Genomic DNA, 56,262 nt, shown 5'->3' on the forward strand with positions numbered 1-56,262 from the left:
GACCAGACGGGCATGGTGCCGCCGGAAACGGTGCTGGCACTGCAGTTCGGCGTCAACAGGCACACGATCAGGAGCGCGCTCGCGGCACTAGCGCAGGAAGGGATTGTCCGCGCCGTGCAAGGACGCGGCACGCTGATTGAGCGCAAGGAGCGACTGAGCTTCCCGATTTCAAGGCGCACGCGATTTTCGCAAGGGATCGGCGACCAGGTACGTGAGACCCGCAGCGTGCTGCTTGCATCGGGCGAAGAGGCCGCGAGTATCGAATTGGCCCGGCAGCTCAAGATCAAGACGGGTACGCCGCTGATCCGGCTGGAAACGCTCGGCCAGGCGGATCATCGTCCGGTATCGCGCGCCACCAGCTGGTTCCCGGCGGATCGTTTTGGCGATATCGCTGAGAACTATCGGGCGACGGGATCGATCACTAAGGCATTCAAGGAGCTTGGCGTGCCCGATTACGTTCGCGTCGTCACCGAGATCACCGCAACGCATGCCGATGAAGGCGATCTCACCGATCTGCAATTATCCCCCGGCGCCATCGTATTGGTTGCCCAGGCGCTCAATGCGGATCTCGACAATATCCCCGTGCAATATTCGATTTCCCGCTTCGCCGCCGACAGGGTGCGCTTCACCGTCGAGAACTGATGCCGCACTAGGGAATCGGCTGAAAATCGTTTGGCGGCCATTGCTGTGCGGCATGCAGAATGCGGATTATGCGCACCGTTTCATCAGCAAGATCATAAACCAGCAGATAGTTTCTGTGCACGACGAGTTCGCGTGTCCGGATACGCGGCCGGGTCGGCCCGTCATTGGATGGGTCATGAGTTGTTTCGACCGTTTGGCGAAGAGTTCGTCCAGCGCGATTGCCGCAGAGGCGTTCTCAGCCTCGATATAAATATAGATGGCGCGTCGATCAGCCCGTGCTTCGGGAGTCCACGCAAGTTTCACGAAGAACGCCCGCTGAGTTTGCGGCGTGTTTCTTCTCGCAAGGCGGCAAATTCAGCATCTATATTGTCGTCAGGAATGAGATTGCCGGCGTTGGCTGAAGCAAGACCGGCCTGAACCTGCTGGCGAAACCATGTGTCATATTCAGCGGCATCTTGCTGGCGCCGCACATAATCGCGCATGAAAGCCCGAAGCAACTGCGCACCGGTTTGATCATGCGCTTTCGCAGCCTCGCTGAAAGCCGCCTTCAACTCTTCTTCAACTCGGAAGGTAAATGTCGCGTCGGTCATGTCAGTCCGTGTGTTACATACGCAGTGCAGTGTAACACTTATTGCGGCATTTCCCACCCCTCATCTCAGGCATATGAGGGGTGGTTTCCGTTCAACAGCTCAATGCGCGCCGGACATGTCGCCGAGGACTTCCTTCGAGGCGACGGTGGAATCGGCCTTGAGCTTGTAGACCATGGGTACGCCGGTCGCGAGGTTCAGCTCCAGGATCTGCGCCTTGCTCAGGCGGTCGAGAACCATGACGAGCGAGCGCAGCGAGTTGCCGTGAGCGGCCACCAGCACGTTCTGGCCGGCGAGCACGCGCGGCAGGATTTCTGTGAGGTAATAGGGCCAGACGCGTGCACCGGTATCGCGCAGGCTTTCGCCGCCGGGCGGCGGAACGTCGTAGGAGCGGCGCCAGATGTGAACCTGCTCTTCGCCCCACTTGGCGCGGGCGTCGTCCTTGTTGAGACCGGAGAGATCGCCGTAGTCGCGCTCGTTCAGCGCCTGATCCTTGATGGTTTCGAGGCCGGGCTGGCCGATTTCATCGAGGATGATCTTCAGCGTGTGCTGGGCGCGCGTCAGCGCGGAGGTAAAGGCGATGTCGTACTTGATGCCGTAGTCGGCCAAAGCCTTGCCGCCGGTCTTGGCCTCTTCGATGCCAAGCGCGGTCAGATCCGGGTCCTTCCAGCCGGTAAAGAGATTCTTCAGATTCCAGTCGCTCTGGCCGTGGCGAACGAGAACGAGAGTGCCGCTCATAAATTTCTCCTTAATGAAGCAATTCCAGGAAAAGTGTGTAGCGGTTTTCCGTCCGGAATTGCGAGACAACAAAAGGCTGGAGCGGATCGGCAGTTCCATGCCGATCCGCTCCAGGATCGGATCAACGTGTGGAAAGCCCGAGAACATCGAGCATGGAATAGAAGCCGGGTTTCTTGTCGCGTGCCCAGAGTGCTGCCTGCAGCGCCCCGCGCGCAAACAGCGAGCGGTCGCCGGCATTGTGCGACAGCGTCAGCCGCTCCCCCTCGCTGGCGAAGATGACGGAGTGATCGCCGACCACGCCGCCGCCACGCAAGGTCGCAAAGCCGATCGAGCCTGCCGGGCGCGGGCCGGTATGGCCGTCGCGCACGCGAACGGAATTGTCGTTGAGATCGACGCCACGGCCCTTCGCCGCTGCCTGGCCGAGCAGGAGTGCCGTGCCTGAGGGCGCATCGACCTTGTGGCGGTGATGCATCTCCAGCACTTCGATATCCCAATCGTTCGAAGGCAGCGCCCGCGCCGCCTGCTCGACAAGCACACTCAAAAGGTTGATGCCGAGGCCCATATTGCCCGACTTGACGATGCGGGCATGCCGTGCAGCAGCCTTGAACTTCGACTCGTCTTCGTCCGAACATCCGGTCGTGCCGATGATGTGCACGATGCGCGCCTGGGCGGCGAGACCGGCGAAGGTGATGCTGGTTGCCGGCGTCGTGAAATCGATGACGCCTTCGGCATGCAGGAAGGCGGCAAGCGGATCGTCGGTGACGGGAACGCCGATCGGCCCGAGCCCGGCGATCTCGCCGGCATCCTTGCCGATGAAGGCGGAGCCGGGGCGGGCGACGGCGGCGTGCAGGGTTACGCCCTCGGTTGCGTGGATGATCCGGATGAGAGCCTGTCCCATGCGGCCCGCCGCGCCCACCACCACCAGCTTCATCGCATCGTCGCTCATGTCGTCTCTATCGTCTATTTGCGGGAACTGCTCGAAATCGCCGGTAGCTGCAGGTTGTTGAGCCGAGCGTAGAGGCCATTGTCTGATGTCGCAAGCGTCTCATGGTTGCCCTCTTCGACAACCCGGCCGTTCTGCATGACGACGATCTTCTCGGCGCGGACAACCGTCGACAGGCGGTGCGCGATGACGACGACCGTACGGCCGCTCATCGCTTCTTCCAGCGCCTTCTGGACAGCTGCTTCGGATTCCGTGTCGAGTGCCGAGGTCGCCTCATCCAAAAGCAGGATCGGCGCGTTGCGCACCAGCGCGCGGGCGATCGACAAGCGCTGGCGCTGGCCGCCGGACAGCGTCACACCATTTTCGCCGACCGGTGTGTCATAGCCCATCGGCTGCGCCTCGATGAAATCATGGGCATAGGCAAGGCGCGCTGCTTCCTCGATCTCGGCATCCGTTGCGTTCGGACGGCCGTAGCGGATATTGTCGCGGATCGTGCCTTCGAAGAGATAGGGCTGCTGCGAAACATAGGCGAGCTGTTCCCGCAGCGACTGTTTCGTTACATGCGCGATATCCTGCCCGTCGATGAAGATGCTGCCGGCCTTCGGATCATAGAAGCGCGGGATGAGGTTGATGACGGTGGACTTGCCGGCGCCGGAAGGGCCGACCAGCGCCGTCGTCTGTCCGCCCTCGGCCGTGAAGTTGACACCGGAAAGCACGGATTCGTCGCCATAGGCAAAATGAACGTCGCGGAACTCGATGCGGGCCTCGGTCACGCTGAGCGGCTTGGCATCCGGCAGGTCGCGCTGGCGCGGCTCCATGTCGAGCAGCTCGTAGATCATCCGCGCATTGACGACCGCGCGCTCCAGCTGCACCTGCAGCTTGGCGAGGCGGCGGGCCGGATCATAGGCGAGCAGCAGCGAAGTGGCGAAGGAGAAGAATACGCCCGGCGAAACATTGTCGTAGATCGACCGGTAGGCGGCATAGGCGAAAAGACTGGCGATCGCGAAGCCGGCGACCGTTTCGATCAGCGGTCCGTTGCGCTCCGAAAGACGGGCGATGCGGTTCTGCCGGTGCTCGGCGGCGGTGATCAGCTTGTTGATCTTGCGCTCGAGCTCTTCTTCCATCGTGAAGGCCTTGACGATGGAAACGCCTTGAATGGTCTCCTGCATCGCACCGAGCACATGGCTGTTCAGGACCACCGCATCGCGTGTGGCCGCGCGCAGGCGCTTGGAAATATAGCGCAGCGCGAAGAAGAGCGGCGGCGCGATGACGACGAACGCAATGCTAAGCACCGGATCCTGGAAGACCATGACGCAGAGCAGGGCGACGAAGGTCAGAAGGTCGCGCGCCGTCGACGTGATCGTCAGGTTCATGACATCACGGATGCCCGAGACGTTCTGGCTGATGCGGGCAGCGAGCTGCGCGGAGCGAGCTTCGCTGAAGAAGCCGACCGACAGCGTCATCAGATGCGAATAAAGGCGGCGCTGATAGCGGGCGATGATGTTGTTGCCGATCTTCGACAGGATGACCGACTGAAAATATCCCGCAAAACCGCGCACCACGAAAACGAGGAAGATGCTGAAGCAGATTTTCCAGGCATCGACGATATCGCGGGCGATAAAGGCGCTGTCGATGACCGATTTGACGATGTAACCGATGTAAGCGGTCGAAAGCGCAACGAGGGTAAGACAGGTAATCGCGATGGCGTAGCCGCGAATGTGATCGCGGCCGTTCTCGGCGATAATACGCTTCAGCATGCCGGTAATGGCTTCGCTGTCGACGCTTTTGCTTTTCGGGTCAGGCAATTTCAATAATCGGCTTCCTGTCTTGAACCAAGCGAGCCGCATTTGGCACGTGCTTCCGCGGCTCTATTAAAGAGTTAGCACGGCTTTGGCTAGACATGGTCTGCCGGGCTGGTTAAGGCCGATCACGGAGCCGGGCCCATTATAGAGAAAGCCGGCGCCTTCAAAAAGGCATGGCACACAGGGTTTCAGCGCGCCATGCTCTACCTGGCAATCCGGTTAACGCCGCCAGCGACGGCCCTCCGTGGCGAGGCCGAAGCTCTTGGGCTTGCGGGCGTAGGTCGCAAGGCCCGAAAGCGCCGCCAGCGGATTGATGACCACATGGGTCGGAATCGTCTTCATCATTTCCGTGTGTGGCGCCTTGTCCTCGAAGGCGGCGCGGAACTCCGGCTTCTGCAGCGCCGGCAGGATCTTTTGCGGAATGCCGCCGGAGAGATAGACGCCGCCGCGCGCCATGAAGACCATGGCGATATCGCCGGCGACGCGTCCGAGATAGGTGACGAACAGCGTCAGCGTCTCCTCCGCCTGCGCATTGGTGCCGGCAAGGGCGTGGTTGGTGATGTCGGCCGGTTCCTTCAGGCTCGGCGCGATGCCGTCAGCTGCGCAGATGGCATGATAAAGGTTCTGCAGGCCGCGGCCGCAGATCACCTGCTCGGCCGAGATGCGGCCTTCGATGGGCTCCAGATGCGGCCAGATCTGCAGGTCGCGTTCCGTGCGCGGCCCGAGATCGATATGGCCGCCTTCGCCCGGCACAGGCACCCATTGATGCTGGGTATGGACCAGGGCGCCCACGCCAAGCCCGGTGCCCGGTCCGAGTACGACACGCGATGCGGTCTTGGTTCCGGATGCTTCACCGATGGTCTGGCGATGCTCGTCGGAAATCTCGGCGATCGCCAGCGCCTGCGCCTCGAAATCGTTGATGACGAGCACGTCCTCGATGCCGAGATTGGCGATCATCGTCTTCGGACGGATCACCCAGTCGCAATTTGTGAGCGGAATTTCATCGCCTTGGACAGGGCCGGCCATGGCGAGGATTGCGGCGCGGGGCCGTGTCTTCGTCTTTTCGAGGATCAGCTTGATCGCATCGTCGATCGTCTCGAAATTCGCCGTCTGCACGACCGGAAAATGCTCCGGCTCGGAGCCTGCATCGACAAGGATCGAGAAACGCGCATTGGTCCCACCAATATCGCCGATCAGAATGGGAAACGGCGGGGGGGCATCGCTGTGATTGAGCTCGGGCATGGACAGGTCCGTGTCTGCCGCCGGCAAGGCGGATTAATGGTTCAGTGTTTTGATCAGCCGCTCGGCGGTGGATTCGTTGAGTGCCATCGGAATGTCGTAGAGAACGGCAAGCCGCGTCAATGCCTTCACATCGACGTCGTGCGGCAGGGGCGTGAGGGGATCGATGAAGAAGATGAGCATGTCGATCTCGCCGGTGGCGATGAGAGCGCCGATCTGCTGATCGCCGCCAAGCGGCCCGCTTTTCAGGCGGGTGACCTTGAGGTCGGGGCAGGCATCAAGCACTCGGCCGCCCGTCGTGCCGGTCGCAACGATTTTCCAATCGGCAAGAGCTGCCTGGTTGCGCCGTGCGAACTCCGCCATCGCATCTTTTTTCTGATCATGCGCGATCAGGGCGATGCATTTGCTGCCGGCCATGAAATCCTTGCTCCACCCAGTGCTTTCAATCGATTTATCCGCCTTCTATACCAAGGAGGCCTGTTTTAAAAGGCTGAACCGGCAAGGAGGTTTCCGGCCTCATTGCTGCGGGATTTGGCCGGGCGGCGTGTCGCCGGAAACAGATCCGGAGGCAGGCCCAGAGACAGGTAACGCGTTCGTTTCCGCCGCTGCATCGGCAGCTTTGGCGCCAAAGGTTGCGGCGCGAGCCGATGCGACCGATGGTGCCGCCACTATGGCCTGGCAGGCTTTGGGCAGATCGGAAACCATGACCTCGCGCGGCTTGACCGGAGGTTTCGTGCTCGGCTTCGGCTTCGCCCACGGCTCGGGACCGAACCACCAGGCGAGCGGCTTGTCGCAGCCGTCGCCCGCGGCGACCGGCGCCTGCCCTGTGCAGCCGACGGAGCCGGCTGGGCAACGGAGGCGGATATGGAAATGCGAGTCATGCCCGTATTCCGGCCGCAGCTTGCTGAGATTAGTGCGATCGCCCGTCCAGGTCTCGCACATCTTCTTCTTGATCGCCGGGTTGACGAAGATGCGCTCGACTTCGGGATAGCTCGCCGCCCGCATGAGCAGGCGGGCATGCGCCTGCGTCCAGACCTTGTCGTTGATCGTCAGGAACTTGTCCTTGGCGAGCATCGTGGTGAAGGGCAGGGTTTCGCGCTCTTCCGCCGTCATCTTGTGCCGTGGCATCGGCGTCAGCCAGACGTCGGCATCGAGGCCGATCTGATGCGAGGCATGGCCGTTTGCCATCGGGCCGCCGCGCGGCTGCGAGATATCGCCGACGAGCAGGCCCGGCCAGCCGTCATTCCTGGCCGCATCGCGCGACAGCCGCTCGAGCAGACCGATCATTTCAGGCCGGCCCCAGCGGCGATTGCGCGACAGGCGCATCGCCTGCCAGGTCGGACCGTCCGCGGGCAGCGCGACCGCGCCGGCAAGGCAGCCCTTGGCATAGAAACCGATCGATTGCGGCGGTCCCTGCGTCGGCAGTGTCACAGCTCCGAAGACGGCCTTGGCGCTGCCGGGCGAGGGGGGTGCCTGCTGCGCCAGCGCATCGCCGGCGATAAGACCCATTCCAATCATTGTCGCGAAAGAGACTTTGCCGATTGTTGGAAGGGAGCGAGCCAGAAGTGAAATCATGCATATCCTTGAGCGGCGGTCGGCGTTATCCAAAGTGATTTGGGCCGAAGTGATTTGCCCCGAGATTATCCTGAAAAGCAATGGAAGTTAATCCGCGGCATGGCCGGCGGCCGACAAGCGACCGCCTTCTCATGACTGCACTAAGGCTTCGGACCGATCAGTTCGCCAGGATTTCCGCCGTCTTGCGGATGCGCGACAGCCGCGGCAGCACTTTCGTGCAGGCGAAATCCTGCATCTCCTGCGAAAGGGTCGTTACGGCATCTTCCGCGACGATCACGGCATAATTTGCGGCATAGCCGTCGCGTACGGTCGCTTCCACGCCGAAATTGGTGGCGACTCCCGTCACGATCAAAGTGTTGATGCCGCGGCGGCGAAGCTGCAGATCGAGTTCCGTGCCGTAGAAGGCGCTCCATTGACGCTTGACGATGGCCACATCCGGCGTCAGCGCCGCCATCTCGGCAGGCGCTTCCAACGCGGCCGGCGGCAAACCTCCTGGGGGAAGCGTGAAGCTTTCGTCAGTCGGCTGATTGACAGCGTCGGCATAGTCTGCGGAAAATCCGACCGTTACAAAAACGGTCGTTCCGCCATCGGCTTTCAGCCTGTTTGCGATGGCAACCGTATTGGCGACGATCTGCTGGGCAGGATGGGGCGCGAGCGGTCTGCTAAGAACGAGGCCCTGCAAGTCGATGGAAATAAGAGCGGTGGTCTTGGGATCGTAAAGCGGCATCTGGAGCTCCGAAAGAAATATGAGGCTATCCTCACAATGAAAAATATGAGGGAAGCCTCACAAAAATCAAGTGAAGCATTGAAGACACGAACGCCGAAGCGGCAGCGCGGCCATGAGCGCGTCGTCATATTGCTGGAGGCGGCCGCAAAGGTTTTCGCGCGTAAGGGCTACGACGCAGCAACGATGACGGAGATTGCGGCCGAGGCGCATTCTTCCATAGGCTCGCTCTATCAGTTCTTTCCGACCAAGCCCTTGCTGGCCGAAGCGCTGCATATCGAACGCCTGGAGCGATTGAAAGCCGGGCTTCGGGACATGGCGGAACGGAGCACCGGCCTTTCCGCAGCCGATAGCGGCGAGGCGATCTTCGATGCGCTCAGCGCCTTCATGGATGAATATCCGGAGTTTTCGGTGCTGGCCGGTCGCCGCGATATTCCGAAGGAGCGCAAGGCGCGCTCACGGGCGGAGCTGAAGGAACTGATCGCCGGCGTTCTGCGGCGGGCGCAGCCGCCGATATCGGACGATATCGCGCTGATGTCGGGCATCGTACTCGAACTGCTGCGCATCGTCGTTGCCGTCGCCGCCGAGCCTGATGCCGCCGAGGACCGCCGCGTCGCCGGCGAATTGCGGCTGATGCTGCGCAAACGTCTTGAAGAAGCTGCGGCAAAGGGCTGATTCTTGGAGATGGTCTTCGGCGTCTTTGCAAAGAGATGAGTTGTTGCGTCCTGCTTTTTGCCCTCATTTGCCTTATGCTGATTCTCGGAAAACATCAGGAGATCATGAATGGCATTGTCGCGGTTGAAAGCAGGCTTGGTCGTTTCTCTTCTTTGCCTGCTGGCAATGCCTCTATCCTCGCAAGCCGAAGAGCCGCAATTCCGCATCGGTACGGCCATTCTCGGCGACCTGAAATATCAGCCCGGCTTCAAGCATTTCGACTATGTCAATCCGGATGCGCCGAAGGGCGGTGAGGTGAAGCTGTCTGCCAGCGGCACGTTCGATACCCTCAATCCGGTGCTATCGAAGGGCAATATCGTCGATGGTACCGAACTGATCTACGATACGCTGCTGAAGAAGGCCGATGATGAGGCCAATTCCTCCTACGGCCTGCTTGCCGAGGGCGTTTCCTATCCCGATGACGTCTCGAGCGCCACCTTCCGGCTGCGTGCCGAGGCAAAGTGGGCCGATGGAACACCGGTGACGCCCGAGGATGTCATCTTCAGCTTCGAGAAAACCAAAGAACTCAATCTATTGGTGACAGGATATTACACCCATGTCGTGAGCGCCGAAAAGACAGGCGAGCGCGACGTTACCTTCCACTTCGATGAGAAAGGTAACCGCGAGCTGCCCTCGATCCTGGGTCAGCTTACGATCCTGCCAAAACATTGGTGGGAAGCAAATGGCCCTGATGGCAAGCCCCGCGATATCTCGCGCACCACACTTGAGCCGGTCATGGGATCAGGTCCCTACAAGATCGCATCAATGCAACCGGGGTCCTCGATCCGCTATGAACTGCGTGATGATTACTGGGGCAAAAACCTGCCGGTCAATATCGGCGAGAACAATTTCGGCGCGATAAACTATGTCTATTTTTCCGATTATGACGTCGCCTTCGAGGCGTTTCGCAGCGGCGTCATCGATTACTGGCAGGACAATTCGACAAGCCATTGGGTGACCGGATACGATTTTCCGGCCGCCAAGGATGGGCGCATCAAGCGTGAGGAATTGCCCAACACACTGCGCTCGGTCGGCGTCATGCAGGCGCTCGTTCCCAATATGCGCCGCGAACAGTTCAAGGACGAACGTGTGCGCGAGGCGCTGAACTACGCTTACGATTTCGAGGAACTGAATCGGACCCTTTCCTTTGGCAAGTTGACGCGCGTCGACAGCTTCTTTTTCGGTACGAAATTCGCTTCCTCTGGCCTGCCGCAAGGGGAGGAGCTCAATGTCCTGAATAGTGTCAAGGACAAGGTACCTGCCGAGGTCTTTACCACGCCTTATGCCAATCCGGTCGCCGGCGATCCGCAGAAGGCGCGCGATAATTTCCGTAAGGCGATTGCCCTGTTCAAGGAGGCCGGCTGGGTCCTCAAGGGCAATAAGATGGTGAACGCGCAGACCGGTCAGCCGTTTTCGCTGGAGCTCCTCTTGAACAATCCTTCACTGGAAAGGTCGGTGCTGCCGTATATTCAGAATCTGAAGCGCATCGGCATCGATGCCAGCATCAGGACTGTCGATCCCTCGCAGTACGTCAACCGCGTTCGCAGCTTCGATTACGATATGATCTGGGTCGTCTGGGCGGAGACGTTGAATCCCGGCAACGAGCAGCTTGATTTCTGGGGTTCGGCCGCCGCCGGCCGCCAGGGATCCCGCAACTATGCGGGTATTTCCGATCCGGGCGTCGACGCGCTTATTCAGAAGGTGATCTTCGCAAAGGACGTGGCGGAAAAGGAAGCGACGGTCAAAGCGCTCGATCGTGTACTGCTTGCCCATCATTATGTCCTGCCGACCTTCTACGGGACGACGACACGAATCGCTTACTGGGACAAGTTCGAGCATCTGCCCGAATTGCCCTATTATTCGATCGGCTTCCCCGAAGTCTGGTGGTCGAAAGGCGTCGGAAAGTGAGCTTCTCTTGCCATAAGGGGCCCGCTGGCTCCAAATGCTCAGGGCTGATTCGGATAGTTTCAAGCTGATATGACTGCGCCGGTCTCGATCCGGCGGAAGGGAATGTGATTTGATCGACAGTTGGATTGAGGCAAGGCGGAGCATACCCCTCTTTGAGGGAGCGGCGGGCTGATGGGCGCCTATATCCTGCGACGCCTCCTGCTGATGATCCCGACCATCGTCGGCATCATGGCCATTTCCTTCACCATCGTGCAGTTTGCGCCCGGCGGTCCGGTCGAACAGGTCATCGCGCAGCTGACCGGGCAGGGCGACAATGCCACCGGCCGCCTGTCCGGCGGCACCGATATGCTGGCTCAGCAATCCCTAGATGACAGCAACTCGAAATATCGCGGCGCGCAGGGTCTTGATCCGGAACTGATCGCCAAGCTCGACAAGCAGTTCGGCTTCGACAAGCCGCCGCTCGAGCGCTTCGGCCAGATGATGTGGAATTATATCCGCTTCGACTTCGGCGAGAGCTTCTTCCGCAACACCACGGTCATCGATCTTATCGGCCAGAAGCTGCCGGTATCGATCTCGCTCGGCATCTGGATCCTGATCTTCTCCTACGCCATCTCCATCCCGCTCGGCATTCGCAAGGCGGTGCAGGACGGCTCGACCTTCGATGTCTGGACGTCGGGCATCATCATCATCGGCTATGCGGTCCCGAGCTTCCTGTTCGGCATCATGCTGATCGTGCTGTTTGCCGGCGGATCCTTCTTCGACTGGTTCCCCCTGCGCGGCCTCGTTTCGGATAATTTCGCCGACCTCAGCTGGTGGCAGAAGATCCTCGACTATCTCTGGCATCTGGTGCTGCCGCTGATTTCGCTCTCGCTCGCCGCCTTTGCCACCACGACGCTGCTCACCAAGAATTCCTTCATTGAAGAGATTAAGAAGCAATATGTCATCACCGCCCGCGCCAAGGGTCTTTCCGAGCGGCGCGTGCTCTATGGCCATGTCTTCCGCAACGCCATGCTCATCGTCATTGCCGGCTTCCCCGGCGCTTTCATCTCCGCCTTCTTCACCGGCTCGCTTTTGATCGAGAATATCTTCTCGCTCGATGGCTTGGGGCGCCTGAGCTATCTCTCCGTTGTCCAGCGCGACTATCCGGTGGTGTTTGCCACGCTCTTCATCTTTTCGCTGCTTGGCCTCGTCGTCAGCCTTATCTCCGACCTGATCTACACCTGGATCGATCCGCGCATCGACTTCGAGCGGAGGGAGGTGTGATGGACGCGACCAATCAGCAGACGTTATCGACTACGGTGAAGCCGCCACGTAAGGGACTGTTCTCGCCGACCAACCTGCGCCGCTGGGAGAATTTCAAGGCCAACCGCCGCGGCTACTGGTCGCTCTGGATCTTCCTCGTTCTGTTCGTCCTCAGCCTTGGAGCCGAGTTCATCACGAATGACCGGCCGATCCTCGTCTCCTACAAGGGCGAGATCCTGACGCCGGTCTTTGTCGATTATCCGGAAGAAAAATTCGGCGGCTTCCTGGCGCAGACGGATTACCGCGCCCAGGATATCCAGGACGAGATCAATGCCAATGGCTGGATGATCTGGCCACCGATCCACTATTCCTATCAGACCGCCAATTCCAACCTGCCGAAGGGATTGTCGGCGCCGACGCCGCCATTCTGGGCGATGAGCAAGGAGACGCGCTGTTCGGGCTATCCCGGCGGTGTTGCCGACCCGAACTGCAACTGGAGCAATTTCAACTGGCTCGGCACCGATGACCAGGCGCGTGATGTGCTCGCCCGCCTGATCTACGGCTTCCGCATCTCGGTGCTGTTTGGACTCGCCCTCACCATCTGCTCGGCCGTCGTCGGCGTCTGCGCCGGCGCGATACAGGGCTATTTCGGCGGCTGGACCGATCTTCTGATGCAGCGTTTCATCGAAATCTGGTCGTCCATGCCGGTGCTCTATATCCTGCTGATCATCGCTTCGGTGCTGCCGCCGGGCTTCTTCATCCTGCTCGGGATTTTGCTCTTGTTTTCCTGGGTGGGGCTCGTCGGCGTCGTGCGCGCCGAATTCCTCAGAGCGCGCAATTTCGAATATGTGCGCGCCGCCCGCGCGCTCGGCGTCAACAACCGCACCATCATGTATCGCCACCTGCTGCCGAACGCGATGGTCGCGACGCTGACCTTCGTTCCCTTCATCCTGTCGGGCTCGATCACCACCCTGACCTCGCTGGATTTCTTAGGTTTCGGCATGCCGCCGGGCTCGCCGTCGCTCGGTGAGATGATCGCTCAGGGCAAATCCAATCTGCAGGCTCCCTGGCTGGGGCTCTCGGCCTTCTTCACCATGTCGATCATGCTGTCGCTGCTGATTTTCATCGGCGAGGCCGTGCGCGACGCCTTCGATCCGAGGAAAACGTTCCGATGAGCGAAAACTACACTCCGTTGCTGTCAGTCCGCAATCTCTCTGTCGCCTTTCATCAGGGCGGGCAGACATCGACCGCGGTCGATGGCGTTTCCTTCGATATCGCCAAGGGCGAAGTCTTGGCGCTGGTCGGCGAATCCGGCTCCGGCAAGTCGGTTTCGGCCAATTCGATCCTGAAGCTCTTGCCCTATCCGGCCGCAAGCCACCCTTCCGGCGAAATCCTGTTCAAGGGCAAGGACCTGCTGAAGGCATCCGACAACGAGCTGCGCGCCGTGCGCGGCAACGACATCACGATGATCTTCCAGGAGCCGATGACCTCGCTCAATCCGCTCCACTCGATCGAAAAGCAGATCAGCGAGATCCTGGCCTTACATCAGGGCATGACCGGCGAGGCTGCCCGCAACCGCACGCTGGAGCTTTTGAACCAGGTCGGCATCCGCGAACCGGAAAAGCGCCTAAAGGCCTATCCGCATGAACTATCGGGTGGTCAGCGTCAGCGCGTGATGATCGCCATGGCGCTTGCCAATCGTCCCGAACTGCTGATCGCCGACGAGCCGACGACGGCGCTCGACGTGACCGTGCAGGCGCAGATCCTCGAACTGCTGCGCGACCTCAAGGGCACGCACGGCATGTCGATGCTGTTCATCACCCACGATCTCGGCATCGTCCGCAAGTTCGCCGACCGTGTCTGCGTGATGACCAAGGGGCGTATCGTCGAGACCGGCACGGTGGAGGAGGTTTTCACCAATCCGCAGCATGACTATACCCGCCATCTGCTGGCCGCCGAGCCGCGCGGCGAGCCGCCGGCGAGCGATGCGAACAAGCCTGTCGTCATGGAAGGCAGCGATGTCCGTGTGTGGTTCCCGATCAAGGCGGGCTTCATGCGCAAGGTCGTCGATCATGTGAAGGCGGTCGACGGCATCGATCTGAAGCTCAGGGCCGGCCAGACGCTCGGCGTCGTCGGCGAATCTGGCTCGGGCAAGACGACGCTCGGTCTGGCGCTCGCCCGGCTTATTTCCTCCAAAGGACGCATCGCCTTCGTCGGCAAGGATATAGCCGGCTATTCGTTCCGGGAAATGCGGCCGCTGCGCAACCAGCTGCAGGTGGTTTTTCAGGATCCTTATGGATCGTTGAGCCCGCGCATGTCGGTCGGCGAGATCATCGCCGAGGGGTTGAAGGTGCATGAGCGATCGCTTTCGGCCGATGAGCGCGACAAGCGCGTCTGCTGGGCGCTGGAGGAAGTAGGCCTCGACCCTTCCACCCGCTGGCGTTTCCCGCATGAATTTTCCGGCGGCCAGCGCCAGCGCATTGCAATCGCTCGCGCCATGGTGCTCAAGCCGCGTTTCGTCATGCTGGACGAGCCAACCTCGGCGCTCGATATGAGCGTGCAGGCACAGGTCGTGGATTTGCTGCGCGACCTGCAGAAGAAGCATGATCTTGCCTATCTCTTCATCAGCCACGACCTGAAGGTGGTGAAGGCGCTCGCCAACGAACTGATCGTCATGCGCTTCGGCAAGGTCGTCGAGCAGGGCGCATCCACCGATATTTTCCGGGCGCCGAAAGAGGACTACACCAGGGCGCTGCTTGCCGCCGCCTTCAATATCGAAGCGGTGCCGACCGCCGCCATCCAGCAATAGAGACCATCATCATGCCGGCCAAAAGCCCCGTTCTCGTCGACCTCAAATTCGACCCGGCGACCGTCGCCAAGTCGCTTGAGGCGGCCTTTGCCGACCGCGGCAGCATCAATCTCGCCGATCCCGCCAACAAGGACTTGGATCTCTCCCATGTCGATTATGCGCTCGTGTGGAAACCGGATGCCGATCTTTTCGAGCGTGCCCGCAATCTCAAGGTGATCTTCTCGGGCGGCGCCGGCGTCGATTCGATGATGTCCATTGCCGGCCTGCCCGATATTCCGATCGTCCGCTTCGTCGATCGCAGCCTGACGGTGCGCATGAGCGAATGGGTCGTGATGCAGTGCCTGATGCATCTGCGCGATGTGCAGGGGCATATGCGCAATCAGCGCCAGCATGTCTGGGCGCCGCAGCATGGCCCCGAGGCGGCGGATGTTACCACCGGCGTCATGGGACTCGGCGTTCTCGGTTGCGACGCCGCCGCGAAATTGAAAGTCATGGGCTTCAATGTCATCGGCTGGTCCCGCAGCAAGAAAGAGATCGACGGCATGGAAACCTTCGATGCCGGCGGGCTCGATACGTTTCTGGCGCGCACCGATATTCTCGTCGGCCTCCTGCCGCTGACACCGGAAACGACCGGGATTTACAACATCTCGCTTTTCTGCAGGCTGCACCGCAACGGCCCGCTCGGCAAGCCGGTCTTCATCAATGCCGGCCGTGGCAAGAGCCAGGTTGCGGCCGATATCGCCTCGGCTGTTCGCACCGGCATTCTCGGCGGCGCCTCGCTCGATGTTTTTGCCGTCGAACCGCTCTCGGCTGATGATCCGCTCTGGGACCTGGAAAATGTCATCATTACGCCGCATGATTCCGCCGTGTCTGACGAAAAGGCGTTGATGCGCCATGTCGAGGAGCAGATCGCCCGTTTTGAACGCGGCGAGCCGCTGCAGCATCTGGTGGATCGCGGCCGGGGTTACTAAATCCGGTAGTATGCGGAAGTTGCGGCGCTTCGCTTTCGCGGGTTGAATGCGGCGCGTTTGCCTTGACATCAATTTTCTTTCAGTGACTGGACTTTCGCTCCACATTTTTTGATAACAAGGCGCGACAACCGCATGCCCGCAGGATAGTTGGCTGCGAGCATGACGTCCGCAGGGCAGGAGACGGGCAGGAACGACATGACCAAGACGGATATCGCCACCCGTGTCTATAACCACACCTGGAAGCTTGATCCGATCATCCGCAGCCTGATCGATACGGATTTCTATAAGCTCCTCATGCTGCAGATGATCTGGAAACTCTATCCGGACGTCGACGCCACCTTCTCGCTCATCAACCGCACCAAAAGCGTTCGCCTTGCCGAGGTGATCGACGAAAAGGAATTGCGCGAGCAGCTCGATCACGCCCGCACGCTCCGCCTCTCCAAGAAGGAGATGATCTGGCTCGCGGGTAATACCTTCTACGGCCGCGCGCAGATCTTCGAGCCGGAATTCCTCGCCTGGCTGTCGAATTTCCAGCTGCCGGAATATGAGCTTTCGAAGCGCGACGGCCAGTATATTCTCGATTTCCACGGCTCGTGGAAGGAAACGACGATGTGGGAGATCCCCGCACTCGCCATTATCAACGAGCTTCGTTCGCGCACGGCGCTGAAGGCACTCGGTCCCTTCACGCTCGATGTGCTCTACGCCCGCGCCAAGGCCAAGATGTGGGAGAAGGTGGAGCGTCTGAGGGAACTGCCGGGCCTGCGCATTTCCGATTTCGGCACCCGCCGCCGCCACAGCTTCCTCTGGCAGCGCTGGTGTGTCGAGGCACTGAAGGAAGGCGTGCCGCACGCTTTCACCGGCACGAGCAACGTGCTGCTCGCCATGGATTCCGATCTCGAAGCCGTCGGCACCAATGCGCATGAACTGCCGATGGTCGCCGCGGCACTTGCGAAAAACGACGAAGAACTCGGCAAGGCGCCCTATAAGGTGCTGCGCGACTGGAACCGCCTCTATGGCGGCAATCTGCTCGTCGTGCTGCCCGATGCCTTCGGAACGGCTTCCTTCCTGCGCAACGCGCCGGAATGGGTGGCCGACTGGACCGGCTTCCGCCCCGACAGCGCCCCGCCGATCGAAGGCGGCGAGAAGATCATCGACTGGTGGAAGAAGATGGGCCGCGATCCGCGCCAGAAGCTGCTGATCTTCTCTGACGGCCTCGATGTCGATGCCATTATCGACACCTACAAGCATTTCGACGGTCGCGTCCGCATGAGCTTCGGCTGGGGCACCAATCTGACCAATGATTTCGCCGGCTGCGCGCCCACCGAACTCAAGGGGCTCAGCCCGATTTCGATCGTCTGCAAGGTGATCGAGGCAAATGGCCGCCCGGCCGTCAAGCTTTCGGACAATCCGCAAAAGGCAACCGGCGAGCCGGCAGAGGTCGAGCGCTATCTGAAATTCTTCGGCGCGGAAGATCGCATCGATCAGGACGTACTTGTCTGATGCTGCTATAGACAAGCCCCGCATGGGGCTTAATGACGGATCGCCGCTTCCATCCGCGCGACGCGGCGAAATAGCGTCCAGCGACCGTTTTCCCAGCGATATTGATCCGGCGAAATGACGTAGGGCACGTCGCTGAGATCGGCGCTGATCAGCTCCAGCAGCTGCAGGCCCTGGGTATCGTTTTCATGCGTGAAGAACACCTTGTCGCGCGACAGGAAGGCGGCGATCGGCGCGGCGCCACCGGATTGCTCCTGCACCTGCGCCCAGAAATTCGGCAGGAAGGCGATGCTGGATTCGAACTGGCCGTCCACCTCGACATATTGGAACCGGCTGCGTTTGGCGATCTGAACGCCGGTCTTGGCGAGGAATTTTTGCAGGTTGGCCTGCGCCGTCTCGGCAAGCTCCCGGGCGTCGATGCCCCAATCGTTCAGCGCGGTGGACATGACGTAGCTGACGGTCGTCTCGCCGTTGACGACGAAAAGCTTGATCAGGTTTTCCGCTTCGTCGAGATAGACGAATTGCGGCGGGCTGGGTTCATCCCTGACAGCCTGCATCATCTGCTGGCGGGCAACCTCGACGAAATCGCGCGTTTTCAGCACCGGCAGGACCTTGGAGAGCTCGCTATTGTCCTCCGTGGCTTCTGTCATGTTGAGATAGTTGAGCAGCGCTTGGGCGCGCGCCGGCCCTTTCTTTTCGCGCAATGCCAGCAGGGCATTGCTGAGGAATTTCGTCATCCGATCGCCGGTGCGGCTATGCAGCGTCAGGCTTCCGGCGGCGGGATCGTAATCGACGCGGATCAGGTCGCCGAAGAATGGCAGGCGCTCCTGCAGATAGACCGCAAAGGTGGTCTCGTCCCGCAAGGCGTCATCCGGAATGTTCAGATCGAGCGTCTTGACGGCCGTCGTGGCTTCGGGTTCGGGCAGTCTCGGCGCGCCGCGCGTGTCGGACCGACTGTCCTTACCGAAGAGCCTTTTCAGGAAATTGAACACGCGCGTCCCCGAATACCGACCGGCATGTGTCAGAACCTAGCGCGGCCACCGCTCCGGGGCAATGCCAGGCGGGCGATGGATTTGTCCCGTTAAGCGCCTGCTTGCCCGGACAAAAAACGCGTATAGTCTGCGGGAACGGACCGGATGGTCCGATTGCAGGAAGGGCAGCGCATATGAGAAACTTCGGGGGTGGCAGGCTGTGGATCGGGACCCTGCTATTATGTCTTCTTGCTTTGGCCGCGCCTGTCACATCGCTTGCGCAGAATGCAGCCGCACCCCAGCCGGCGGCACCGCCGCCCGACAAGGTCCGTGAACTGATTCAGTTGATGAATGAGCCCGACGTCAAGCAATGGCTTGCCGCGCAGCTCAACAATCAGCCTCAGCCCAGCTCCATTCCAACCTCCACTGCCGGCGATCCGGAAGCGCCGGGAAGTGACCAGATGTCGGTTTTGTCCGGTCTGCTTGGTCATACGCGCCGCCACCTGGAAGTCGTATCAGGCGCGGCGATGACGCTGCCCTCCGAAGTCATGACGGCATCGGAAAAGCTCGAGGGCGAGGGCAAGGCGGTCGGTCTGCTGCGCATCACCATCCAGATCGTGATCCTTTTCTTCCTCGGGCTCGTGGCCGAGCTCGCGGCCGCGCGCTTCATCAATACCAAGCATATGCAGCGCACCGAACGGGCAGCCGGCGTCGAGACCGAGCTGCAGGCGGCACGATTCCAGTTCCTGGGCGGCGTCGTGCCCGCCATCATTCACGGTCTGGTGACGCTCGTTCCGCTTCTCGCTTTCGACTGGCCGCCGGCCATCGAAAATTTCGCCATTGCCTGCGTCATCGCGATCGTGTCCATCCGATTGGCGATTTCCATCGGCAGGCTTTTGACGGAACTGATCTCCATGCGCCGGACGGATGACGTTCTGGACGAGGATGGTGGTGCTGCCCGCATTGCGGAACGGCGGCTTGTCGCAAAATACTGGTATCGGCGATGCACGCTGTTCACTATCTATTTTGCTTGCGGGTGGGCCGTCATACAGGCTGTCGCGTCGCTCGGCTTTTCCGCCGGCGCGCGAGACCTGATCGGCTACGCGCTCGGCATTGGCCTGTTTGTGATCGCCGTGGAAGCTGTGTGGTCGAGGCCCGCCGTGCCGGGAAAGCGTGGAAGGCGGGCAGTCTCCTGGCTGCTGATGATCTACTTCGCAGCGCTTTGGGGCCTGTGGGTGGCGGGCTTCAACGGCCTGCTTTGGGTGGGCATCTATGCGATATTGCTGCCGCGTGTCCTGTCGGTGTCCACCCGCGCGGTCGAGGCGCTGCATGAGGCGGCCGAGGGGATCTTCGGTGCCGGAAAATTGGCGACCGTCCTTCTCGATCGCGGCGTCCGCGCGCTGATCATTACATTCGCAGCCCTCTGGCTCGGCCGGATGCTGGGGGTCGAAGCGCACGCGATGATGAGCGGCAGTGAATCGAATATTGGCCGTATCGCGCGCGGCATTCTCGGCGGCATCGTCATCCTTCTGGTCGCCGATCTCGTCTGGCAGCTGGCGAAAACCTATATCGACGCCAAGCTGATGCAATCCTTGCCAGCCGTCAGCGATTCCGAGGAGATGAGAGCGAGCCGCGCCCGGCTGCAGACGCTGCTGCCGATCTTCCGCAATATCCTGGCCGTCATCATCGGCATCATCGCCGTGATGATGGTGCTGTCCGGCCTCGGCGTTCAGATCGGGCCCTTGATCGCCGGTGCCGGCGTTGTCGGCGTCGCCGTCGGCTTCGGTGCGCAGACGATCGTCAAGGATGTCATCAGCGGCATCTTCTATCTCTGGGACGATGCGTTCCGCATCGGCGAATATATCGAAAGCGGCAGCCATAAAGGCGTGGTGGAATCCTTCAGCCTGCGCTCAGTGAAGCTGCGACACCAGCGCGGCCCGCTGGCGACGATACCCTTCGGCTCCCTCGGCGCAGTCAACAACATGAACCGCGACTGGGCGATCGACAAGATCATCGTCAAGGTCACCTACGATACTGACCTCGTGAAGCTGAAGCGCATCGTCAAGGATATCGGCCAGCGCCTGCTTGAAGACGAGGAGCTGAAACCGAGCATCATCCAGACGCTGAAGATGAAGGGTGTCGAGCAGTTCGGCGATTTTGCGATCGAGATCAGGCTGGCAATCACCGCCAAGCCCGACGAGCTCTCTGTCATCCGCCGCAGTGCGCTGGCCTTGATCAAGCAGTCCTTCGACGAGAACGGCATCCAGTTCGCCTTCCCCACCGTACAGGTGGCGAGTGACAAGGATGCCGCTGCCGCCGCTGCCCGGCAGCTCATCGAGATGCGGGCTGCAAACGTGGATGGCGCACAGCAGGCGAGCTAGAGCAATTCCAGCAAAAGTGCGAAGCGGTTTTGCGTCCGGAGTTGCGTGAAAACAAAGAGATAGAGCGGCTAAGAGACTCCGTGAAAAGCTAAATCGCTGTAGATCCGATCATGATTTCGGAGCCGCTGTACTGCCGCGCACGATCAGCGTGACGCCGATCATCTCGCGCTCAGCCGGTACGGCATCGTGGAGGACGGCCTGCACCGCGCGTTCCGCGATTTCGGCAAAGGGCTGGGCCATCGTCGTCAGTCCCGGCTCCACCATGCCGCCTTCCGGCACGCCATCGAAGCCTATGACGGAGACGTCTTGCGGCACTGAGAGGCCTCGCGCCCGCAGCCAGTTGATCGCCAGAAGCGCGATGTTGTCGGACATGGCAAGGATCGCCGTCGGCGGCTCGGGTGCAGAAAACAGGTAGTCGAGCCCGGCTTCGACACTCGGCTTGTCGTTGAGCGTCTCATAGATCGGCACGTCCTCGCGCCGAATGCCGAACGCTTCAAGGGCCTGCCAATAACCGAACGCGCGATTGCGCGAGGTGGAATAGATCGCCCGTTCGATCTCGGCGATGCCGACCGGCCCGATATGGTCGTCCGAGAGTTCTGTCGCGAGCACGCCGAAACGCCTGTGGCCGAGTTCCGCCAGATGCCGGGCCGCAACGGCCGCACCTCCGACATTATCGACGCTGATCGAGGGGATGGCGGGATCCTCGTCATTCAAAGCGAGAGCGATGAAGGGCAATTGCCGCTCGCGCGTCAACTGCACCAGTTTCTCGCCGCCCTCCACGCAGAGCAGGATGAAGCCGTCCACCAATGCGCTCTTGATGTTCCAGTCTACCGTCTGCCGGTCCTTGGCCGAAACCAGCGCGAGGCCCGTGCCGCTGGCATCGCAGACCCTGGAAACGGCGGCCAGCAGAGCCCTGGCCCACGGATCGTTGAAGAAATAGGCAATCGGCTCGACCGCGGCGACGCCGATGGCATTGACCTTTCCCGCCCGCAGCAGACGGCCCGTCAGGCTCGGCCCGGCATAGCCGAGCCGCTTGGCTGTCTCGAGCACATGCTCGCGCACCTCTTCACGCACCACTTCGGGTCGGCTGAAAACATTGGAGGCGGTTCCTTGTGAAACGCCGGCCGCCTTGGCGACATCCGCGAGCCTGATGGTGCCCTTGGCCAATGAAATCCTCCTTGTGTTTCTGGCGGATACTAGCAATGAAGTTGTATCGGTTCAATTCTTCTTGACAGCAGAGTTTTGAAGCGTACGATTGAACCGATTCAAGAACGCACTGTATGTTCAAATTGAATCGATTCAAAATGAAAGGCAAGCCAATGCTGACCAATTATCTCTTCAAGGATCTTTATGATGAGCGGTGGGGTGATCCCCGCAATCCGAATGCCGTCGACCCCCCTTTAGAACATAAGGGTGAGGCTGATAAGCAGAGCGTGCTGAGCCGGCTGGCGCGGTTTCTCCGCCGCCGGAAACGGCCGTCTGCATGGTCCTTCACCATTCCGAGCGAGACATCAGACGCGGAGAGCGATGCCGAGATCCGGCATCGCCCCTGTGATGAAGACCCGAAATTCCTTGCGATCGCCAAGGCCCTGTCGCGGAATTGCTAGTGCAATGCCGGCCGATACTCGATCACCCTTTCGATGGGCCTCAAAAGTTTTCCTTGTAGGGACGCAGATCGAGCTCCTGCGTCCAGGCCGAAGGATGCTGGCGATGAATGTGCCAGTAGCTCTCGGCAATGGCGTCGATATTCAGCAGCCCATCGGCATCCACATCCGGCCGGCGCGAGCGCAGCCGCTCGCCGTCTATGCCGCCATCGATGATGGTGTGAGCGACATGCAGGCCAAGTGGTCCGAATTCCCGCGCCATGCTCTGGCTGATCATTCGAAGGCCCGCCTTGGCAGCGGCGAATTGCGCAAAGCCGGCCTTGCCGCGCAGGCTGGCGGAGGCGCCGGTGAAAATCACGGTGCCGCGGCCGAGCGGCGCCAGATGCCGCGCCGCCTCGCGGCCAACGAGGAAGCCGCCGAAACAGCAGATGCGCCAGAATTCCTCGAACTGAGCGGCTGTTAGATTACGAAAGCCGATCTGGCGGTTGATGCCGGCGTTGAAGACGACGAAGTCAGGCGCGGCAATATCGTCGCGAGCGGTAAAGGCATGATCGAACAGCCGGACGACGGCGGCTTCATCCGTCGCGTCCGTTTCGATCGCCTCGGCACTGCCGCCGGACGCCTGGATGGTAGCGGCCACCTCATCGATCTTCGCCGCCGTCCGGCCGGCGATGACGACGTGATAGCCCTTGTCTGCGAGAAGCCGGCAGAGTGCCGCACCCAAACCCTGCTCGGCACCTACGCCGACAATAATTGCGCTTGGCGTGCTCATTCAGCGGCCTCCCTGGCATCGAGCGTCGGATAGTCGGTATAGCCCTCAGCGCCGCCGCCGTAGAAGGTGGGGCGATGATAGGGGTTGAGGGGTGCACCGCGCCGGATGCGCTCCGGCAGATCGGGATTGGCGATGAACAGCCGACCGAAGGCGATGGCATTGGCATGGCCGGCGGCGAGCATGGCTTCGGCCGTGTCGGGCCGAAAATTGCCCGCGGCGATCAGCGTGCCTGACCATGCCGGCCTGAACAATTCCGCGGCCGACGGTACGTTCTTGTGGTCGACCTCGGCCTGTCCGGCACCGCTGGCGCGCGGCTCGATCAGATGCAGATAGGCAAGGTTCAGCCGGTCCAGCTCACGAATGACATGGCCGTAGAGACGCAAGGGATCGTCCTCGCCGCTGTCATTGGCAATGCCGAAGGGCGAGAGGCGGACCCCGACGCGATCCGAACCCCAAACTTCGGAAACTGCCTCGACCACTTCGAGCAGCAGCCGCGTACGATTCTCGATCGAGCCGCCATATTGGTCAGAGCGCCGGTTCGTGCGGGCCTGCAGGAACTGTTCGATCAGATAGCCGTTGGCGCCATGGATTTCGACGCCGTCGAAGCCGGCCCGCTTGGCATTGGCGGCGGCCTCGGCATAGACGTCGATCAGGAGCGGCATCAGGTCGATATCGATCGCCTGTGGCGTCTCGAAGGGCACGCGCTGGAAGGAGGCCGTGAAGGCCTCGCCCTTGGCGGCGATGGCGGAAGGAGCAATCGGTGGAGCTCCATCAGGCTGGTGAGAAGAATGGGAGATGCGACCGACATGCCAGAGCTGCAGGAAGATCTTGCCGCCCTTGCCATGAACGGCGTCGGTCACCGCCTTCCAGCCGGAGACCTGCTCGGCCGTGTGGATGCCCGGGGTTGCCGGCATGCCCTGTCCGGCGCGGGAAATCTGCGAGCCCTCGGAAATGATGAGACCGCCCTCGCTGGCGCGCTGGGCATAATATTCTGCATTCAAAGCCGAGGGTACATTGCCCGGCTGGCTCGCCCGCATGCGGGTCAGCGGCGCCATGACGACCCGATGTGCAAATTCATAAGGGCCAATGGAAAGCGGCGAAAACAAAGTGGCTGTCATAAAATTCTCCTGCCTGGAGCCAAATTGCTCCCCGGGGCGGAAGGGCCTGTCAGCGGCGATTCGGTCTCGGGAGTTCGAATAAGATGATGATCATCATTTATTCGAACAATCGGACGTGCGCAACTGAATCTGCTGTCAGGCCGGAAGTTTGGAAAGAAAGCGGAGCAGGGCGGCATTGAACTGCGCCGGCCGCTGCACCGGCGCGAAATGGCTGACGCCGGGCAGAAGGATCAACTCTGCGCCGGGAATGTGCCGCACGAGATAATCGGCATGTTCGCGCTTGATGAACTCATCGTGCTCGCTGTGCACGATGGCGACAGGCACATCGATCTCGGCGAGATCTTTGACCGTGTAGTTCGGCTCGGTCCGCTGCATCAGGCCGACCGCTTCGATGAAAGCATCGAACTTGTCCGGTGTAGCGGAAAGGGCTGCGTAATCCTTCGTATGGCGTGAGAAGCAGCGTTCGATGATCGGCGTCGCCACGAATTCCTTGGTGCCGCTCGGGTCCATATTGCAGGCAAAGAAGAAGACGCCGGACACACGTTCCGGATGGGTTTTTCCAAGCACCATGCCGATGCAGGCGCCGTCGCTCCAGCCGGCCATGGCCGCCTTGTCGATCTTCAGCCTATCCATGACGGCGAGAACGTCGGAGGCCATGAGTTCGTAGGTGTATGGCCGCTCGTCGCGCGTGCTGCGGCCATGGCCGCGGCTGTCGATGACGACAACCTGATGGCCTGCGTCGATGAGCGCGGGCACTTGGTAGCCCCAATTGCCGCTGTTTCCGAGCCCGCCATGCAGGAGGATCACCGGAGCTCCGCTGCCGTAGGAGGCATACCAGATATGCGCGCCATCATGATCGACATGCCCTTCCACCTCGGTATGCGGCAGGGGTGCGGCCCCTTCCGCTTCGAAGCGATGAAGCTCGTCGTCGCGAAATTCCATACCCATCTCCCATTGCGCCGTCTCTCCCCGACAGCCACGTGGCGAGACTAGTCGATCCCAATGCGTCTTTTCAACAGGCCACGGTCATATCGTTGCCAGATGCTCGAAAAGATCGCGGGCCGGCGACGGAAGCTCTTCGAGGGAGCGAGCGCAGATCGAAAGCCGGCGCGTCGCCCACCGGTCCGTGAGACGGAGGGCTGCAATTTTCGCGGATCGGCTGCAGCGCCTTGCCGCCTTTTCGGGCACGATGCCGAGACCGATACCCTGGCCTGCCATGTCGCAGATGGCCTCAAATGTCCGCATCCGCACGCGCATTTTCAACCGGGTGCCGAGCCGGGCGGCCTGTGCGTCGATATGATCCTGCAGCGCTCCGCCTGCGAGCCCGACGAAATGCTCATGCAGGATTTCTGCAAAAGCGATCTGCTTTGCCGCCGCCAGCGCATGATCGCTGGATATCACCACCACCAACCGGTCGATCGCGAAGGGCCGCAATATCAGGCCGGAGGTATCGGCCGCGTCCGACAGGATGCCGATCTCGGCCAGCCCCGCCGAAACAGCCCGCACGATCTCGATGCTCTGGCGCTCCTTGAGGTCGATATCCGTCCGTGGGTGTTTTGCCATCCATCCGGCAAGGCGCGGCGGCAGGTATTCGACAATCGCGGCAGTGTTGGCGAGAAGCCGGACTGTCGCGCGCAGGCCGCTTGCGTGCTCGCCAAGCTCGCCGCGCATCTGCATGAGCTGCCGCTGGATCAGCCGGGCATGATGCGCCAGTGCTTCGCCGGCAGGCGTCGGGCTCACGCCGCGCCGCCCACGCTCCAGAAGCTGTACGCCGCCACTTACCTCCATGTCGCGCAGACGCTCGCTGGCGGCCGGCAGCGAAAGACCGGCATCGGTGGCCCCATGCGTGATGCTGCCGGCATCGACGACGGCGAGGAAAAGGCGAAGGTCGGTCAGATCGAAGCGCATGGAGTGGAGATTACCGCATATCCAGCCTTCGGAATAGCCGAAGGCTGGCCTCGCATCATCCGTATTGTGCCCGGCCTCGCGTCTGTTAGGGAAAGGGCATGATGGATCATTCGATATGGCTCGTCGCGGCGATCTTCGCGACTTTCTTTATGGCCGGCATGGTCAAGGGCATCACCGGCATGGGGCTGCCGACCGTGGCGATGGGCGTCTTGGGTACGTTGATCTCGCCGCTGATGGCAGCGAGCCTGCTGATCGTGCCCTCTTTCGTCACCAATGTCTGGCAGCTGCTGGCAGGCCCGAGCTTTGGCGCGCTTGCCCGTCGTTTCCTTCTCTTGGTTCTTGCCATAATCATCGGAACCTTCGCCGGCTCATATCTGCTGGCCGCCGGCGATACCCGCAGGACCGCGGCAGCGCTGGGCATCGCCCTCATCCTCTATGCCGGCCATGCTTTGCTCGCCCGTCAACTGCATGTGCCCGCAAGGTTCGAGCCGCTGCTATCGCCGCTCGCCGGCGCCGTTACTGGCCTGCTCACTGGGGCAACTGGCGTCTTCGTCGTGCCGGCGGTGCCCTATCTGCAGGCGCTTGGCCTGGAGAAGGAAGAGCTGGTTCAGGCGCTCGGCCTTTCCTTCACCGTCTCCACGGTGGCGCTTGCCGGCGCACTCGCCTGGCATGGCGCATTTCGCGTCGACAATCTCGCGCTATCTGCCCTTGCGATCATCCCGGCGCTCGCCGGCATGTGGTTCGGCCAGATCATCCGCAATCGCGTCAGCCCGGCCACGTTCCGCCGCTGGTTCCTGATCTGTCTCCTCGCGCTCGGCGCCGAGATGCTCGTCAAAGCCTCTTTCTGAGGCAGTCTTGCTCGCCTGCGGCTTTGGCCTCGCGGGCAACGGAATGGTCGCTCGGCGACGAGATCGGGATCTGCGCCTCTGCTCAGGAGGTTCGTTTCAAAGAGAGGGCTTGGCCGCGGCCCTGCCTTGTCTATTCCCCTTCCGGCACCTTCAAGATAATTGTTTCATCTGGGCCGATCGGCCTGCCGTCCTGCGCCCGGATGTCGAGCTGCACGGGCTGTCCGCTTGCGCGATCCACCAGCAGTGAATGTTCCTCGGCCGGCGCGAAGAGATGGCGCTCGCCGAACTTCCGCAGCGCCACCATGACCGGGAAGAGATCCTTTCCCATCGCCGTCAGCCGGTATTCCATGCGCGTACCGCCTTCGCTTGTCGGTACAAGCTCCAGAATGCCGCTTGCGACAAGCGTCCGCAGTCGCTCGGTCAAAATATTCTTGGCAATGCCGAGGCTCTTTTGAAACTCGCCAAAGCGCGTCAGCCCGTCGAAGGCGTCGCGCACGATCAGGAGCGACCACCAGTCGCCGATCACGTCGAGCGACCGTGCGCTCGGGCAATAATCACCCTTCAGGCTTTTCCGCGCGACCATCGCCCTAGTCTTTCCGGTCTTTTGTCAGCATAAATAGTTGCATGATTAAACCAACAATGTTACTCGATTTTTGGTTTCATTATTAAACCGAAAAATCGGGAGTTTTGCAATGACGATCGATCAGGACGCGCCGCCGGTCGGCAGCGCGAAGGACATTCTGCGCCCTCATTCCTCACGAGAAGGTTCGTTTGAGGGCGCCGAATACTCGGGAGAGGCCAATTCGCAGCTGACACGGGCAACGATTTTCCTCTTTGCCGTCGCGAGCGGCCTCGCTGTGGCCAATGCCTATTTCGCCCATCCGCTTCTCGATGTCATGGCCGATGATCTCAAGCTGTCGCGCACCGTTGCCGGCCTCATCGTCGGTGCGACGCAACTCGGCTATGGCCTCGGCCTGATCCTGCTAGTGCCGCTCGGCGATCTCGTCGACCGGCGCAAGCTCATCATCGTGCAATCGCTGCTGAGCGTTGCGGCGCTCCTCTGCGTCGGCTTCTCCTCCAGTGCCGCGATGCTGCTCGCTTCCATGGCTGCGGTCGGCTTTCTGGCCGTGGTCACACAGGCGCTGGTTGCCTATGCGGCGAGCCTTGCGCACCCCGCCAAGCGAGGCCATACCGTCGGCATGGTCACGAGCGGCATCGTCCTCGGCATCCTGCTGGCGCGCAGCGCTGCGGGAACGCTGACTGATCTCTCCGGTTGGCGGACCGTCTACATCGTCTCGGCCGTGCTGACGACGGTGATAGCGCTTCTTCTTTGGCGCGCGCTGCCGCGACAGGAGAAGCCGAGAAGCGGCCTCTCCTATGTCGGTCTCATCGGCTCGCTGGGCACTCTGCTGATTGAAGAACCGGTCCTGCGCATCCGCGCCGTGATCGCCATGCTGATCTTCGCCAATATCACCACGCTGCTCGCCCCGCTTGTGCTGCCGCTGACCGCGCCGCCTTACTTCCTGTCCCACACCGAAGTCGGCCTGTTCGGCCTTGCCGGCGCGGCAGGCGCACTCGGCGCCATCAGGGCAGGGCGCTGGGCCGACCGCGGCCATGGCCAGCGCACGACGGGCATCGCACTGGCACTGATGCTCGCTGCCTGGCTGCCGATCTCCATGCTGGATCGCTCGATCTATTGGCTGATATTCGGCGTCCTCGTCATCGACTTCGGCCTGCAGGCAACGCACGTCACCAATCAGGGCATGATCTATCGTGTTCGACCGGACGCGCAGAACAGGCTGACCGCCGCCTACATGGTTTTCTACTCGATCGGTAGCGCCGTCGGCTCTTCGACATCGACGATCATCTATGCCCATGCAGGCTGGACCGGCGTCTGCATATCGGGTGCCGTCATAAGCCTTGTGACGCTGCTCTTCTGGGCGCTGACCTTGCGGGCAACACCTGAGGTGGCGACGCAGAGCGTCGATCGCAGATCCATGGCATGACCTGCTGGGGATGAATGCGGGGCAGGCCCGCGCCGCACACTTTGGCGCTAGAGTTTGGGCAGCAGCGATCTGATCCGCTCGGCATCGCCAGGCGTTGCCGGATTGTAGACGATCATGCTGAGATCCGTCCGGCCGTCGACCGAAAAGGCCGAATACTCGAATGCCAGCGGGCCGAGGATGGGATGGCGTATATGTTTGACGGCTTCGGTATGGGTGCCAGGAACGTCATTTTCGCGCCACATGGCCCTGAATTCCGGGCTGATGCGGCAAAGTTCTGCCACGAAAGGCTCTATCTCACTCGATGCGCCTGCGCGCGCCGCATCGACACGGAATGCGCCCAGGGCGAAACGGGCGACGCTTTCCCAATCGTATTGCACGGCGCGCGCACGCGGATCGAGAAAGATATAGCGCAGAATATTGCGTTCTTCCGGCGGCAGCGATCCGTAATCGATCAGCATCACGGGCGCTGCCCGGTTCCAGGCGATGACGTCCCAGGTGGCGGTCCGGATAATAGCGGGGCTCGGCTCCAGCGCATCGAGCACGCGCTGCAGCCGCGGCGTAACGCCATCATTTTTGCGGTAACGCGCTTCTGGCGGACGCCCAAGGCCAAGCAGGAACAGGTGCTCGCGCTCCACTTCCGTCAGCATCAGCGCGCGGGCGATCCGGTCGAGCACGTCGGCGGAAGGCGCACCGCCACGGCCCTGCTCCAGCCACGTGTACCAGGTCGGGCTGATATTGGCGCGCTGCGCCACTTCCTCGCGCCGAAGCCCGGGCGTGCGCCGCCGTTCGCCGGCAAATCCCAGGGCGGATGGGTCGAGTTTCGCGCGGCGGTCCCTCAAATAGGTCCCGAGCACGTTTTCAGTTTCGATAAGATCGGTCATCCTGTTAGTGTCTTTACCATGATAAGGTCACTACTTTACCAGAATAAACGATGGGCACAGATTTGTCTCCGACGAAAAAAGGAGACAGTGCTTATGCGTGTATTCGTTACCGGCGCGACTGGAAATGTCGGCTCGAATGTCGTCAGGGAATTGATCGGTGCGGGCCATCAGGTGCTTGGCCTTTCACGTTCCCAGGAAAAGGCCGTAGCGCTTGCCGCCGCCGGCGCGGAAGTTCTTCACGGCACGATCGAGGATGCGGAAATCCTGAAACGCGGCGCTTCGCAATCGGATGGCGTCATCCATCTTGCCTTCAACCACGACTTCTCGAGATTCGCGCAGAATTGCGAAGATGACCGGCGCGTCATCGCAACGCTTGCCTCGGCGCTCGCCCGCTCGGCCCGGCCGCTGGTCATTACATCAGGCACGCCGATCGCCAACACGGTGCCGGGCGAGCCCGCCAAGGAAGACAATCCGATCGTCCACTCCGACAGGCATCCGCGTGCCGCCACCGAGGAGGCGGGGATATTGGCCAGCGAAATCGGCGTCAATGTCTCGTTCGTGCGGCTGCCGCAGGTGCATGATCCGGTCAGCCAGGGGCTCATTACTCCCCTGATCGAAATATTCAGGCAAAAGGGCGCCTGCGCCTATGTCGGAGACGGGCTCAATCGCTGGCCCGCCGCCCATTTTTCCGATGTCGCTCGCCTTTATCGCCTCGTCGTCGAACGCGCCGAACCGAATGCCAGATATCATGCGGTTGCCGAGGAAGGCGTGCCGATGCGCGATATCGCCGAGACGATCGGCCGGCGCCTGAACCTGCCGGTCAAATCCATCGACAAGGCGGAGGCGCAGGACTATTTCGGCTGGCTCTCCATGTTCACCACGTACGACATGCCGGCCTCCAGCGCCAAGACCCGACAGAAACTGGGTTGGGAACCCAACGGCCCGACGCTGCTTCAGGATCTTGCCGAGCTGCAGGTTTCCGCGGCGTGACGTTGGTGCTGTCCGCCACGATCTGAAGATGGCCGGTGGCCTGACGGACCACGCATTCGAAAACCCGGCCGATCCTTCAGCCGGGTTTTCGTCGATTTCAGACTGCGACCGGAAATTTCCAGGGTCAGATATAGGGCGTCCCGGCAAGCGCGGCGTTGATGCCGATAAAGCCGCGATCCATAATGTCTAGCAGGGCGGCTTCGGGCTTTCTGTTCTCGCGAAAGACACGCAGTGCCTCGCCATAGGCGGCCACCAGCGTCGCCATCAGCATTGCGCCCGCGAGATGTGCATCCGCATCGGAGCGCGGCCGCCCCACCGCATCGGATAGAATTCTCGAGAGATCGTCGGCAAGCGTCACCTGCAGCCCGCGCGCATGCGCCATCAGTGTCGGGCTCTCTGCGACCATGCGCCAGAACTGGATGGGCCGTTCTGTAATCCTGAACAGGGGATGCTGTGCTTCCACCAGTTCACGCATCAGCGCCTGGAAGGCGCGGACTGGTGGTATGCGGCCGCGATCGGCAATCGCCTTCTGCACCAGTTCCCGCACTTCATCCTCGCGATCGAAGACGAGATCCTCCTTGCGGCGGAAGTAGTTGAACACCGTCTTCCTGGCGACTTCCGCTTCGTCAGCGATGTCGGTGACGGAAACCTTGTCGAAGCCACGTTCGACGAACAGGCGCGTTGCGACGTTGGAGATCGCCTGACGCGTCATCTCCTTCTTGCGGTCCCGGAGTTTGATTCGGTTTGACATGAAGATAGTTATACCATAAGTAAATTTATACCGAGTGTAAAACTTGCACTGCGATGACGAAATTCATGAAATCGGCACGGGTTTTATCGCCGTTCCTGTGACCGGAACGTCGCCTGCCCGAATGGGGTGGGCATTTTCCAGCAACTCGCGCCGGCTGAGACTGCTCGAAGCCGGAATGTCTGACGCCCTTGCAGCGCCGTTCGCTTGAGGAGTTCTGCCTTGATTTATGATGTTCTGATTGCCGGCGGTGGACCCGTCGGCTTGTTTCTCGCCTGCGAGCTGCGTCTCGCCGGTCTCTCCGTATTGGTGCTGGAGCAGGCCGAGGATCCGCGCTCGCCCTTGAAGCGCCTTCCCTTCGGCATGCGCGGCCTTTCCGCCCCCACCATCGAAGCCTTTTACCGTCGCGGACTGCTGGATGAACTCACTGCGCCCAAGCCTGCTAAGGATAGCGCTCCGTCTGCCGCGCACTGGATGCATCAGTCGCGCCGCCCAGGCGGCCATTTCGCCGGCATCCAGTTCTTCCATGATAATATCGATACCTCGAAGTGGCCCTATCGCCTGCCAAGCCCGGCCGGCACCAGCATGATGGTCGAGATGGAAAGCCTCGAAACCGTCCTGGCCGCTCGCGCGGAAGCGATGGGGGTCGAGATCAGGCGCGGCTTCGGCGTCGAGGAATTCGATCAGTCGGACGAGGACGTCACTGTCCGAGCCGGCGGCGAGACCTTTCGCGGATCCTGGCTCGTCGGCTGCGACGGCGGCCGCAGCACCGTCCGCAAGGCCGGCGGCTTCGAATTCGTCGGCACCGATCCCGAATTCACAGGCTATTCCGCCGAGATCGAGATGGCGGACCCTGACAAGCTTCGTCCCGGCCGCCATTACACCGCGACGGGCATGTACACCTATACGCCGCCCGGGACGATCACGATGGTCGACTTCGACGGCGGTGCCTTCCACCGGACCCAGCCGATTACGCTTGAGCATGTGCAGAAGGTGCTGCGCCGCATCTCCGTCACCGACGCCACTTTAACGGCGCTCAAGCTTGCCACCACTTGGACGGACCGCGCCTACCAGGCGACGGCTTACCGTAAAGGGCGAATCCTGCTCGCCGGCGATGCCGCACACATCCATTCCCCTCTGGGCGGTCAGGGCCTCAACCTCGGGCTCGGCGATGCGATGAATCTGGGATGGAAGCTTGCCGCGACCATCCGCGGCGAAGCGCCAGACGGCCTGCTCGATACCTATTCGAGCGAGCGGCATCCCATCGGAGCCCAAGTGCTCGACTGGTCGCGCGCGCAGGTCGGGCTCATGCGGCCAAGCCGGAGTTCGCGCGCGCTTGAAGCCATCATCCGCGATCTCATCGATACGCGCGACGGCGCCGCCTATTTCGCTGAGCGTGTCTGGGGCGTTTCCCTCCGCTATGATCTTGGCGGGAGCCACCCGCTCGTCGGCCGCAGCGCTCCTGATTTCGAATTGGTCGACGGCAGAAGGCTCGGCGATCTCCTGAGAGCGGGTAGGGGCCTGCTGCTGGATTTCGATGCCTGCGCACCGTTCGAGGCGCTGGCAAGCCGCTGGGCAGACCGGATCACCTATGTCGCCAGCGACGCCAAGGATCGGCGCGGCTTGAGCGCCCTGTTCACACGGCCTGACGGCGTCGTCGCCTGGGCTGGCGAAACTGCTCCCAATCCAGAAGACGTCGCCCGGGCGGCATCGCAATGGTTCGGCGAACCCGGCAAGGAGCCTGCATCTGTCTGAGGAGAACGGTGTCTGATTGAAGCATAAGACAAGGCTGTGCGGCGGCCAGAGGTTGCAGCCTCACGTTTATGTCTTGGGGACAGACTGCGACTTATGTCTTCGGCATGGACACAAGGAAAATGGCGGACAGGGAGGGATTCGAACCCTCGGTACGCTTTCACGTACACACGCGTTCCAGGCGTGCGCCTTAAACCACTCGGCCACCTGTCCTTTGGCGTTTCGCACCCGGTCAGGAAGCAAATCGTCGGAACGGCCGCGATATATACCGATGAATTCCTGGCAATCAACCCGAATCTGACAGATTTTTGACTTGTCGGCGCAAAACTCTGCATCTCATCCCCATTGCGCTTATTTCGCGGTCAACTTATCTAAGAAAGAGATGAGGCGGCGTAAGACTGGCTGGTCTGAAAAGGCTGGGCGTAGTTGAGTATCCGGAGGAGGTTCATGCGTTTCCTGTTGCGTTTTGCCAGCCTTGTTGCGCTTGTGGTGGCGGTCATCGCCGGCACCATCGATTCCATTCAATCCGTTGCTGCTTCCACCGTCGTGCTGACCCCGATGGGCGACGCATGGAACGATGTCAGCCCTTCGTCGCTGGCAAGCGTTCGCTCGGCAATTGCCTATTACCTCCATCCCCGCTTCTACGACATGGCGATGCAATGGCTGCTGTTTCAGCCGGCTTTTGCCGTCTTCCTGGTCCTCTCGCTGCTGCTGTGGATGGTCGCCTACAAGCGCCGGCCGGCCGCCGGCCGCTTCAGCGCATGAGGGGATCGAGAGGCGGTCTTCGGCCTGTGCCATTCAGGGAGTTCGGCATTGTCGGAGGGTGTTCGGCAACGGGCTGATAGCATCGTCGCAAGGGGCAAAGTTCGCGATTGCGCAGCGCCGGATTGCCATCCTTCTGATCAATAAAATTGCAGTTTCATGCTGAAATTGTTTAAAAAACGGGTCGTTTGGATGGGATTTCACCAATTCCCACAAATCTTTACCAACTGAAAAATTTCTCGTGAATTTTTCGTGCAGCCATGCAAGGATGCGCGCCAGCTTGGCCTCGGGGGAGGCCGGCAGTTCCGCAGACATGCCCGGTCAACGGGCTTGCGGGAGGACCCAACAAGATAGAAACAATAGGGCTGCAACTCATGAAAAAATCCCTTTTGACCCTTTTCGCACTGGCTGCCATGTCGGCAACGGCGCTTGCGGCCGATATCAAGCCGGCAATCGTCTATGGAACCGGCGGCAAGTTCGACAAGTCCTTCAATGAGGCTGCCTATAACGGCGCCGAAAAGTTCAAGAAGGAAACCGGTATCGCTTATCGCGACTTCGAGCCGACGGGTGACACCCAGGGCGAACAGGCACTGCGCAACTTCGCCAGCAAGGGCTTCAATCCGGTCATCGCCGTCTCCTTCGCCTGGACCTCGGCGCTTCAGAAGGTTGCTGCCGAATATCCGAAGACCCAATTCGTCCTGATCGACGACAGCCTCGACCTGCCGAACGTCCGCTCGGTCAAGTTCAAAGAAAACGAAGGCTCCTATCTCGCTGGTGTCATGGCCGCCATGGCTTCGAAGACCGGCAAGGTCGGCTTTGTCGGCGGCATGGATATCCCGCTGATCCGCAAGTTCGAATGCGGCTATGAGCTGGGTGCCCGCGCCACCAATGCGAAGATCGAAGTCTTCCAGAACATGACCGGCACCACGGGTGCGGCCTGGAATGATCCGGTTCGCGGCGGCGAACTCACCAAGAACCAGATCGACCAGGGCGCTGACGTCGTTTACGCTGCTGCCGGCGCTACCGGTCTCGGCGTGCTGCAGACGGCTGCCGACAACAAGAAGCTCTCGATCGGCGTCGACAGCAACCAGAACTACCTGCATCCGGGCTCCGTTCTGACCTCCGTCGTCAAGCGCGTCGACCTCGCAGTCTACAATGCCTTCAGCGATGCCAAGAACGGCAAGTTCACGCCCGGCACCCAGGAGCTTGGCCTGAAGGAAGATGGCGTGGGCGTTGCCATGGATGACAACAACAAGCCGCTCGTCACCCCGGAAATCAAGGCTGCCGTCGACAAGGCAAAGGCTGATATCGTTGCTGGTACCGTCAAGGTCCACGACTACACGACCGACAACGCCTGCCCGAAGAGCTGATATGAAACAAGGGCGTATGACGTAGCAAACCGTCATACGCCCTTTTCTTATCCGGAATCCGGTTTCTGGAGCCCCCTATAGTGAGCCAATCACCCGCCATCGAACTCGTGGGCATCGACAAAAAGTTCGGTGCCGTTCACGCAAACAAAGATATCAACCTGACCGTCGCCAAAGGCTCGATCCACGGGATCATCGGCGAAAACGGAGCAGGGAAATCGACTCTCATGTCGATCATCTACGGTTTTTATCATGCCGACGCCGGCGAGATCCGCGTCAACGGCACGCCGATCTCGATCCGCGACAGCCAGACGGCGATATCGGCCGGCATCGGCATGGTGCACCAGCACTTCATGCTGGTCGATAATTTCACCGTCCTCGAAAACGTCATGCTGGGCGCCGAAGGCGGTGCATTGCTTGCCAAGGGCGTCGCCTCCGCGCGCGCCGAACTCAATCGGCTGGAGAAGGATTACGGCCTCGAGGTCGATCCGGACGCACTCATCGAAGAGCTACCCGTCGGCCAGCAGCAGCGCGTCGAAATCCTGAAAGCAATGTATCGCGGTGCCGAGATCCTCATCCTCGATGAACCCACCGGCGTTCTGACACCTGCCGAAGCCGACAATCTGTTTCGAATTCTCCGGGTCCTGCGCGACCAGGGCAAGACGATCATCCTGATCACCCATAAGCTGCGCGAAATCATGGCGATCACCGATACGGTGTCGGTCATGCGCCGCGGCGAGATGGTCGCGACCCGCAAGACGGCGGAAACCACCGTCGAGGAACTGGCCGAGCTGATGGTCGGCCGCCGCGTGTTGCTGCGCGTCGAAAAGGGCGCTCCCAATCCCGGCGAAATCCTGCTCTCGGTGCGCAATCTCACCGTCAAGGACGGCCGCGGCGTCACCATGGTCGACAATGTTTCCTTCGATGTCCGCGCCGGCGAGATCGTCGGCATTGCCGGCGTCGCCGGCAACGGCCAGTCGGAATTGCTGGAGGCCATCGCCGGTATCCGCAAGCCGGCCTCGGGCGAGATCCTTCTGCACGGCAAGCCGATCGGCAATGCCGATCCTGCTGCACTGCGCGACCTGGGCCTTGCCCATATTCCGGAAGATCGCCATCACATGGGCCTCGTCCTCAAGTTCGAGGAATATGAGAACTCGATGCTCGGCTATCACCGCGACAGCAAATACGGGCGCGGTGGCATGCTCGATCTCGATGCCATGCGCAAGGATGCGATCGAAAAGATCGAGAAATACGATATCCGCCCGCCAAACGCGCGGCTGAAGACCGCCAATTTCTCCGGCGGCAACCAGCAGAAGATCGTCGTCGCCCGCGAGATCGAGCGCGATCCGAAGGCGCTGCTGATCGGCCAGCCGACGCGCGGCGTCGATATCGGCGCCATCGAATTCATCCATCGCCGCATCATCGAGATGCGCGATGCCGGCAAGGCGATCCTGCTGGTATCGGTGGAGCTGGATGAGATCCGCGCGCTTTCGGACCGTATCCTCGTCATGTTCGCCGGCCATATCGTCGGTGAGAAGTCGGCTGAAGCCGGTGAACAAACACTCGGCCTGATGATGGCCGGCATTGCCGCGTGAGGCGCATATGAGCACGGCTTCCGTTCCGCTCCCCAATTGGATTACCTACGGCCTGATCCCCCTTCTCAACCTGATCGTCGCTTTCCTGATCTCGGGCCTTGTCGTCTGGTTCATCGGCGAGAGCCCGCTCGATGCGCTTGTCCTGCTCCTGCAGGGTGCGCTCGGCAGCGGCGAAGGCATCGGCTTCACCCTCTATTATGCCACGAGCTTCATCTTCACCGGCCTTTCGGTCGCCGTTGCCATTCATGCCGGTCTGTTCAATATCGGCTCGGAAGGCCAGGCCTATGTCGGCGGTCTCGGCTGTGCTCTCGTGGCGCTGGCGCTCGACAACTATGTGCCCTGGTACGTGACGATGCCGTTCGCGGTCATCGGTGCGGCGATCTTCGGGGCTCTCTGGGCCTTCATCCCGGCCTGGCTGCAGGCCAAGCGCGGCAGCCACGTCGTCATCACGACAATCATGTTCAACTTCATCGCGTCGGCGATGATGAATTTTCTGCTGGTGCATGTGCTGATCGTGCCGGGCAAGATGGCGCCTGAAACCCGCACCTTCCTGGCGGGCGGTCAGTTGCCCAAGCTCGATTGGCTGATGGACGTTTTCGGCTCGACCATCGGTGCCGCTCCGCTCAACGTGTCCTTCCTGATCGCGCTGGTCATGTGCTTCCTCGTCTGGGTGCTCGTCTGGCGCACCAAGCTCGGCTATGAGATGCGCACGCTGGGCTTGAGCCCGACAGCCGCGGTTTATGCCGGCATTCCCTATGCCCGCACCGTCATCATCGCCATGCTGATTTCGGGCGGCCTCGCCGGCATGATGGCGCTCAATCCGGTCATGGGCGCGTCCGCGCGCCTGCAGGTGGAGTTCGTGCTCGGTGCTGGCTTCGTCGGCATCGCCGTATCGCTGATGGGACGCAACCATCCGCTCGGCATCATCCTGGCGGCAATCCTGTTCGGCATTCTCTATCAGGGTGGCGATGCGCTGTCCTTCGATATGCCGAACATCACGCGCGACATGATCGTGGTGATCCAGGGCCTCGTCATCCTGTTTGCCGGTGCGCTTGAATATATGTTCCGGCCGGCACTCGTGCGCATCTACCAGACATTCGCCAGGGCGTGAGGATCAGACCATGGAATATTACGATCTTCTCATCAGCATTCTTGGCTCGACCATCCGCCTGTCGATCCCGCTGATTTTCACCGCGCTTGCCGGCCTCTTTTCCGAGCGCGCCGGCATCTTCGATATCGGCCTTGAGGGCAAGATGCTGGCTTCCGCCTTTGCGGCCGCCTGCGTCGCCTCGATCAGCGGCTCGCCCTGGGCCGGCCTCGGCGCCGGTATCGTCGTCTCGGTCATTCTCGGTCTGCTGCATGGCTTCGCATCGATCACCAATCGCGGCAACCAGATCGTCTCGGGTGTTGCGATCAACTTCCTGACGGCCGGCCTGACGATCGTTCTCGGTCAGGCCTGGTTCGGGCAGGGCGGCCGTACGCCGACCTTGCCCGGCACGGCTCGTTTTTCCGGCATCACCCTTCCCGGTGTCGATGCCATCCGCGATATTCCGTTCATCGGGCCGCTCTATGCCAATGTCGTCTCCGGCAACAATATCCTGACCTATCTCGCCTTCCTTACCGTGCCGATTTCCTGGTGGATTCTCTATCGCACCCGCTTCGGTCTGCGGCTGCGTGCCGTCGGTGAAAATCCCGGCGCCGTCGATACCGCCGGCATCTCGGTCGAATGGCTGCGCTATCGCTCGCTGATCGTGGCCGGTATTCTCTGCGGCTTCTCCGGTACCTATCTCGCCATCGCCCAGTCGGCCGCCTTCATCAACAACATGTCGGCGGGCAAGGGCTATATCGCTCTCGCGGCGCTGATCTTCGCCAAGTGGAAGCCGGTGCCGGTCATGTTCACCTGCCTGCTCTTCGGCTTCCTCGATGCCTTCGCCAATTTCATGCAGGGCAAGGCGGTTCCGGGCATCGGCGAGGTGCCGGTGCAGATTTTCCAGGCGCTGCCCTATATCCTCACCTGCATCCTGCTTGCAGGCTTTATCGGTGTCGCCAAGCCCCCGAAGGCCGGTGGCGTGCCCTATACCAAGGAGCGCTGAACCATGTCGCATGATCTGTTCGAGGCCGCACGCGGAGCGATGGCCTTTGCGCATGCTCCCTATTCCAAATTCCCCGTCGGCGCGGCAATCCGTGCCGAGGACGGCAAGATCTATACTGGCGCCAATATCGAGAACCTGTCTTTCCCGCAGGGCTGGTGCGCCGAACCGACAGCGATCGGCCAGATGATCATGGGCGGCGCCAAGAAGATCGTCGAGATCGCCGTCATCGCCGAGAAGCTGCCGCTCTGCCCGCCCTGCGGCGGTTGCCGCCAGAAGATTGCCGAATTTGCCAGCAAGGAGACACGCATCTATCTTTGCGACGAAACCGGTGTGAAGAAGACCATGACCATGGACGAGATGCTCCCCTTCAGCTTTGAAACCGAGATACTCGGATGAGCGCGGCCGTCGAGATCCTCACCGAAAAGCTCGGCGATCTGAAGCCGCGCTACGGCATCATTCTCGGTTCCGGCCTGGGCGCTCTCGTCGATCAGGTCACTGAGGCCTTGCGAATCCCCTATGCCGACCTGCCCGGCTTTCCGGTCAGCGCCGTCTCCGGCCACGCCGGCACGCTGGTCGCGGGCAAGCTCGGTGATGTGCCTGTCGTCATGCTGTCCGGCCGGGTGCATTACTACGAAAAGGGCGATGCCAATGCCATGCGCGCGCCGATCGAGACCCTGAAGACCCTCGGCGTCGAAACGCTGATCCTGACGAATTCGGCCGGATCGCTGCGGGAGGAAATGCCGCCGGGGTCGGTGATGCAGATCACCGATCACATCAACTATTCCGGTATGAACCCGCTGATCGGCGAAGAGAGCGACAGGCGTTTCGTCGGCATGACGAGCGCCTATGATACAGACCTCATCATGCGCATGCGCAAGGCGGCGGAAAAGGCCGAGATCAAGCTGTCGCACGGCGTCTACATGTGGTTTTCCGGACCGAGCTTCGAAACGCCGGCCGAGATCCGCATGGCGCGCATCCTTGGCGCCGATGCCGTCGGCATGTCGACGGTGCCGGAAGTCATCCTGGCGCGTCTTTTCGGCTTGAGGGTTGCCGCTGCCTCCGTCATCACTAACTATGGTGCTGGCATGACCGGCGGAGAACTCTCGCATGAAGAGACGAAAGACATGGCTCCGGTCGGCGGCGCACGCCTTGCTGCCATTTTGAAAGAAATGATCGCTGACGAAGGAGATCCACAATGACGGGCCATTCCCTCAGAGAAACGGCAGCTGTTGCGCTTTCCCTTCTCGATCTCACCAATCTCAAGGATGACTGCACGCCGGCGCAGATCGAGGCACTCTGCGCCCGTGCGCAATCGCCCTATGGCAATACGGCCGCCATTTGCATCTGGCCGCGTTTTGTCGCCCAGGCGCGTGGCATTCTCGGAACCGATCATGTCGTGAAGATCGCGACCGTCGTGAATTTCCCCGGTGGCGATATGGAGGTGGCCGATGTTGCTGCCGAAGCGCGCGAAGCGATTGCCGATGGTGCCGACGAAATTGACCTGGTCATTCCCTATCGCGCGTTTCTGGCGGGTAATGAGCGGGCCGTCACCGAGATGGTTGCCGCTGTGCGGGCCGAATGCAAGGGACCAATTCTCCTGAAGACCATTCTCGAAACCGGCGAAATCAAGGATAGCGCGCTGATCCGGCGTGCCTCCGAACTGGCGATCGAGGCTGGCTCCGATTTCATCAAGACCTCGACGGGCAAGGTTGCTGTCAATGCAACGCTTGAGGCTGCCGATATCATGCTGAGGGCAATCCGTGCCAGCGGCCGCAAGGTCGGCTTCAAGCCGGCGGGTGGCATCGGCTCCGTCGCCGATGCAGCGCTTTATTTGAGCCTTGCCGAAACCATCATGACACCCGATTGGGCCATGCCCTCGACTTTCCGCTTCGGTGCATCGAGCCTCCTCGATGATATTCTGAACGTGCTGGCCGGCGGAGAGTCCAAGGTGGCTTCGTCGGGCTACTGATCCATGATCCCGCAGGAGATCATCCGGCAGAAGCGCAACGGCGCCACTCTTTCGCCCGCCGATATCGACGCATTTATCGGCGCGTTGGGCCGTGGCGAACTGGCCGAAAGCCAGATCGGCGCCTTTGCCATGGCGGTCTGGTTTCGCGGCATGACGCGGGAAGAGACGGTGGCGCTGACACTCGCCATGGCCCGCTCCGGCGATACTCTTTCCTGGGATGGCATCGGCAGGCCGGTCGCCGACAAGCACTCGACGGGTGGTGTTGGCGACAACGTCTCGCTGATGCTCGCACCCATCGCCGCCGCCTGCGGTCTTGCCGTGCCGATGATCTCGGGTCGAGGCCTCGGCCACACCGGCGGCACCCTCGACAAGCTGGAATCCATCCCCGGTTACGGCATCACCCCGGATGCCGCCCGTTTTCGCAAGGTGGTCGAAGAAGTCGGCTGCGCCATCATCGGCCAGACCGGCGCGCTGGCGCCCGCCGACGGCAAGCTCTATGCGGTGCGCGATGTCACCGCGACCGTCGATTCCGTACCGTTGATTACCGCCTCCATCCTGTCGAAGAAACTGGCGGCCGGGCTGGAAACGCTGGTGCTCGACGTCAAGATCGGCAGCGGCGCCTTCATGACTTCGCAGGAAGAGGCCGAGACGCTGGCGCGCTCGCTGGTGGAGGTAGCCAATGGCGGTGGGGTCAAGACGTCGGCCCTGATTACCGACATGAACCAGCCTTTGGCCGATGCGGCCGGCAACGTGGTCGAACTTCAAAATTGCCTCGATTTCCTGAACGGCAACAAGGCGGGCACGCGGCTCGAAACGGTCGTGCTGGCCTTCGCATCCGAAATGCTGATGCAGGCCGGCATTGCTGCGAACGTTGCCGAGGCGGAGGGCAGGGCGCGCGAGGCTCTGACCTCAGGTAAGGCGGCGGACATCTTCGGCCGCATGGTGCACGCGCTTGGCGGCCCCGAGGATCTGCTTGAACATCCAGATCGCCATTTGGTGAGCGCGCCGGTACGGAAGCCGGTTCTCGCCGCTGCCGACGGCTGGCTTGGCGGCTGCGATGCGCGGGGGATCGGCGTGAGCGTGATCGACCTCGGCGGCGGCCGCCGTCGCCCGCAGGACAAGATCGATCATCGCGTCGGCTTCAGCGATATCCTGCCCCTCGGCACGAAGGTGAGCAAAGGCGACCGTATCGCGACTGTTCACGCGGCGGACGAGGCCAGCGCGGAGAAGGCTGTCGCCGATCTCTCAGCCAATTATCGCCTCGTCGACGAAGCACCGGCTGCGTCACCCGTTATCATCGGCAGGATCTGACGGACGACAGCGCCACGGGTGCAGTCGGTGGCTTTGCATGGACCTCGGCCACCTACTGCTTCAACAGCAAATTGCCGTTCTGGACTCCATAGGAGTTCAGTTTCTTCATGAAGCTCATGCCGATCAGCGTCGTACCGAGCGCACCGTCCTTCGCCACCACCGCATCGACATCGCGAACGCGGATCGTGCCGATCTCCAGGCGGTCGAGTTTGATGTATGCGACTTTGGAAGTGCCGTTCGCGGTCTGGACCGTATAGCGATAATCGAGATCGACGCCGCTGAAGCCGAGGCTGCGCGCGGTGCTTTCGTTCATCGCGACATAGGTTGCGCCGGTATCGATCATCCCGTGCACGGAGCGGCCATTGATCGTGAAATCACTTTCATAGTGGCCGCCGGCATTGGCACGCAGCTGGACACTGCCATAGGAAACAGGAATCTCCGCTTTCGGCGGCGCCAGTGAGACCGCTTCGACAGGCGCGGGCCCTGCGGCGTGCTCGTTATAGCTTTCCACCAGCATCGGCACCTGGGTTGCCGCAACAGCAATGATACCGGCAATGACAAGAACGCGAACGAGCATCGGCAAGGCCCCTCCTGCGGGCCATGCCATCTATAAGCCAAGTATGCTGAAAGGACGCTAAAGCAATCAATAAAAAGCCCGGCAGTTGAATAACGGCCGGGCCTTGTAAGAGTATAGCAGCAGATTTACTTCGTGCCGTACATGCGGTCGCCGGCATCGCCGAGGCCGGGCACGATATAGCCCTTCTCGTTCAGATGGCTGTCGATCGCAGCGGTAAAGACCGGCACGTCCGGATGCGCCTTGCGGAAATTGGCGATGCCTTCGGGAGCCGCCAGCAGGCACAGGAAGCGGATATTGTGCGCGCCGCGCTCCTTCAGCTTTTCGATTGCGGCAATCGAGGAATTGCCTGTTGCCAGCATCGGATCGACGACGATGATCAAGCGCTCTGAGATATCCTCGGGCGCCTTGAAGTAATATTCGACCGGCTGGAGCGTTTCGTGATCGCGGTAGACGCCGATATGCGAGACGCGGGCCGACGGCACGAGATCGAGCATGCCTTCGAGCAGGCCGTTGCCGGCGCGCAGGATCGAGGCGAAGACCAGCTTCTTGCCTTCGAGGATCGGCGCATCCATCGGCTGCAGCGGCGTTTCGATGGTCTCGATCGTCAGTTCGAGGTCGCGCGTCACTTCGTAACAGAGCAGCGTCGAAATCTCGCGCAGCAGCCGGCGGAAGCTTCCCGTTGACGTGTCCTTCTTGCGCATGATTGTGAGCTTGTGCTGCACAAGCGGGTGATCGATGACAGTGACGCCGTCCATGGTTTCAGCCTTCCAGTAATTCCGTGATATGAGATGGTTCTTTCACGGAAATCGCCTCTGGTGCAAGAAAATAGGCCGCTTTTGGAGATTTCATCCCCAATATGGGGCCTTAACTGCGCATTTAGAGCTTCGCAAGCAATGCCGTCCGCGTCGCTTCGTCCACGAAGGCCGCCTCGATCGCCGTGCGTGTCATCGCATCGATCTCGTCATCGCTAAAGCCGAAAGCTGACGACGCCATCTCGTATTCGCGCTTCAGCGACGTATGGAAGAAGGGCGGGTCGTCGGAGCTGATCGTGACCTTCACGCCGGCGTCGCGCAACTTACGCAGCGGATGCGACTGGAAATCCGGGAAGACGTTGAGTGCGACGTTGGAGCCGGGGCAGACTTCCAGCACGGTGCCAAGATCGGCAAGGCGCTTGACGAGATCCATATCCTCAATGGCGCGCACGCCATGGCCGATACGCTGCGGGCGCACCAGATTCACCGCGTCGGCGACGCTAAATGCGCCGCAGACCTCGCCGGCATGAATGGTGATGCCGAGGCCCGCCTCACGCGCGATATCGAAGGCGCGGGCGTAATCGGCGACGTAGCCCATGCGCTCTTCGCCGGCCATATTGAAGCCTGTTATCAGCGGATTGTCGCTCTTGGCGGCATATTCCGCCGCCTTCACGACGCGCTCAGGCCCAAAGTGGCGTTCGCCGGTTACGATCAGCCGAGCCTCGATGCCGGTCTTTGCCTTGGCGGCACGGATGCCGGCCGAAACGCCGGCCATATAGGCGTCGGCGCCGAGGCCGATGCGGTCGCCATGGTCGGGCGAGACGATGAGCTCGCTATAGATGGTGCCGATGCCTGCAAGTTCTTCCAGATAGGTTTCCGTCAGTAGCGCATAGTCTTCCTCGGTGCGATAGACTTCGGAAACCTTGTCATAGCAGACGAGGAATTCGGCAAAGTCCTTCCAGAGGTAAATACCGTCTTTGAGGAAGGCGCTGGTGTCGACTCCGTATTTTTCCGCTTGTGCGAGCGTCAATGCAGGTGGGGCGGCGCCCTCCAGATGGCAGTGCAGCTCCACTTTCTTCAAATGCGATGTCAAAGGAAACTCCTCCCATGCGGCCCTGCCGCAATGCCCAGATGTTGCGCAACCGTCTCGCCGATATCGGCATAGGTCTGGCGGATACCGATGGAACGGGATCGAATGCCCGGCCCATAAGCCATGACGGGCACGCGCTCGCGCGTGTGATCGGTGCCGCGCCAAGTCGGGTCGCAGCCATGATCAGCCGTCAGAATGACGAGATCGCCGGCCTTCAGCTTCTCGTGAACCTCAGGCAGCCGCGCATCGAAGGCTTCGAGTGCTGCGGCATAGCCCGGCACGTCGCGGCGATGGCCGTAGACCATGTCGAAATCGACGAAATTGGTGAAGACCAGATCGCCGTCCTGGGCTTCGTCCATGGCCTTCAGCGTCGCATCCATCAGCGCCATGTTGCCATTCGCCTTGATGATCCTGGAGATGCCCTGATGCGCGAAGATATCACCGATCTTGCCGACGGCGTGCACGGTCCGCTCGGCCTTGACCAGACGATCGAGCAGCGTCGGCTCCGGCGGCAGAACGGAAAAGTCGCGGCGGTTGCCGGTTCGTTCGAATGTGGCTGCGGTCTCGCCGACGAAGGGGCGGGCGATGACACGGCCGATATTGTAGGAATCGAGCAGCGTGCGCACGATCTTGCAGAGGCCGATCAGCCGGTCGAGGCCGAAATGGTGCTCATGCGCGGCGATCTGGAAGACGGAATCGGACGAGGTGTAGCAGATGGGCTTGCCGCTGCGGATGTGTTCTTCACCGAGCTTTGCAATGATATCCGTGCCCGAGGCATGGCAGTTGCCGAGAATGCCCGGCAGGTCGGCCGCCTCGCAGATGGCTTTCACCAGCTCTGGCGGGAAGGCATCGCCCACTGCCGGAAAATACCCCCAATCGAACATGACGGGCGTTCCGGCGATCTCCCAATGGCCTGACGGCGTGTCCTTGCCGCGGGAGACTTCGCTGGCGCAGCCGTAGAGACCATAGAGCTTTTCCGGCAACGGCATGCCGGCGGGATAGCTGCCCGTTGCCGCCTTGGCGATCTCCAACAGGCCGAGACCGGACATATTGGGCAGTACGAGCGGCCCCTGGCGCAAGCCTTCGCGGTCGGCAGCGCCTGCCGCGCAGAATTCGGCGATATGGCCGAGCGTATCCGCGCCTTCATCGCCATAGCTTGCCGCATCCGGGCCGCCGCCGACGCCGAAAGAATCCAGAACGAAGAGAAAGGCGCGCGCCATACATCACCCGATAAGAATGTCGTCGCCCCGGAGGAGGTCTTCCGGGACATTGGACGTCACCCATATAACGGAGGCATCGAGTTGGCAATTTTCCGTTTGGAATGGCCCGCCGGGACTCCGTCTCGATGGAGAGGCGCTCAGCAATCGCTGCAGCTGATCGAATTGCCGACGCGCTGACGATAGTAATATTGCCGGCTGATGGTGATCTGGTTCGTGCCGCTCGGCAGGAAATTGGTACCGAAACTGATGAGCTGGTAGGGAAGGGAAAGCTCGCTGCGGACCAGAAAGGTGCTTGCCTGGTTCATGTTGGCCGGCACAGTTATCACCGTGCCGGAAGAATAGGGGGTCGTTCCGTCCTGTGCCCAGGACCATGCCACCGTTGCCTTGCCTGTCGCGTCGACAGCAATGCCGGTGATCTTCAACGTCATGCCGGTCGTGGCGTAGGGCGCGAAGATCGCACCAGCGACAGAGGGCATGGTGGCAAGCACCGATTTGGTAACGCTCGACTGCTGCGAGACGATATCGGCGATCGATCCCGCCGAGCGGCTCGCGCGCTTGGAGACATTGAGCCCGACGGTGAGCTCGAAGGCGCCGAGGTAAAGCATCAGTAAAACGGGAAAAAGGATGGCGAATTCGATCGCGCCGACGCCGCGCTCATCGCGGGCAAAGCGCCGCAGAATGCCCGACGACATCGTATCCTTTTCGATCATGGTCGCAGGGCGGCTCACGGATAGTTCTCGTTCTGGAAGGCGGCGGTCGCGACGATGAGATAGACTGAGGCCGAGCCATCGGTTGGGCGGACATTTGTAAGATAGGGGCGCAGCAGATCCGTAATGACCTGCCAGCGGTAATAGGCGCGTACCATGTTGAGCGACTTGGCGCCGCCGGGCGCGAAAGTAAAACCCGAAGTATTGAGATCGGAATAGGGATCGGTCGACGACTTCCGAGGGATCGTCGTCGGCATGGATGCGAAGCTCGAATAGCTCTCCACATCGAGATAGAGGTTTGCCGGCGTCTGCAGTTCGGATGCGGAGCAGGTGATGAGCACGGCAATCTCGTTGCAGAATGCCTGACGGAACTGCTGTGACGTCGTATAGGAGGTCTTGTTGGGATCGGCCGTGATCTGCCCGGTTCTGATCTGACGCGCCAGGGTGTCGACGGCGTTTGAAACGACCTGTTCGGCGGTAAAGGCGACGAAGGTCTCGATAATGGCAAAGACGATCAGGAAATAGGGAATGGCAAGCATGGCGAATTCGATGGCCGCAGCGCCATCCCGAGAACGCAGCAATTCTCGCAAGCCGCGTCGGGCGCGTGGCCTGGCAGGGGCTATATTGGTAAGAAAAGCGTTATCTGATGTCATGGGAAATCCGCGGCGAATTATATGCCGAGGACAGTAGAATTGCTTTCTTGATAATCCGTTTCTCTTCTCTATTCATATTTAGAGGAAGCCGGGATTATTACTTGCAACGCAATCCTTCGAAAGTACTTTCGAATATTTATGAAATCGAATGGAATTATTGTCCGGTCGCAGGGGCCGTGGTTGCCGTGTTGTTCTGCTGGGCATGCTGTTCGCAATTGGGCGTGCAGGATAATACGGCGCGATCCGTCTGCCGGAAAACACGGACCGTATTGCCTTCATCGATCGACACCAGGATCTGCTCATCGACGATGGCATTGCCGTCGGTATCGAGCAGAATGATATTCGTCGTCCCGAAGCTGCGGCCGGTCAGCACGATGGTCTTCGGATCGGCAACGGTTGCGTCGGCGACCTGCGAATTGCCGACGATGACCTTGCTGACAGGGCGATCAAGCTTCAAGACGCGCGCGTGATCCATATAGACGCGCAACAGGCTTTCTCCAGCAGCGTTCGAAAGCTGTGGCATCAAGCCGGCCATGGCGACGATGCCGGCGAGGAATGCGGTTTTGCCGCCGAATGGCATGGCTTGGCCTCTTGGAAAGCGTATGGCGAAAGGTTTTGTTGGACAGAATGGGAAAGAATGGTGAATGAACGATTAAGGCCGGTGCCGGCCGTATATTTATGATGCAGGCGTCCTATAAATGGCTTTCATCTTCGCCGTTGATGTCTCATATGCCCTGCTTTGGTACAAATCGTATAAGCTGCTAATATTCATGCATCTAATAATTTTCTTTTAGCTGAAGAAGTTCTTTAAAAATGCATGGCAAGACATGAATTCGATATTTACTATTCTTTTTTCACTTCGTTATTCAAAGTTCATTAACCCAATTCCTTAAAGCGATGGAAACGGCGGACGACTACCGTGCAGTTCATCCGATCAACGGCAACAGTTGACGGACGTGCTGTCAACAAAGTGGAGTTAAACTCATGTCCAAGCTTTTTTCGCGCTTCCTGAAGGATGAATCGGGTGCGACCGCAATCGAATACGGCCTGATCGCCGCCCTGATCTCCGTCGCCATCATTGCTGGTGCTACCACCCTGGGCGGTACGCTCAGCTCGACGTTCAACAACATTTCCAACCAGATGAACAAGTCTGGTTCAGGTATTGGCACCAAGTAATACATCTGTTCTGTAGATGTAATACTTCACGGAAACCGCTCAATAAAATGGGCGGTTTTCGAATTTCAAACTTCGGGGCGGAAATTTATTATGTTCGGAACTTTGGCGCTATGCATATTTCCCCTGTGCATGTCTCTAGCGGCGATATCCGATCTGCTGACGATGACAATTCCGAATAGAATAAGCTTAGCCCTAGCAATCGCGTTCCTCGTGCTGGCTCCGGCATTTGGCCTGCCATTTACACAAATCGGCATGCATCTGGCTGCTGCCAGTGTCGTCTTTGCAGTGTGTTTTGCATTGTTTGCGCTCAATATTATGGGCGGTGGAGATGCGAAATTATTAGCGGCTGCCGCTCTTTGGTTTGGCTTCAATCTTTCGCTCGTAATGTTTCTTATCTATGTCGCGTTTATTGGCGGCATAATTACACTTCTTATTGTTTGGCTCCGATCACAAGCAGGCATCATCTCGGCTATCGGTCTTCCGATGCCGAATTCCTTGACAGTCGCCAAGAAAATCCCATACGGCATTGCTATTGCGGTCGGCGGAATCCTCGCATTTTCTTCTTCGCCTATTTTGATTGCGATGACCGAGGGTGTCCTTTAATCTGCCTGCTGGTTGCTAAGATCCCAAGTTTGAATATATGTAAATACTTATATAAATGAAGTAATTATGGTTAAGTAATCATAAATGTAACAGACCATTAACCATAATTACACCAATTGCCGGTCATTCTACAGGGCGAAGAATCCTGTTCCTCAAGGAATGACCATGAAACCCGCTCGCATAATGATACTCGCAGTGGCAGCCGCCGCAGCCGGGATGGCCGGCCTGCTGGCGATGCGCCTGGCTGGTTCGCGCGATATCGTACCCCAGCAGGTTGCGGCGATCGTGGAAAAGGAAGCAACCACCAATGTGCTGGTTGCGAGCGCCAATCTGCCCGTCGGCTCCCGTCTCAACGAAAAATCAGTTCAATGGATGGCATGGCCGGAAAACGGCGTCGTCAAAGGCTTCATTACCCAGAGCGAACGGCCCGATGCCTTGAAGGATCTGAACGGCGCGGTCGTTCGCCTGCCGATATTCGAGGGCGAACCGATCCGCGAGGAAAAGATCGCGGATTCCAGTAGCCGCATCCTCTCGTCATTGTTGCCGGCCGGTAAGCGGGCCGTCGCCACCGAGATTTCCGTCGCCACCGGTGCCGGTGGTTTCATCCTCCCGAATGATCGCGTCGATGTGATCATGGTCCGCAAGGGGTCGCAGCAGCAGCTCGTCACGGAAACGGTGCTGAGCAACGTGCGCGTCTTGGCTGTCGACCAGCAGATCGAGGAAAAACAGGATGGAAGCAAGGCTGCGGTCGGCGCCACCGCGACGCTCGAACTGACGCCGGATCAGACGAAGGTTCTGGCCGTCGCGCACCAGATGGCCGACCGACTGACGCTGGCATTGCGCTCCGTCGCCGATGCGCAGCAGTCCGATACGACAGCGGCTGACTATCTTCTGGCCGGCGACAATGGCGGGGGGCTTGTCCAGGTCATCAAGTCGGGAGCGATCGTGACCGATGGCCCGGCCGGGCCGAAACCACAGTGAGAAGGGGCGACACCATGTTCGGGACAAGCAACAAAGCCAGCCTTCCTCTCACCGCAATCCTTTCCTTCTCGGTCGCCTTTGCCGGTCTGCCTCTGGCGGATATTCCGGCTTTTCTGCGCACGCCCGCAGCCTTTGCCGATGGCTCCGACAGCATCGTCACCATCGCTGGCCTTGGCACGAAGCGCACATTGAAGCTTGGCCTCAACAAGGCGCTCGTCGTCGATCTGCCGGCCGATGCGCATGATATCCTTGTTTCCGATCCCAAGATGGCGGATGCGGTGACGCGCACCTCGCGCCGCATCTACCTTTTCGGCAAGACCGTCGGCCAGACCAACATCTTCGTCTTCGGCGCCGACGGCAAGGAGATCGTCAGCCTCGATCTGCAGATCGAGCGCGACATTACCGGATTGCAGGCCAACCTCAAACGCTTCATCCCCGACTCCGACATCAATGTCGAGATCGTTTCCGACAATATCGTGATGACCGGTACGGTGCGTACGCCGCAGGATGCCACGCGCGCTGAGCAGCTCGCCATGGCCTTCCTCAAAGGCGGCGAGGCGACGACTCGAAACCAGACTGCCTCGGGCAGTGGCGACAACAATGCGGTCGCCATTTTCGCAGAAACACGGCAGACGTCGCAGATCGTCAATATGCTGCAGATCGAAGGCGAGGATCAGGTGACGCTAAAGGTGACCGTCGCCGAAATCAAACGCAGCGTGCTGAAGCAGATCGGCTTCGACAATCTCATCAAGAATTCATCCGGCCTGACGGTAGCCCAGCTTGGCAGTCCTGTCTCCGACGGCACTGCAGCAGCCGGCGGCGGCGGTCTGGCCAGCTTGTTCAAAACCGCCATCGGCAAATACGATATCAGCACCTATCTCAATGCCCTTGAGCAGGCTGGCGCCGTCCGTACGCTGGCTGAGCCGACGTTGACGGCGATCTCCGGCCAGGCGGCGACTTTCAATTCGGGCGGTCAGACGCTGTACGCCGTCACGAACAAGGATGGGACCGTCACGGTCACACCCTTCACCTATGGCATCAGTTTGGCTTTCACGCCTGTCGTGCTGTCTGCCGGAAGAATCGCCCTGCATGTGCAGACCCAGGTTTCCAATCCGGTTGGTACGGCCAACGCCGGCACGGCAACCTATAACCAGCGCGCCGCTGATACTTCGGTGGAGTTGCCGTCCGGCGGTTCGATCGCTTTGGCCGGTCTCTTGAGTGATACCATTCAGCAGACCACCAACGGCACGCCGGGCGCCTCGAAGATTCCAATCCTTGGCGCGCTGTTCCGTCAGAAAAGCTTTCAGCGCGACGAAACAGAGCTGGTCATCATCGCGACACCCTATCTGGTGCGGCCCGTGGCCCGCGGTCAGCTGGCTCGTCCCGACGATAATTTCTCGCCGAGCAACGATGTCAGCGGCTTCTTCATGAACCGTGTCAACAAGATCTACGGCCGCAGGGATGGGCCGCCGGTCGCCGACGCCGATTTCCACGGCACTGTCGGCTTCATCTACAAGTGAGGGATCAGGATGCGCGCCTTTTCGACCGGTTCAATCGCACATCAAACAACGGGTGGCCTTGCCCGTAACGCGCCTCGCTCGCTCCGTCCCAGCTTCTCGGCCCTGGCATTGATCGCGCCGGCCCTGATCGTCACAGTTGTCCTTGGCGGTTGTGCCGGCTCCCCGGACGGCATGAGTACAAGCGCTATCAAGGACGATTATCGCCAGCGCCACCCGATCGTGCTGACGGAGAAGGAACACGATATCGACATACCGGTGGCAACCAGTGACCGGCAATTGACCGTCGGCATGCGCGATACCGTCCGCGGCTTTGTGCAGGACTATCGCGCGCATTCAACCGGTACGGTCGAAATCCTGTCGCCGCGTGGGTCCATGAATTCGCAGGCTGCGTCAAGTTTGCGTCAACAGATTCGGAGAGAATTTGTCGCGAACGGCATTCGCTCCAATCGTATCGTCGAAAGCTATTATGGTGCCGGCGATATAGGTGACGCTGCTCCGATCCGCCTTCGCTTCACCGCTACGACCGCAGCCACCAACACCTGTGGTCAATGGCCTGACGATCTCGCCGACAATGCCATCGACAATCAGAATTACTACAATTTCGGCTGTGCGACGCAGCATAACCTGGCGGCGCAGGTCGCCAATCCAACGGATCTGATCGCACCGCGCGCGGTGTCGCCGATCGATACCGATCAGCGCAGCAAGATAATCGACAATTACCGCAACGGCTCGGTCCCGATCAGTACCGCTACCCTTGGCGGCTTCAGCGGAGCTAGCCAATGAGCAAGATGATTGTCCGCCGGCGGAACGGGATAACATCATGAACGCCATCGAATACGATATCGGCTCGACCGCCGCGGACGCCGAAGACGTCTCGCGCCCGGGCAATCTCGACAATCTGCGGCCGTTGCCGCGCATTTCGGTGCATGCCTTCTGCGAAAGCGAGCAGCTGCAGCGGGTGATGGACCAATGCGCCAATGATCGGCGCATGTCCAAGGTCAGCTTCCGGATCACCAGCGGCAGCGCCGCGGCAGCGGCAAACATGTTCGCTTCGGCGCCGACCCCCAATCTGATCATTCTCGAGACGCGCGCCAATGCGCGCAGTCTGCTGGCCGAGCTCGAGCCGCTCGCCGCGGTCTGCGATCCGAGCACCAAGGTCATCATCGTTGGCTACCACAACGACATCGGCCTCTACCGCGAGCTGATCCGCAACGGCATCTCGGAATATATCGTGCAACCCACCGATATGGTTGACTTGATGACGGCGATGGCGGCGATCTTCATCGATCCCGATGCTGAACCCCTCGGCCGCAGCATTGCCTTCATCGGTGCCAAGGGCGGGGTGGGCGCATCCACCATCGCGCATAATTGCGCCTTCGGCATCTCCAGCCTTTTCTCCACCGAAACCATCCTTGCCGATCTCGATCTGCCCTATGGCACGGCCAATATCGACTTCGATCAGGATCCGGCGCAGGGGATTGCCGAGGCCGTCTATGCACCGGAGCGCCTGGATGAGGTCTTTCTCGATCGGTTGCTGACGAAATGCTCTCAGCACCTGTCGCTGCTGGCTGCGCCCTCCATGCTGGATCGTTCCTATGATTTCGATGGTCAGGCCTTCCTGCCGGTGCTCGACGTTCTCCAGCGCAGCGCCCCGGTGGCGGTCCTCGACGTACCCCATCTCTGGACGGAATGGACGCGCTCGGTGCTTGCCGCCGTCGATGAGGTCGTCATTTGCGCGGCCCCGGATCTCGCCAATCTGCGCAACGCCAAGAACCTGATCGACGCTCTGCGCAAGCTGCGGCCCAACGACAAGGGACCGCACCTCATTCTCAATCAGGTAGGCATGCCGAAGCGCCCGGAAATCAACCCTTCGGAGTTCTGCGCTCCGCTAGAGGCGGATCCGATCGCCGTCATCCCCTTCGACATCAATCTGTTCGGCAATGCCGCCAATAGCGGCCGGATGATTTCGGAGACGGATCCCAAATCGCCGATCGCCGAGACCTTTTCGCAGATATCGCACATCGTCACGGGTCGCGTCGCTTTGAAGAAGGCGAGAAAGGGCGGTCTGCTTGGCCTCCTGAAACGGAAGTAGTCGTTTGATTTCGCATGAATTTCCCGAGGGCGAACCTTCGTGAAAGTCATGCTGCAGTAGAATTGGATCGAAAGCATGTTTGGCAAGCGCGGAAATGAAGGTCCTGCAAAAGGCGGCGGCACGATGCCTCCGCCGGCGCCGACACGTGCGCCGGCCGCAGCTGCGCCGGCGGCACCAGCCGTGCTGATAGAACCGTCGCGCGATTCTTCCCAGCAGCGCCAGCAGGTCGTCCCCCCGCCGATGCAGACGCCCAGCCGTCGCCGGCCGGCCCGCACCGAAGAATATTACGATACCAAGTCGCAGGTCTTCTCCGCCCTCATCGACACGATCGACCTCTCGCAGCTTTCCAAGCTCGGGCCGGAAGCGGCGCGCGAGGAAATCCGCGATATCGTCAACGACATCATCACGATCAAGAATTTCGCGATGTCGATTTCCGAGCAGGAGGAACTGCTCGAGGATATCTGCAACGACGTGCTCGGCTATGGTCCGCTGGAGCCGCTTTTGGCCCGCGACGACATCGCCGATATCATGGTCAACGGCGCCGGCCAGACGTTCATCGAAGTTGGCGGCAAGACCGTCGAATCGGAAATCCGCTTCCGCGACAATGCGCAGCTTCTTTCCATCTGCCAGCGCATCGTCAGCCAGGTCGGCCGCCGCGTCGATGAATCGAGCCCCATCTGCGATGCGCGCCTGCCCGACGGTTCGCGTGTCAACGTCATCGCACCGCCGCTCGCGATCGACGGGCCTGCGCTGACCATTCGTAAGTTCAAGAAGGACAAGCTGACGCTCGATCAGCTCGTCCGCTTCGGCGCCATCACGCCGGAAGGCGCAACGCTGCTGCAGATCATCGGCCGCGTGCGCTGCAACGTCGTCATTTCAGGCGGTACGGGCTCGGGCAAGACGACGCTGCTTAACTGCCTGACCAACTATATCGACCGCGACGAGCGCGTCATCACCTGCGAGGATACCGCCGAACTGCAGCTGCAGCAGCCGCATGTCGTGCGCCTCGAAACCCGCCCGCCGAACATTGAAGGCGAGGGTGAGATCACCATGCGCGATCTCGTCAAGAACTGCCTGCGCATGCGTCCCGAGCGCATCATCGTCGGCGAAGTGCGCGGACCCGAGGTCTTCGACCTGCTGCAGGCGATGAACACGGGTCACGACGGTTCCATGGGAACCATCCACGCCAACACGCCGCGCGAATGCCTGAGCCGTATCGAATCGATGATCGCCATGGGCGGCTTCAGCCTGCCGGCCAAGACCGTGCGCGAGATCGTCTCCACCTCCATCGACGTCATCATCCAGGCTGCGCGCCTGCGCGACGGTTCGCGCCGTATCACGCAGATCACCGAAGTCATCGGCATGGAAGGCGATGTCATCATCACGCAGGATCTGATGCGCTACGAGATCGAGGGCGAAGACGCAAACGGCCGCATCATCGGCCGGCACGTGTCCACCGGCATCGGCAAGCCGCATTTCTGGGATCGCGCCCGCTACTACAATGAGGAGCGGCGCCTGGCAGCCGCGCTCGACGAGATGGAACAGAAGGCGCAATAGGGCTAACGATGTTCGGTGTCGATCCAATGGTGCTGTTGATTGTCCTGCTGACGGCGGTGTCGGCTGCTGCCGTCTGCTACGGCATTCTCTATTCGCGGATCGAGGCCCAGAAGAAGGCCACAAGCCGCGTCAATCGGGTCAAGCAGGCCGAAACCGATCGTGTGAAGGTCAAGGCGGCCCGCGACCGCGTTCAGGAGATGTCCAAGCGGCGCAAGTCCGTCCAGGATTCGCTTAAGGATCTGGAGCGTCGCCAGTCCGAAAACACCAAGAAAAAGCAGTCACTGAAAGCGCGCCTGTCGCAGGCCGGTTTGTCGCTGACGCCATCGCGTTTCTACGTTTTCAGCGTGCTGTTCGGCCTGTTTGCGGTGCTGATCTTTTTCATTGTCGGCGCTCCGCCCCTGGTCATCCTTGGACTGTTCTTTGCCGTCGCTTTCGGTCTGCCGCGCTGGGTTCTCGGCTTCCTCATCAAGCGCCGGCAAAACAAATTTCTCGAAGAATTTCCGAACGCGCTCGATCTCATCACCCGTTCCCTCCGCTCGGGCCTGCCGCTCAACGATGCGGTGCGGCTGGTGGCCGCCGAGGCGCGCGATCCGGTCAAGTCGGAATTTCGCCGGGTGGTCGAAGCGCAGCAGGTCGGTCTGAGCATGTCGGATGCCTGCGCGCGCATGACAAACCAAATGCCGCTGCAGGAAGTGAATTTCTTCTCGATCGTCATCACCATTCAGGCCCAGGCCGGCGGCAATCTGTCGGAAGCCCTAGGCAACCTCTCGAAGGTGCTGCGCGACCGCAAGAAAATGAAGGCGAAGGTCAAGGCGCTGTCGATGGAGGCAAAGGCATCCGCCGTCATCATCGGCGCTCTGCCTTTCA

The 56,262-nt window shown here is 60.7% G+C and carries 56 protein-coding genes, 1 tRNA gene and 1 pseudogene (2 of these 58 running past the window's edge); 31 read left to right on the forward strand and 27 right to left on the reverse strand.

Going from position 1 to position 56,262, the window contains the following annotated elements:
- Positions 1-642, forward strand: partial view of a phosphonate metabolism transcriptional regulator PhnF gene (gene phnF, locus DQ393_RS11070; protein ID WP_112341829.1) — the 3' portion only. Its footprint begins 93 nt before the window's first position; 642 of the gene's 735 nt are visible here — the last part of the coding sequence; its start codon lies off the left edge, out of view; the stop codon is at positions 640-642.
- Between the two features lie 7 nt (positions 643-649).
- Here the strand turns inward: phnF and DQ393_RS11075 are convergent.
- The 9 genes and pseudogenes from DQ393_RS11075 to DQ393_RS11115 all read right to left on the reverse strand — a co-directional run bounded on the left by DQ393_RS11075 (position 650) and on the right by DQ393_RS11115 (position 8,253).
- Positions 650-945: pseudogene (locus DQ393_RS11075) on the reverse strand (type II toxin-antitoxin system RelE/ParE family toxin).
- On the reverse strand, positions 942-1,232 hold the full coding sequence (locus DQ393_RS11080; RefSeq protein WP_112341830.1) for a CopG family ribbon-helix-helix protein: 291 nt from the start codon (positions 1,230-1,232) through the stop codon (positions 942-944). The pseudogene DQ393_RS11075 and the gene DQ393_RS11080 overlap by 4 nt, the downstream one beginning before the upstream one ends.
- A 99-nt stretch (positions 1,233-1,331) precedes the next feature.
- Positions 1,332-1,967 (reverse strand): 2,3-bisphosphoglycerate-dependent phosphoglycerate mutase, encoded by a 636-nt coding sequence (locus DQ393_RS11085; protein ID WP_112341831.1) that lies wholly within the window; start codon positions 1,965-1,967, stop codon positions 1,332-1,334.
- 121 nt (positions 1,968-2,088) lie between these two features.
- The gene (dapB, locus tag DQ393_RS11090; protein ID WP_112341832.1) at positions 2,089-2,913 is read right to left on the reverse strand and encodes a 4-hydroxy-tetrahydrodipicolinate reductase; all 825 of its coding nucleotides are present in this window, start codon (positions 2,911-2,913) and stop codon (positions 2,089-2,091) included.
- A gap of 14 nt (positions 2,914-2,927) precedes the next feature.
- The gene (locus DQ393_RS11095) at positions 2,928-4,667 is read right to left on the reverse strand and encodes an ABC transporter ATP-binding protein (protein ID WP_432421999.1); all 1,740 of its coding nucleotides are present in this window, start codon (positions 4,665-4,667) and stop codon (positions 2,928-2,930) included.
- A 264-nt stretch (positions 4,668-4,931) separates the two neighbouring features.
- The gene (locus DQ393_RS11100; RefSeq protein WP_112341897.1) at positions 4,932-5,954 is read right to left on the reverse strand and encodes a glucokinase; all 1,023 of its coding nucleotides are present in this window, start codon (positions 5,952-5,954) and stop codon (positions 4,932-4,934) included.
- Between the two features lie 33 nt (positions 5,955-5,987).
- Complete coding sequence (locus DQ393_RS11105) at positions 5,988-6,368, reverse strand: methylglyoxal synthase (protein WP_112341834.1); 381 nt, start codon at positions 6,366-6,368, stop codon at positions 5,988-5,990.
- Positions 6,369-6,467: 99 nt separating this feature from the next.
- Positions 6,468-7,526, reverse strand: a complete 1,059-nt coding sequence (mepA, locus tag DQ393_RS11110; RefSeq protein ID WP_112341835.1) for a penicillin-insensitive murein endopeptidase — start codon at positions 7,524-7,526, stop codon at positions 6,468-6,470.
- A gap of 157 nt (positions 7,527-7,683) precedes the next feature.
- A complete protein-coding gene (locus DQ393_RS11115; RefSeq protein WP_112341836.1) occupies positions 7,684-8,253 on the reverse strand; it encodes an isochorismatase family protein in 570 nt (189 codons plus the stop codon).
- A 36-nt stretch (positions 8,254-8,289) separates the two neighbouring features.
- Here DQ393_RS11115 and DQ393_RS11120 point away from each other — a divergent pair, with 36 nt between their 5' ends.
- From DQ393_RS11120 to pncB, 7 genes are all read left to right on the forward strand, one after another.
- Positions 8,290-8,925, forward strand: coding sequence for a TetR/AcrR family transcriptional regulator (locus tag DQ393_RS11120; protein ID WP_112341837.1), 636 nt, complete (start codon positions 8,290-8,292; stop codon positions 8,923-8,925).
- Between the two features lie 108 nt (positions 8,926-9,033).
- On the forward strand, positions 9,034-10,872 hold the full coding sequence (locus DQ393_RS11125; RefSeq protein WP_112341838.1) for an extracellular solute-binding protein: 1,839 nt from the start codon (positions 9,034-9,036) through the stop codon (positions 10,870-10,872).
- A gap of 171 nt (positions 10,873-11,043) precedes the next feature.
- Complete coding sequence (locus tag DQ393_RS11130) at positions 11,044-12,135, forward strand: microcin C ABC transporter permease YejB (protein ID WP_112341839.1); 1,092 nt, start codon at positions 11,044-11,046, stop codon at positions 12,133-12,135.
- Complete coding sequence (locus tag DQ393_RS11135; RefSeq protein WP_112341840.1) at positions 12,135-13,289, forward strand: ABC transporter permease; 1,155 nt, start codon at positions 12,135-12,137, stop codon at positions 13,287-13,289. Before DQ393_RS11130 ends, DQ393_RS11135 begins: the two co-directional genes overlap by 1 nt.
- The gene (locus DQ393_RS11140; RefSeq protein ID WP_112341841.1) at positions 13,286-14,923 is read left to right on the forward strand and encodes an ABC transporter ATP-binding protein; all 1,638 of its coding nucleotides are present in this window, start codon (positions 13,286-13,288) and stop codon (positions 14,921-14,923) included. The genes DQ393_RS11135 and DQ393_RS11140 overlap by 4 nt, the downstream gene beginning before the upstream one ends.
- A gap of 11 nt (positions 14,924-14,934) precedes the next feature.
- Positions 14,935-15,894, forward strand: a complete 960-nt coding sequence (locus tag DQ393_RS11145; RefSeq protein ID WP_112341842.1) for a 2-hydroxyacid dehydrogenase — start codon at positions 14,935-14,937, stop codon at positions 15,892-15,894.
- Positions 15,895-16,089: 195 nt separating this feature from the next.
- Positions 16,090-17,394, forward strand: a complete 1,305-nt coding sequence (pncB, locus tag DQ393_RS11150) for a nicotinate phosphoribosyltransferase (RefSeq protein WP_112341843.1) — start codon at positions 16,090-16,092, stop codon at positions 17,392-17,394.
- A gap of 29 nt (positions 17,395-17,423) precedes the next feature.
- Here the strand turns inward: pncB and DQ393_RS11155 are convergent, their stop codons facing one another.
- Positions 17,424-18,383, reverse strand: coding sequence for a hypothetical protein (locus DQ393_RS11155; protein ID WP_112341844.1), 960 nt, complete (start codon positions 18,381-18,383; stop codon positions 17,424-17,426).
- 173 nt (positions 18,384-18,556) lie between these two features.
- Between DQ393_RS11155 and DQ393_RS11160 the strand changes: the two genes are divergently transcribed.
- The gene (locus DQ393_RS11160; protein WP_112341845.1) at positions 18,557-20,743 is read left to right on the forward strand and encodes a mechanosensitive ion channel family protein; all 2,187 of its coding nucleotides are present in this window, start codon (positions 18,557-18,559) and stop codon (positions 20,741-20,743) included.
- Positions 20,744-20,851: 108 nt separating this feature from the next.
- Here DQ393_RS11160 and DQ393_RS11165 read toward each other — a convergent pair whose 3' ends face one another.
- On the reverse strand, positions 20,852-21,910 hold the full coding sequence (locus DQ393_RS11165) for a LacI family DNA-binding transcriptional regulator (protein ID WP_112341846.1): 1,059 nt from the start codon (positions 21,908-21,910) through the stop codon (positions 20,852-20,854).
- A gap of 137 nt (positions 21,911-22,047) precedes the next feature.
- On the opposite strand from DQ393_RS11165, the gene DQ393_RS11170 reads away from it, so the two are divergent.
- The gene (locus DQ393_RS11170; protein WP_245430311.1) at positions 22,048-22,350 is read left to right on the forward strand and encodes a hypothetical protein; all 303 of its coding nucleotides are present in this window, start codon (positions 22,048-22,050) and stop codon (positions 22,348-22,350) included.
- 40 nt (positions 22,351-22,390) lie between these two features.
- On the opposite strand, the gene DQ393_RS11175 is transcribed toward DQ393_RS11170, so the two are convergent.
- The 4 genes from DQ393_RS11175 to DQ393_RS11190 all read right to left on the reverse strand — a co-directional run bounded on the left by DQ393_RS11175 (position 22,391) and on the right by DQ393_RS11190 (position 26,145).
- Positions 22,391-23,119, reverse strand: coding sequence for an SDR family NAD(P)-dependent oxidoreductase (locus DQ393_RS11175; protein WP_112341847.1), 729 nt, complete (start codon positions 23,117-23,119; stop codon positions 22,391-22,393).
- Positions 23,116-24,237, reverse strand: coding sequence for an alkene reductase (locus DQ393_RS11180; protein WP_112341848.1), 1,122 nt, complete (start codon positions 24,235-24,237; stop codon positions 23,116-23,118). The genes DQ393_RS11175 and DQ393_RS11180 overlap by 4 nt, the downstream gene beginning before the upstream one ends.
- A gap of 135 nt (positions 24,238-24,372) precedes the next feature.
- Complete coding sequence (locus tag DQ393_RS11185) at positions 24,373-25,179, reverse strand: alpha/beta fold hydrolase (RefSeq protein ID WP_112341849.1); 807 nt, start codon at positions 25,177-25,179, stop codon at positions 24,373-24,375.
- An 84-nt stretch (positions 25,180-25,263) separates the two neighbouring features.
- Positions 25,264-26,145 carry a LysR family transcriptional regulator gene (locus DQ393_RS11190; RefSeq protein ID WP_112341850.1) on the reverse strand — a complete coding sequence of 294 codons (882 nt, stop codon included), beginning with the start codon at positions 26,143-26,145 and terminating at the stop codon, positions 25,264-25,266.
- 98 nt (positions 26,146-26,243) lie between these two features.
- On the opposite strand from DQ393_RS11190, the gene DQ393_RS11195 reads away from it, so the two are divergent.
- Entirely contained in the window at positions 26,244-26,993 is a 750-nt protein-coding gene (locus tag DQ393_RS11195) for a sulfite exporter TauE/SafE family protein (RefSeq protein ID WP_112341851.1), read from the forward strand.
- A gap of 130 nt (positions 26,994-27,123) precedes the next feature.
- Here the strand turns inward: DQ393_RS11195 and DQ393_RS11205 are convergent, their stop codons facing one another.
- The gene (locus DQ393_RS11205; protein ID WP_112341852.1) at positions 27,124-27,576 is read right to left on the reverse strand and encodes a winged helix-turn-helix transcriptional regulator; all 453 of its coding nucleotides are present in this window, start codon (positions 27,574-27,576) and stop codon (positions 27,124-27,126) included.
- Between the two features lie 109 nt (positions 27,577-27,685).
- On the opposite strand from DQ393_RS11205, the gene DQ393_RS11210 reads away from it, so the two are divergent.
- Positions 27,686-28,999 carry an MFS transporter gene (locus DQ393_RS11210; protein ID WP_112341853.1) on the forward strand — a complete coding sequence of 438 codons (1,314 nt, stop codon included), beginning with the start codon at positions 27,686-27,688 and terminating at the stop codon, positions 28,997-28,999.
- A 47-nt stretch (positions 29,000-29,046) separates the two neighbouring features.
- On the opposite strand, the gene DQ393_RS11215 is transcribed toward DQ393_RS11210, so the two are convergent.
- Positions 29,047-29,880 carry a helix-turn-helix transcriptional regulator gene (locus tag DQ393_RS11215; RefSeq protein ID WP_112341854.1) on the reverse strand — a complete coding sequence of 278 codons (834 nt, stop codon included), beginning with the start codon at positions 29,878-29,880 and terminating at the stop codon, positions 29,047-29,049.
- Between the two features lie 93 nt (positions 29,881-29,973).
- Here DQ393_RS11215 and DQ393_RS11220 point away from each other — a divergent pair, with 93 nt between their 5' ends.
- A complete protein-coding gene (locus tag DQ393_RS11220; RefSeq protein WP_112341855.1) occupies positions 29,974-30,870 on the forward strand; it encodes an SDR family oxidoreductase in 897 nt (298 codons plus the stop codon).
- Positions 30,871-30,994: 124 nt separating this feature from the next.
- Here DQ393_RS11220 and DQ393_RS11225 read toward each other — a convergent pair whose 3' ends face one another.
- A complete protein-coding gene (locus DQ393_RS11225) occupies positions 30,995-31,621 on the reverse strand; it encodes a TetR/AcrR family transcriptional regulator (protein ID WP_112341856.1) in 627 nt (208 codons plus the stop codon).
- Between the two features lie 219 nt (positions 31,622-31,840).
- Here DQ393_RS11225 and DQ393_RS11230 point away from each other — a divergent pair, with 219 nt between their 5' ends.
- A complete protein-coding gene (locus DQ393_RS11230) occupies positions 31,841-33,373 on the forward strand; it encodes an FAD-dependent monooxygenase (protein ID WP_112341857.1) in 1,533 nt (510 codons plus the stop codon).
- A gap of 120 nt (positions 33,374-33,493) precedes the next feature.
- Here the strand turns inward: DQ393_RS11230 and DQ393_RS11235 are convergent.
- Positions 33,494-33,583, reverse strand: a tRNA-Ser gene (locus DQ393_RS11235).
- 234 nt (positions 33,584-33,817) lie between these two features.
- Here DQ393_RS11235 and DQ393_RS11240 point away from each other — a divergent pair.
- Positions 33,818-34,135 (forward strand): hypothetical protein, encoded by a 318-nt coding sequence (locus DQ393_RS11240; protein WP_112341858.1) that lies wholly within the window; start codon positions 33,818-33,820, stop codon positions 34,133-34,135.
- A 33-nt stretch (positions 34,136-34,168) separates the two neighbouring features.
- Here the strand turns inward: DQ393_RS11240 and DQ393_RS33190 are convergent, their stop codons facing one another.
- Positions 34,169-34,447 carry a hypothetical protein gene (locus DQ393_RS33190; protein WP_146758974.1) on the reverse strand — a complete coding sequence of 93 codons (279 nt, stop codon included), beginning with the start codon at positions 34,445-34,447 and terminating at the stop codon, positions 34,169-34,171.
- A 59-nt stretch (positions 34,448-34,506) separates the two neighbouring features.
- On the opposite strand from DQ393_RS33190, the gene DQ393_RS11245 reads away from it, so the two are divergent.
- The 8 genes from DQ393_RS11245 to deoA all read left to right on the forward strand — a co-directional run bounded on the left by DQ393_RS11245 (position 34,507) and on the right by deoA (position 42,467).
- Positions 34,507-35,502 (forward strand): BMP family lipoprotein, encoded by a 996-nt coding sequence (locus DQ393_RS11245; RefSeq protein WP_112341859.1) that lies wholly within the window; start codon positions 34,507-34,509, stop codon positions 35,500-35,502.
- An 80-nt stretch (positions 35,503-35,582) separates the two neighbouring features.
- Entirely contained in the window at positions 35,583-37,094 is a 1,512-nt protein-coding gene (locus DQ393_RS11250) for an ABC transporter ATP-binding protein (protein ID WP_112341860.1), read from the forward strand.
- Positions 37,095-37,101: 7 nt separating this feature from the next.
- The gene (locus DQ393_RS11255) at positions 37,102-38,205 is read left to right on the forward strand and encodes an ABC transporter permease (RefSeq protein ID WP_112341861.1); all 1,104 of its coding nucleotides are present in this window, start codon (positions 37,102-37,104) and stop codon (positions 38,203-38,205) included.
- A gap of 10 nt (positions 38,206-38,215) precedes the next feature.
- On the forward strand, positions 38,216-39,187 hold the full coding sequence (locus tag DQ393_RS11260) for an ABC transporter permease (protein WP_112341862.1): 972 nt from the start codon (positions 38,216-38,218) through the stop codon (positions 39,185-39,187).
- A gap of 3 nt (positions 39,188-39,190) precedes the next feature.
- On the forward strand, positions 39,191-39,583 hold the full coding sequence (locus DQ393_RS11265) for a cytidine deaminase (RefSeq protein ID WP_112341863.1): 393 nt from the start codon (positions 39,191-39,193) through the stop codon (positions 39,581-39,583).
- Positions 39,580-40,386 carry a purine-nucleoside phosphorylase gene (locus DQ393_RS11270; RefSeq protein WP_112341864.1) on the forward strand — a complete coding sequence of 269 codons (807 nt, stop codon included), beginning with the start codon at positions 39,580-39,582 and terminating at the stop codon, positions 40,384-40,386. Before DQ393_RS11265 ends, DQ393_RS11270 begins: the two co-directional genes overlap by 4 nt.
- Positions 40,383-41,156, forward strand: a complete 774-nt coding sequence (gene deoC / locus DQ393_RS11275) for a deoxyribose-phosphate aldolase (RefSeq protein ID WP_112341865.1) — start codon at positions 40,383-40,385, stop codon at positions 41,154-41,156. Before DQ393_RS11270 ends, deoC begins: the two co-directional genes overlap by 4 nt.
- Positions 41,157-41,159: 3 nt before the next feature.
- Positions 41,160-42,467 carry a thymidine phosphorylase gene (gene deoA / locus DQ393_RS11280; RefSeq protein ID WP_112341866.1) on the forward strand — a complete coding sequence of 436 codons (1,308 nt, stop codon included), beginning with the start codon at positions 41,160-41,162 and terminating at the stop codon, positions 42,465-42,467.
- 52 nt (positions 42,468-42,519) lie between these two features.
- On the opposite strand, the gene DQ393_RS11285 is transcribed toward deoA, so the two are convergent.
- From DQ393_RS11285 to DQ393_RS11315, 7 genes are all read right to left on the reverse strand, one after another.
- Entirely contained in the window at positions 42,520-43,044 is a 525-nt protein-coding gene (locus tag DQ393_RS11285) for a TIGR02281 family clan AA aspartic protease (protein ID WP_112341867.1), read from the reverse strand.
- Positions 43,045-43,169: 125 nt separating this feature from the next.
- Complete coding sequence (gene upp / locus DQ393_RS11290) at positions 43,170-43,799, reverse strand: uracil phosphoribosyltransferase (RefSeq protein WP_015338410.1); 630 nt, start codon at positions 43,797-43,799, stop codon at positions 43,170-43,172.
- A 121-nt stretch (positions 43,800-43,920) separates the two neighbouring features.
- Complete coding sequence (locus DQ393_RS11295) at positions 43,921-44,889, reverse strand: adenosine deaminase (RefSeq protein ID WP_112341868.1); 969 nt, start codon at positions 44,887-44,889, stop codon at positions 43,921-43,923.
- Positions 44,886-46,106 (reverse strand): phosphopentomutase, encoded by a 1,221-nt coding sequence (locus tag DQ393_RS11300; protein WP_112341869.1) that lies wholly within the window; start codon positions 46,104-46,106, stop codon positions 44,886-44,888. The genes DQ393_RS11295 and DQ393_RS11300 overlap by 4 nt, the downstream gene beginning before the upstream one ends.
- Positions 46,107-46,243: 137 nt before the next feature.
- Entirely contained in the window at positions 46,244-46,816 is a 573-nt protein-coding gene (locus tag DQ393_RS11305) for a TadE/TadG family type IV pilus assembly protein (protein WP_112341870.1), read from the reverse strand.
- A gap of 14 nt (positions 46,817-46,830) precedes the next feature.
- The gene (locus DQ393_RS11310; protein ID WP_112341871.1) at positions 46,831-47,466 is read right to left on the reverse strand and encodes a TadE/TadG family type IV pilus assembly protein; all 636 of its coding nucleotides are present in this window, start codon (positions 47,464-47,466) and stop codon (positions 46,831-46,833) included.
- A 154-nt stretch (positions 47,467-47,620) separates the two neighbouring features.
- Positions 47,621-48,046: a pilus assembly protein N-terminal domain-containing protein gene (locus DQ393_RS11315; protein WP_112341872.1), complete on the reverse strand. Its 426-nt coding sequence runs from the start codon at positions 48,044-48,046 to the stop codon at positions 47,621-47,623.
- 404 nt (positions 48,047-48,450) lie between these two features.
- Here DQ393_RS11315 and DQ393_RS11320 point away from each other — a divergent pair, with 404 nt between their 5' ends.
- From DQ393_RS11320 to DQ393_RS11355, 8 genes are all read left to right on the forward strand, one after another.
- Complete coding sequence (locus DQ393_RS11320; protein ID WP_112341873.1) at positions 48,451-48,642, forward strand: Flp family type IVb pilin; 192 nt, start codon at positions 48,451-48,453, stop codon at positions 48,640-48,642.
- Positions 48,643-48,732: 90 nt separating this feature from the next.
- On the forward strand, positions 48,733-49,245 hold the full coding sequence (locus DQ393_RS11325) for an A24 family peptidase (RefSeq protein WP_112341874.1): 513 nt from the start codon (positions 48,733-48,735) through the stop codon (positions 49,243-49,245).
- Positions 49,246-49,410: 165 nt separating this feature from the next.
- Positions 49,411-50,226 (forward strand): Flp pilus assembly protein CpaB, encoded by an 816-nt coding sequence (gene cpaB / locus DQ393_RS11330; protein WP_112341875.1) that lies wholly within the window; start codon positions 49,411-49,413, stop codon positions 50,224-50,226.
- 14 nt (positions 50,227-50,240) lie between these two features.
- Entirely contained in the window at positions 50,241-51,746 is a 1,506-nt protein-coding gene (locus DQ393_RS11335; protein WP_112341876.1) for a type II and III secretion system protein family protein, read from the forward strand.
- A 9-nt stretch (positions 51,747-51,755) separates the two neighbouring features.
- Positions 51,756-52,529 carry a CpaD family pilus assembly protein gene (locus tag DQ393_RS11340; RefSeq protein ID WP_112341877.1) on the forward strand — a complete coding sequence of 258 codons (774 nt, stop codon included), beginning with the start codon at positions 51,756-51,758 and terminating at the stop codon, positions 52,527-52,529.
- A gap of 37 nt (positions 52,530-52,566) precedes the next feature.
- Positions 52,567-53,838, forward strand: a complete 1,272-nt coding sequence (locus DQ393_RS11345; protein ID WP_112341878.1) for an AAA family ATPase — start codon at positions 52,567-52,569, stop codon at positions 53,836-53,838.
- Positions 53,839-53,913: 75 nt separating this feature from the next.
- Entirely contained in the window at positions 53,914-55,395 is a 1,482-nt protein-coding gene (locus DQ393_RS11350) for a CpaF family protein (RefSeq protein ID WP_112341879.1), read from the forward strand.
- Between the two features lie 8 nt (positions 55,396-55,403).
- A protein-coding gene (locus DQ393_RS11355; protein ID WP_112341880.1) for a type II secretion system F family protein crosses the window boundary here: on the forward strand, positions 55,404-56,262 show its 5' portion. Its footprint extends 149 nt past the window's final position; only the first 859 of its 1,008 coding nucleotides appear in the window; it begins with the start codon at positions 55,404-55,406; the stop codon falls past the right edge of the window.

This window comes from Martinezella tropici (assembly GCF_003287875.1).
Lineage (GTDB): Bacteria > Pseudomonadota > Alphaproteobacteria > Rhizobiales > Rhizobiaceae > Rhizobium > Rhizobium tropici_C.

Bases quoted from the DNA above. Each gene is read 5' to 3' on its own strand.
- DQ393_RS11080 (WP_112341830.1), bottom strand. From the start codon at position 1,232: ATGACCGACGCGACATTTACCTTCCGAGTTGAAGAAGAGTTGAAGGCG.
- DQ393_RS11085 (WP_112341831.1), bottom strand. From the start codon at position 1,967: ATGAGCGGCACTCTCGTTCTCGTTCGCCACGGCCAGAGCGACTGGAAT.
- dapB (WP_112341832.1), bottom strand. From the start codon at position 2,913: ATGAGCGACGATGCGATGAAGCTGGTGGTGGTGGGCGCGGCGGGCCGC.
- DQ393_RS11095 (WP_432421999.1), bottom strand. From the start codon at position 4,667: ATGCTGAAGCGTATTATCGCCGAGAACGGCCGCGATCACATTCGCGGC.
- DQ393_RS11100 (WP_112341897.1), bottom strand. From the start codon at position 5,954: ATGCCCGAGCTCAATCACAGCGATGCCCCCCCGCCGTTTCCCATTCTG.
- DQ393_RS11105 (WP_112341834.1), bottom strand. From the start codon at position 6,368: ATGGCCGGCAGCAAATGCATCGCCCTGATCGCGCATGATCAGAAAAAA.
- mepA (WP_112341835.1), bottom strand. From the start codon at position 7,526: ATGATTTCACTTCTGGCTCGCTCCCTTCCAACAATCGGCAAAGTCTCT.
- DQ393_RS11115 (WP_112341836.1), bottom strand. From the start codon at position 8,253: ATGCCGCTTTACGATCCCAAGACCACCGCTCTTATTTCCATCGACTTG.
- DQ393_RS11120 (WP_112341837.1), top strand. From the start codon at position 8,290: ATGAAAAATATGAGGGAAGCCTCACAAAAATCAAGTGAAGCATTGAAG.
- DQ393_RS11125 (WP_112341838.1), top strand. From the start codon at position 9,034: ATGGCATTGTCGCGGTTGAAAGCAGGCTTGGTCGTTTCTCTTCTTTGC.
- DQ393_RS11130 (WP_112341839.1), top strand. From the start codon at position 11,044: ATGGGCGCCTATATCCTGCGACGCCTCCTGCTGATGATCCCGACCATC.
- DQ393_RS11135 (WP_112341840.1), top strand. From the start codon at position 12,135: ATGGACGCGACCAATCAGCAGACGTTATCGACTACGGTGAAGCCGCCA.
- DQ393_RS11140 (WP_112341841.1), top strand. From the start codon at position 13,286: ATGAGCGAAAACTACACTCCGTTGCTGTCAGTCCGCAATCTCTCTGTC.
- DQ393_RS11145 (WP_112341842.1), top strand. From the start codon at position 14,935: ATGCCGGCCAAAAGCCCCGTTCTCGTCGACCTCAAATTCGACCCGGCG.
- pncB (WP_112341843.1), top strand. From the start codon at position 16,090: ATGACCAAGACGGATATCGCCACCCGTGTCTATAACCACACCTGGAAG.
- DQ393_RS11160 (WP_112341845.1), top strand. From the start codon at position 18,557: ATGAGAAACTTCGGGGGTGGCAGGCTGTGGATCGGGACCCTGCTATTA.
- DQ393_RS11170 (WP_245430311.1), top strand. From the start codon at position 22,048: ATGAAAGGCAAGCCAATGCTGACCAATTATCTCTTCAAGGATCTTTAT.
- DQ393_RS11175 (WP_112341847.1), bottom strand. From the start codon at position 23,119: ATGAGCACGCCAAGCGCAATTATTGTCGGCGTAGGTGCCGAGCAGGGT.
- DQ393_RS11180 (WP_112341848.1), bottom strand. From the start codon at position 24,237: ATGACAGCCACTTTGTTTTCGCCGCTTTCCATTGGCCCTTATGAATTT.
- DQ393_RS11185 (WP_112341849.1), bottom strand. From the start codon at position 25,179: ATGGAATTTCGCGACGACGAGCTTCATCGCTTCGAAGCGGAAGGGGCC.
- DQ393_RS11190 (WP_112341850.1), bottom strand. From the start codon at position 26,145: ATGCGCTTCGATCTGACCGACCTTCGCCTTTTCCTCGCCGTCGTCGAT.
- DQ393_RS11195 (WP_112341851.1), top strand. From the start codon at position 26,244: ATGATGGATCATTCGATATGGCTCGTCGCGGCGATCTTCGCGACTTTC.
- DQ393_RS11205 (WP_112341852.1), bottom strand. From the start codon at position 27,576: ATGGTCGCGCGGAAAAGCCTGAAGGGTGATTATTGCCCGAGCGCACGG.
- DQ393_RS11210 (WP_112341853.1), top strand. From the start codon at position 27,686: ATGACGATCGATCAGGACGCGCCGCCGGTCGGCAGCGCGAAGGACATT.
- DQ393_RS11215 (WP_112341854.1), bottom strand. From the start codon at position 29,880: ATGACCGATCTTATCGAAACTGAAAACGTGCTCGGGACCTATTTGAGG.
- DQ393_RS11220 (WP_112341855.1), top strand. From the start codon at position 29,974: ATGCGTGTATTCGTTACCGGCGCGACTGGAAATGTCGGCTCGAATGTC.
- DQ393_RS11225 (WP_112341856.1), bottom strand. From the start codon at position 31,621: ATGTCAAACCGAATCAAACTCCGGGACCGCAAGAAGGAGATGACGCGT.
- DQ393_RS11240 (WP_112341858.1), top strand. From the start codon at position 33,818: ATGCGTTTCCTGTTGCGTTTTGCCAGCCTTGTTGCGCTTGTGGTGGCG.
- DQ393_RS33190 (WP_146758974.1), bottom strand. From the start codon at position 34,447: ATGTCTGCGGAACTGCCGGCCTCCCCCGAGGCCAAGCTGGCGCGCATC.
- DQ393_RS11245 (WP_112341859.1), top strand. From the start codon at position 34,507: ATGAAAAAATCCCTTTTGACCCTTTTCGCACTGGCTGCCATGTCGGCA.
- DQ393_RS11255 (WP_112341861.1), top strand. From the start codon at position 37,102: ATGAGCACGGCTTCCGTTCCGCTCCCCAATTGGATTACCTACGGCCTG.
- DQ393_RS11260 (WP_112341862.1), top strand. From the start codon at position 38,216: ATGGAATATTACGATCTTCTCATCAGCATTCTTGGCTCGACCATCCGC.
- DQ393_RS11265 (WP_112341863.1), top strand. From the start codon at position 39,191: ATGTCGCATGATCTGTTCGAGGCCGCACGCGGAGCGATGGCCTTTGCG.
- DQ393_RS11270 (WP_112341864.1), top strand. From the start codon at position 39,580: ATGAGCGCGGCCGTCGAGATCCTCACCGAAAAGCTCGGCGATCTGAAG.
- deoC (WP_112341865.1), top strand. From the start codon at position 40,383: ATGACGGGCCATTCCCTCAGAGAAACGGCAGCTGTTGCGCTTTCCCTT.
- deoA (WP_112341866.1), top strand. From the start codon at position 41,160: ATGATCCCGCAGGAGATCATCCGGCAGAAGCGCAACGGCGCCACTCTT.
- DQ393_RS11285 (WP_112341867.1), bottom strand. From the start codon at position 43,044: ATGCTCGTTCGCGTTCTTGTCATTGCCGGTATCATTGCTGTTGCGGCA.
- upp (WP_015338410.1), bottom strand. From the start codon at position 43,799: ATGGACGGCGTCACTGTCATCGATCACCCGCTTGTGCAGCACAAGCTC.
- DQ393_RS11300 (WP_112341869.1), bottom strand. From the start codon at position 46,106: ATGGCGCGCGCCTTTCTCTTCGTTCTGGATTCTTTCGGCGTCGGCGGC.
- DQ393_RS11305 (WP_112341870.1), bottom strand. From the start codon at position 46,816: ATGATCGAAAAGGATACGATGTCGTCGGGCATTCTGCGGCGCTTTGCC.
- DQ393_RS11310 (WP_112341871.1), bottom strand. From the start codon at position 47,466: ATGACATCAGATAACGCTTTTCTTACCAATATAGCCCCTGCCAGGCCA.
- DQ393_RS11315 (WP_112341872.1), bottom strand. From the start codon at position 48,046: ATGCCATTCGGCGGCAAAACCGCATTCCTCGCCGGCATCGTCGCCATG.
- DQ393_RS11320 (WP_112341873.1), top strand. From the start codon at position 48,451: ATGTCCAAGCTTTTTTCGCGCTTCCTGAAGGATGAATCGGGTGCGACC.
- DQ393_RS11325 (WP_112341874.1), top strand. From the start codon at position 48,733: ATGTTCGGAACTTTGGCGCTATGCATATTTCCCCTGTGCATGTCTCTA.
- cpaB (WP_112341875.1), top strand. From the start codon at position 49,411: ATGAAACCCGCTCGCATAATGATACTCGCAGTGGCAGCCGCCGCAGCC.
- DQ393_RS11335 (WP_112341876.1), top strand. From the start codon at position 50,241: ATGTTCGGGACAAGCAACAAAGCCAGCCTTCCTCTCACCGCAATCCTT.
- DQ393_RS11340 (WP_112341877.1), top strand. From the start codon at position 51,756: ATGCGCGCCTTTTCGACCGGTTCAATCGCACATCAAACAACGGGTGGC.
- DQ393_RS11345 (WP_112341878.1), top strand. From the start codon at position 52,567: ATGAACGCCATCGAATACGATATCGGCTCGACCGCCGCGGACGCCGAA.
- DQ393_RS11350 (WP_112341879.1), top strand. From the start codon at position 53,914: ATGTTTGGCAAGCGCGGAAATGAAGGTCCTGCAAAAGGCGGCGGCACG.